The sequence below is a fragment of the Vulgatibacter sp. genome, from assembly GCF_041687135.1.
GTDB lineage: Bacteria > Myxococcota > Myxococcia > Myxococcales > Vulgatibacteraceae > JAWLCN01.
Window position 1 is genome coordinate 224,832 of the sequence record NZ_JAWLCN010000005.1, and the last position, 46,303, is coordinate 271,134.

Sequence of the window (46,303 nt, forward strand, 5' to 3'; positions counted from 1 at the left end):
CTGTTCGGTCCCTTCCACGTGCTCGACGGTGAAGCCGTCGGGATCGAAGTACTGGAGCTCCAGCTCGGGGGTGAGGCCCATCGGCAGCGCCCACCCTGCCCGCAGGCCGAGCGAATGGCCCACGTCCGACCCGGAGGTGTTCGAGTCGCCGAAGAGCGCGGCGGTGGTGATGGCCAGCTCCCCGCCTGCAGCAGCGGGCTGCGGCAGCACGAGCGAGCCGAGCAGCGCCGTGGCGCCCATCCATTTCCTCATCGCCTTCCCCCGTTGTGTGTCTCCCGACCACGCTACCACGCCGTTGGTGCAAACCCCCATCACCCGCTGGCACACCGACATCCGCTCCGTGTAGCTTCACGCCCACCTTGGCAAAGCTCGTCCTCGATCCCCACGTCGGTTTTTCGATCCTCGCCACCACCGGCTCCGAGCGCGAGCGCCACGAGGAGCTGGGCTGCGGGCTGCAGGGCCCCGGCTCCCGTCCCGTGCGCCGCGCCCTCGCCGAGCTGAAGCAGCGGATCGCCGCCCTCGGCCGCGACGCGGCGATCGAGCAGGCCGAGGAGCTGCTGCGCTGGCTCGACGATCGCCCCGCCTACCGCGGCCTCTGCGAGGACCGCCACGTGGCGGGACGCCGGGTGCTGAAAGAGTCGGTGCTCTACCCCGATCCCGCCGGGCAGATCCCCGCCACCCTCCACGTGCGCCGGGGCCTCGAAGCCCTCGAGATCGATCTGCCCCTGCACGCCTGGGCGCCCCTCGCCGACACCCTCGCCGCCATCGCCGCCGGCGAGAGCGCCGCGAAGATCCGCCGCGGCGTGCGCCTCCCCGAGCTGCAGGAGCTCTTCGGCGAGCTCGAGGCGGCGGGCCTCCTCGTCGAGGGCGAGCCGCTGCCTCCGCCGCCCCGGCAGCCGGGCGTACTCTTCGTCGGCCACAACACCGCCCTCGTCTCCTCCGCCACCACCCGGATCCTCCTCGATCCCTGGCTGCGCCCCTGGCACGGGCAGGATCCCGCCGACTACCGGATGCTCCTGCCCCACCAGCTCCTGCCGGTGGACGCGGTGCTCCTCACCCACTCCCACGGCGACCACTTCCACCTCGGCTCGCTGCTGCACCTGCCGCGGAGCACGCCGATCGTCGTCCCCTGGCTCGCCCGGGAGAACGTGCTCTCCACCGACCTCGCCTTCCGCCTCGGGCAGCTCGGCTTCACCCGCGTGCTCACCCCGCGCTGGTGGGAGAGCCTGCGCTTCGGCGACGTCGAGGTGCAGGTCCTCCCCTTCCTCGGCGAGCAGGCCACCGCCACCGCGCTCGTCTATCCCGAGGTGCGCAACGCCGGAAACACCTACGCCATCCGCACCCCCGAGCTCTCGGCGGCCTTCCTCGCCGACACCGGCCACGACCCCCTCGGCCACATGACCGACGTCGCCGCCGAGGCCCGGGAGCGCTTCGGTCCGGTGGATCTGCTCTTCGGCGGGATGCGCGCCTTCCGGATCCACCCGGTGCTCTACCCCTTCACCACCCTCGACGCCTTCCTGCTCAACGTGCCGCTGGAGCTGGCCGGCGTGCAGCAGCAGCTGATGAACGACGCCGGCGAGCTCCTCGACACCGCGGCCCGCTTCGGCGCACGCTTCGTCGTCCCCTACGCCGACGGCGGCGCGCCCTGGTACTGGCGCGAGGGGATGGGCCCCGCCTACCGCGGCTACCCGGCCTACGAGGGCTTCCGCGAGGCGCCGGAGAACGCGATCGAGGACGAGCAGAGCGATCCCTTCCCCGAGCGCCTGGCGGAGGTGGCGGCGCAGCGCCCTGCAGGTGGGCCGGAAGCGCTGGTGCTCCGCCCCGGCGACGACCTCCGCCTCGAGGGTGGCAGGCCACACATCCGCCGCCATCCCGGCCACGCCTGGCCCTGGAGCGAAGACCCGCGGGGCTGATCGCGGTCATGCGATTGACTCCCACGCCCTCTTCGGGCGAGAGAGCCGGGAGGGCGCGGGCTCCTTCCGTGCCGGGGCGGCAGCATCGCCGCCGAGGGGGTAGCGATGAAGGTGCAGAAGAAGCTCCTGGTGGGCGTGCTCGCTGCGTTCGCCGGCGCCGGCTGCAGCAGTGGCGGCGACGGCAACGGCGCGATCGCGGGTACCGATCTCGTGGTGAAGGGCATGGTCAGCTCCGCCGGCACCGACGGCACCAGCGGCATGCCGCTCGCCGATGCGCAGGTGCAGCTCACCATCGACGCCGACGGCGACGGGAAGATCGCTGCCAGCGAGCGCGTGACCGCCACCGCCGACGAGGCGGGCAACTACGTGATCGGCGCCAGGGTGCAGAAGGGCCAGAACGTGGTGGTCTCCTTCTCGGAGGAGGGCTACGCGCCGATCTTCCGCCGCGTCGTCGCGGGGCCGAAGGCCGAGCTGGTGCTCAACGTCGCCCTCGCCTCGCTCGAGCCGCTGGAATGCGAAGGCGCCCGCTGCGCGATGGAGGGGAACCGCCTCAGCATCAAGGGGCTCCGCGAGGGCCTGGCAGGCAGCGCCCGGGTCTTCAACCCGGTGACCGAGACCCACCTCTTCCCCGGCGGCTTCGACGACAGCGACGGCAACCTGCTCATCTCCGGCGTCTTCTCCGCCGTGCAGCTGCAGGACGAGAGCGGTGCCGAGCTCCACCAGCTCGAGGAGGACGTCGAGCTCCGCATGCAGATGCCGCAGGACACCTGGCCGGTGATCGTCGATCTGCAGCCCGACAACGATCGGATCGACATCCCGCTCTACGCCTTCGACGAGGCGAAGGGCACCTGGGTCCGCCACGCGAAGGACGGCTGGCTCGAGGACGGCAGCGGCGGGATCATCCCCGAGAGCGAGCTCGCCTCGATCCGCGGCGGCACCTGGACCGGGGTGATCATCGCCACCGGCGAGGTGAACCACTTCTCCTACTGGAACGTCGACTGGCCGGTGGAATCCCACGGCTGCATCGAGGGGCTGATCCGCGATCCGGACGGCGAGATCGCCGAGGGTGCCACCGTCACCGCATCCGGCCGCACCTATACCGGCACCTCGGCCTCGCAGACCACCGGCGACGACGGCCGCTTCGCCCTCGACGTGATGCGCAGCGAGGGGAGCGACGACGTCGATCAGGACGGCACGCCCGGCGAGACCCACCGCATCGCCCTGCGCGTGGTCCACGGCGGCAAGGTCTACGACGCCGGCGAGTTCGACGCTCCGGTAGAGCCCGGCTCCGACGGCGAGAATTGCGGCGACGTCGGCATCATCGAGCTCGGGCCCGAGAAGGAGCTGGTCGCCGGGGTCTGCTCGCTGCACGGCACCATCGTCGACGAGCAGGGCCAGCCGCTGGAGGGCGTGGGCGTCTACGCCTGGGACGACACCGTGCCGGACGAGGTCGAGATGGCGCTCTGCGGCGAGTTCTACGAGAACTGCCAGTACTGGGCGAGCACCGACATGGACGGCGCCTGGCAGGCCTCCGCCGCGGTGATGGATCTCGTCACCGTCTGGGGCATGCACAGCTGGGAGAGCGACGACGGCGTGAGCCACCTCCGCTACGGCAACACCAGCCGCCTCGGGTGCCCGCCGGATGCGATCACGGTCCGGCTCACCGAGGGCTGGGATACCTTCGAGCTCACCCTCACCGTCGGCGAAGGCCAGATCGCCTGGTCGCCTGCGGTGAACGCCTCGCAGATCTACGTCGTCGACGCCGGCGGCGTGCCGAAGTGGATCGTCTCTACCGATGGGGAGAACGACCCGGGCTTCCCCAGCCCCGTGACCTACGGCACCACGCCCGCGGGCGCCGTGGTGGTGTGGCCCACCGACGGCTCCGCGCCGGCGCCGCGCGCGCGCGGCGCCACCGTGCAGGTGGCGAGCTACCGCTTCGGCGCCACCGGGATCTGGAACTGGGCGATCGGCAGCTACGTGGTGCCGTGATCCCGGCGCCACGCAGCTAGCCCCTTTGGCGGCCCGGTCGCTTCCCACGCGGCCGGGCCGTTTTCGTCCGATGCGGCGGCCGTATCGCACCAGCCGGGCAGGCCGCCAGCCGGGCGCCGGCCACATTCCCGCCGGCCTCTCCCGTGCTAGGCTGCCCGGCCCTATGAAGAAGTTCTTCCTGGCCCTCGTGGCCCTGATCCTCCTCGGCGGCCTCGGTGCAGGCGGCGCCTTCGTCTGGGCCGGCAAGGCAGTGCAGACCCCCCTTCGCCCAGGCGCCGAGCCGGTGGAGTTCACCGTGCCGAAGGGCGCCACCGGCCAGGCCCTCGGCGCGCAGCTCGCCGAGGCGGGCCTCATCACCGACGCCCGCCTCTGGCGCTTCCATCTCTGGCGCCGCGGCGGTCTCGCCGCCAAGGCCGGCCGCTTCTCCCTCTCGCCGGGGATGAGCGCCGCGGAGATCGCCCGGGCCCTCGAGGGCGCGCCGCTGGCGGACGACAAGCCCTTCGTCATCGTCGAGGGCTGGCGCCTGCGCGACACCGACGCCGCCCTCGCCGCCGCCGGCTGGATCGAGCCCGGCGCCTACATCGCCGCTGCGAGCAGTGGCAAGGGCTACACCGCGCCCTTCGAGCTGCCGAAGGGGAGCCTCGAGGGCTACCTCTACCCCGAGACCTACGCCCTCGCGCCCGAAGGCTTCGACGTGCGCTGGCTGGTGCAGCGGCAGCTCGACACCTTCACCCGGCGCTTCTGGGAGGCGCATCGCGACGAGGTGAAGAAGAGCGGTCGCAGCCTCCACGACGTGGTGGTGATGGCCTCCCTCCTCGAGCGCGAAGAGCCGCTCCCGGCGCAGCGCCCGCTGGTGGCCGGGATCCTCTGGAAGCGGATCGACGCCAACGTGCCCCTCGGCGTGGACGCCACCTCGCGCTACGAGCTGCGGGAGTGGAACGACCGCAAGGCCTTCCTGAAGCGCCTGCGCGATCCCCAGGATCCGTGGAATACCCGCACCCGCGCCGGCCTGCCCCCGGGGCCGATCGGCTCGCCCACCGTCGACTCGCTCCAGGCGGCGCTGCGGCCGAAGAAGAGCGAGTTCTGGTACTACCTCCACGACGCGAACCGGATCCTGCGCCCCTCCAGAAACGCAGCGGAGCACGAGGCGCTGCGCCGGAAATACAACGTCTACTGAACCTGCTTGCGGAAGGAGAACGGCCGGGTCCCCATGTTGCGGGCCCCGGCCGTTTCTCGTTCCGGCGGGAGCAGCCGCAGGCACCGCACACGAAGAGAGGGCCCCGTCGCCGAGGCCCTCCCTTCTCTTCATCGGAGCCGAAGCTGCCGGCTAGCTGCGACGGCGCCGCAGGGCTGCGAGGCCCAGCGCCGCACCGAGTGCCAGGAGGCTCGGGTCGGCGACACCGGCGCTGCAGCCGCCGCCGTCGTCTTCCTCGGCCTTCTCCTGCGGCTTCGTCTCCGCCGCCGGAGGCGCCAGGTGCAGCGTCACCGAGAGCGGCGCCACGTTGATCCGGTTCTCCGAGTCCTTCACCTGCACGAGGAAGGGGAAGGTCCGGGTCTTCTCACCCTCGAGAAGGAAGCCCGCGAGCACGCCGCTGATCACGCCGTCCTCGGAGAGCTCCAGGCCCTCGGGCGGCGTGCTGCCCTGCGCCATGCTCCAGCTGGTGAAGCCCGCGGCGCCGGCTGCCTGCAGCTGCACGGTGTACGGCGTGTCGACGTAGGCGTCGGCCAGCGCCGTGGTCACCACCGTGATCCCCTGGTCGTAGGTCACCTCGAAGGTGATCGCGCAGGTATCCGGCGCGTTGTTCTCCTCGTCGGTCACCTCGACCAGCCACACGTAGCGGCCCGCCGCAGAGGGAGCGCCGCTCACGTCACCGTCGCCGGAGAGGATCATCCCCGGAGGCGGCGCGTTCACGAAGGTCTGGCCGGGATCGGTCACGCCGTTGGAGAGGCGGCGGCTCTCCGCCGTCACCCAGGTGTAGGGCTTGGCGCCACCGGCGGCGAGGAGCTGCACGTCGTAGGCCTCGTTCACCTTGTGGTTGGGCAGGCTGCGGGTCACGCAGGTGAGGCGCGCCGGCGAGGAGACGCGGAGCTCGAGCTCGGCGCTGCGGGCGGTGCCGTCCTTGTCCTTCACCTCGAAGGTCACCGGGTAGAGGCCGTCCACCATCGGCATGCCACGCAGCGCGCCGGACGACGCCAGCTGCAGACCGGGGGGCAGCTCACCGGCAGCGACCGACCACTCGTAGGGGGCGGTGCCGCCCACTGCCAGCAGCGTCGCCTCGTACTCGACCTGGAACTGCGCCACCGGCAGCTCCGCCGTCGCGATCGCCAGCGGCATGCCGGTCTCGTTCACCGTGAGCTGGTAGTCCTGCACCACGGTGAGCTCACCGGAGGTCACCCGCAGCGAGAAGTCCGAGGTGGCAACCTGCGCAGGCCTGCCGCAGAGCAGCGTGGCGATCGGCGCAGCGGCAGGATCACCACCGGCGCGCTCCTCCTGCAGCTCCAGGCCGGCCGGGAGCGTGCCGCTCTCGACGGCCCAGACGTAGGAGCCGGTGCCGCCGGTCGCGTCGAGGAGGTTGCAGTAGACCGAGCCGATCTCCGCAGGGGGCAGCACGGTGGTGGCGATCACCAGGTCGCCGCTCGAGACCGTGAAGGACTCCTGCGAGACGCCCTCGTTGTTCAGCTCACCGAGCTCGTAGACCTCGTTGTCCGGGTCGATGACGATGCCGAGGTAGTAGGTGCCGGCGTTGATCTCGGCGGGCAGGAAGACCTGCTCGGAAACCGGGACGCTGGTGAGCGCGTCGGCGGTGATCGTGCCGGTGAAGATCCGGCGGTCGCTCGAGCTGATCACGTCGTTCGACGAGATCACGAGCGAATAGGGGACGTCGACGCCGATCAGGTTGCCCTGGTTCCGCACCGTCCAGTCGAGGGTGAAGTTGGAGCCCGGCTCCGCGTTGTTCGGCACCGCGATCGACTCGACGATCAGGTCGGGGGCGGGCAGGCCGATCTCGAAGGGGCCGTAGAAGCCGACGTTGTTGGTCTCCGTATCCTCGGCGACGGCGTTGAGCGGGTCCGCCTCTGCGAGCAGATAGTACTGGCCCGGGCTGAGGGAGAGCGGGATCGGGGCGTCGAGGGTGAAGAAGGCCGAGGCGCCGGGCACCGCGTCCTGCGTCGCCGGCGTGGCCATGCCGACCTCGACGTCGTCGGACGAGAGTCGCTCGTCCGCGCTGACCCAGAAGCGCAGGCCGAAGGCGAGCGCGTCTTCGCCACCGACGTTGCGAACCTCCGCCTCCATGTGGCTGGTCACGCCCGAATAGGCGATCGCCTCACCGGTGACCGACGCCACCGTGACGTCCGGCCCCTGCGCGAAGACCACCGCCTGATCGGTGAGCCAATCGGTAGGTGTACAGGCGTTGCCGCAGCTGACCTGGTAGCCGACGGTACCGGTGAGGTTCTCGATCCCTGCCATGGCGGTGGTACGCCAGGAGCTGTAGCTGCTGGAGAGCGCACCGTATTTGATCTTGATGGTGCTCGAGCCCTCGGTGAACCAGAGCTGTGCCTGCCAGGTCCCCGCCGAGTTGCTGTACTCGTGGCAATGCCACTGCACCACGTACTGCCGGGCCGGCGCCGTGCCGATGGTCTGCGTCGTCAGCGAGCCGCTCGGGCAGTACTGATCCGCCCACCAGATCGGAATCACGCCGTGGGGCGAGGTGCTGCTGGGGAGCCGCTGGTTCCCGATGTAGTTGGCGGCGCCGCCGCCGAGGGTCGCGTACCCGTTGGTGCCGACTCGCAGCTCGGTCTGCGGCTGGTCGAAGAAGGTCACCGGAAACGGCAACTGGCCGTCGGCCCAGCCATCGTCGATGCTACTCGGCGAGAGCGTGGTGGTCGTACCGCCGTTGATCGGCAGCGCCGTGTAGGGCTCGGGCTGGATCTGCATCACGTACGGCGTCTGCGCCTCCGCGGCGCCGGGAGTGAACGACAAGGCGACGAGAAGCGAACCGAGGAGTCCGATCCCCCTCGGGTAGCGCACGGAACTGCCTGCGAGAATGCGGCGAATCTCCATGTGTTCTCCCTGCTTCGGGAGGGGGACGTACCGCTCGCCCCTCCGTCCGGATCTGCTACGCACGGCGGAACATCCGCCAGGTGCCGAACTCGAACGACAGCGTCGGGAACTGCCTGCGCTGCGCTTGCTGCATGGCGTTCCGAATCCGGACACCACCACGGTACGACTGCGGTGGCGCAACGTGGCACCAACGCAAAGACGGCGAACTGCAGGACGACAGACCGGAGATGAAAGCACCGACGGTCGATCGTTCGCAAGGTCCTGCCGCTCTCCACCCGGCGGATCTCCGCACCGACGAAGTGCAGCACCGCCGCATCGGACAAAAAGAGAGGGCCCCGTCGCCGAGGCCCTCCCTTCTCTTCATCGGAGCCGAAGCTGCCGGCTAGCTGCGACGGCGCCGCAGGGCTGCGAGGCCCAGCGCCGCACCGAGTGCCAGGAGGCTCGGGTCGGCGACACCGGCGCTGCAGCCGCCGCCGTCGTCTTCCTCGGCCTTCTCCTGCGGCTTCGTCTCCGCCGCCGGAGGCGCCAGGTGCAGCGTCACCGAGAGCGGCGCCACGTTGATCCGGTTCTCCGAGTCCTTCACCTGCACGAGGAAGGGGAAGGTCCGGGTCTTCTCACCCTCGAGAAGGAAGCCCGCGAGCACGCCGCTGATCACGCCGTCCTCGGAGAGCTCCAGGCCCTCGGGCGGCGTGCTGCCCTGCGCCATGCTCCAGCTGGTGAAGCCCGCGGCGCCGGCTGCCTGCAGCTGCACGGTGTACGGCGTGTCGACGTAGGCGTCGGCCAGCGCCGTGGTCACCACCGTGATCCCCTGGTCGTAGGTCACCTCGAAGGTGATCGCGCAGGTATCCGGCGCGTTGTTCTCCTCGTCGGTCACCTCGACCAGCCACACGTAGCGGCCCGCCGCAGAGGGAGCGCCGCTCACGTCACCGTCGCCGGAGAGGATCATCCCCGGAGGCGGCGCGTTCACGAAGGTCTGGCCGGGATCGGTCACGCCGTTGGAGAGGCGGCGGCTCTCCGCCGTCACCCAGGTGTAGGGCTTGGCGCCACCGGCGGCGAGGAGCTGCACGTCGTAGGCCTCGTTCACCTTGTGGTTGGGCAGGCTGCGGGTCACGCAGGTGAGGCGCGCCGGCGAGGAGACGCGGAGCTCGAGCTCGGCGCTGCGGGCGGTGCCGTCCTTGTCCTTCACCTCGAAGGTCACCGGGTAGAGGCCGTCCACCATCGGCATGCCACGCAGCGCGCCGGACGACGCCAGCTGCAGACCGGGGGGCAGCTCACCGGCAGCGACCGACCACTCGTAGGGGGCGGTGCCGCCCACTGCCAGCAGCGTCGCCTCGTACTCGACCTGGAACTGCGCCACCGGCAGCTCCGCCGTCGCGATCGCCAGCGGCATGCCGGTCTCGTTCACCGTGAGCTGGTAGTCCTGCACCACGGTGAGCTCACCGGAGGTCACCCGCAGCGAGAAGTCCGAGGTGGCAACCTGCGCAGGCCTGCCGCAGAGCAGCGTGGCGATCGGCGCAGCGGCAGGATCACCACCGGCGCGCTCCTCCTGCAGCTCCAGGCCGGCCGGGAGCGTGCCGCTCTCGACGGCCCAGACGTAGGAGCCGGTGCCGCCGGTCGCGTCGAGGAGGTTGCAGTAGACCGAGCCGATCTCCGCAGGGGGCAGCACGGTGGTGGCGATCACCAGGTCGCCGCTCGAGACCGTGAAGGACTCCTGCGAGACGCCCTCGTTGTTCAGCTCACCGAGCTCGTAGACCTCGTTGTCCGGGTCGATGACGATGCCGAGGTAGTAGGTGCCGGCGTTGATCTCGGCGGGCAGGAAGACCTGCTCGGAAACCGGGACGCTGGTGAGCGCGTCGGCGGTGATCGTGCCGGTGAAGATCCGGCGGTCGCTCGAGCTGATCACGTCGTTCGACGAGATCACGAGCGAATAGGGGACGTCGACGCCGATCAGGTTGCCCTGGTTCCGCACCGTCCAGTCGAGGGTGAAGTTGGAGCCCGGCTCCGCGTTGTTCGGCACCGCGATCGACTCGACGATCAGGTCGGGGGCGGGCAGGCCGATCTCGAAGGGGCCGTAGAAGCCGACGTTGTTGGTCTCCGTATCCTCGGCGACGGCGTTGAGCGGGTCCGCCTCTGCGAGCAGATAGTACTGGCCCGGGCTGAGGGAGAGCGGGATCGGGGCGTCGAGGGTGAAGAAGGCCGAGGCGCCGGGCACCGCGTCCTGCGTCGCCGGGGTGGCCATGCCGACCTCGACGTCGTCGGACGAGAGCCGCTCGTCCGAGCTGACCCAGAAGCGCAGGCCGAAGCCGAGGGAGTCCTCGCCACCGGCGTTGCGAACCTCCGCCTCCATGTGGCTGGTCACGCCGGAGTAGGCGATCGGCTCACCGGTCACCGTGGCGACCACCACGTCGGGGCCCTGCGCGTAGGTTACCACCGAGTTCGTGGGGAAGCCCGCGTCGGTGCAGTTGCCGGCGGCGCCGCAGACCGACGGCGAATAGCCGATGGTACCGGTCGGGTCCTCGATGCCCATCGAGGCGCTGTAGGACGCGCCGCTGTCGACGGTGCCGTACTTCACCTTGATCGTGGTCGAGTTCTCGGTGAGCCAGAGCTGGGTGCGGAAGGTGGAAGAAGTCGAGAGCCTGGTGCAATGCCACTGGACCACGAATTCGCGGGCGGGTGCGGTCCCCAGGGTCTGGGTCTGGATGCCACCAGCGGAGCACTGCTGGTCGTCCCACCAGAGGGCGACGATGCCGCTTGGACTATTCGTGCTCGGGACCGGGTCGTTGCTGTAGTCGGTGCCCGAATGGCTGGTGAAGACGGCGTAGCCGTTCGTGCCCACGCGCACGTCGTTGTACTGGGTGTCGAAGAAGGTCACCGGAAAGGGCAGGCCCGCCATCCCGGAGGCGTCGTCGCCCGAGATCGAGAGCGACGTTGCCGTGCCTCCGTTGAGCGGCAGCGCCTCGTAGGTCGTCGGCGCGACCTGCACGACGTAGGGCGTGTGCGTCTGCGCTCCCGCGCCCCCCGGCGCGAACATCAACGCGGCGAGAAGCGAACCGAAACCTCCGATTCCCCCCAGATACCGCACGGAACTGCCTGCGAGAATGCGGCGCATCTCCATGTGATCTCCCTGCTTCTGGAGGAGGGTCCCTACCGCTCGCCCCCCTCCGTCCGGATCTGCTACGTGGGCGGAAGACCGCCCGGTGGCCGAATTCGAACGAAGAGCGTCGGTACTGCGTGCTCTGCGCGTGCTACATGGCGATCCGAAGGCCGGCCACCACGGTACGACTGCGGCGGTGCCCGGAGGCGCCACCGGCGAAGACAACGAACTGCAGGACGACAGATTCGGACATGAAACCACCGACCCGTCCGTGATCGCAAGCTGGCGCCAGAAATTTACCGGTACTGTGCAGAGGGAAGACCGGCGGACCGCCGGTCCCAGGTGCCCGGCGGACTCTCCGCCGCAGGGCAGGAGCGCCGATGGCCAACGTGATCCGCTTTTTCATGGGCCCGGAAGACGAGCGCGCCTTCTTCCGCGAGCTTGCCCCGCTGGGGTTGGAGCTCTACCCCGAGCTGGTGCCAGCGAATTGGCAGCCGCCGCAGGTGGAGGAGAGCCTCGCCGCCACCCTCGACGAGCCCTCCTACTACCTGGGCGCCCCGCAGATCGGCCCGATCACCGTCGACAAGGTCAAGCGCGGCCCCAACAAGGGCAAGTGGATGATCTTCGAGGTGGTTTCGCCGGTGATCCACTACCAGCGCTCCCTCGTCGACGAGGACGGCATCCTGCGCAGCGGCATGATCTGGGCAGAGCTCGAGGTCTCGGGTGACGTACAGCGGCGGGTGCAGAAGGCGGCGGCCTTCGAGAAGCTCTACCGCCAGGTCTCCGACATCGTCGCCCGCCGCGCCCGCAAGTCCCAGCCCGTGGGCTACCTCGTCCTCCCCGACGCCGTGAAGCTCCACCAGGCGGGCACCGAGCTCCGGGAAGAGGGGCGCAAGGGCGCGGTGATCCGACCGTTCAGGTAGGCCCATGCTACGTCTACAGCGGTGCTGTAACGGTACAGGTTGCTAATCGCGCATCGTGAAGGGGGTGGCATGCCACACCCAGCTGCTCGGCTCGTCCTCGCGCTCGGGACGCTCGTCACAGGTTGTGGCGAAGGGGCCGAGCCGCATGCCTACCCTCCCCCGGCCGGCGCACCGACGTGCCCAACCGACCAGGAGGCCTTCGTCGAGCCCGCTCGGCCGGACGTACAACGCCCCCCACTCGTTGCCGAGCCGACCGACTCGCAGGTTCGTGTCGTGACCCGATTGGCCGCGGAAGCAAACGCGGGCGAGGGCGCGTCGCGTTACTGGCTCACCGAAGACGAGCCGGTGCTGGTCGACGTCGCCGTCAGCATCGGGAGAGCGTTCGCCGGCGAGGTGGCCACCGTGCGCGTCGCGGCCCTGGTCGACGGCAAACAGGTCCCGCTGGAAGTCGGCGGCGCACCGGGCGTCACCCACACACTCGAGATCGACCGGGGCGAGGGTGCCGTCTTTCGGGTCGAGCCTGACCTGGGCACCGTCGAAGACGGTGCCCACCTCCTGGTGCTCCTTCTCCAGGTCGATGTGCTGGGCGGTGGGCGCGTGGTCCACCACGCCGCGACCATCGAAGTCTTCGCGCGCTCCGCGACCTACTGCGGTGCCTACGACTTCCGACCCACGGCGTCCGTTCCGTCGGAGCCGGCCACGTCCAGCATGCTCTACACGGGTGAGCGACCGCCTTCGCCTGACGACCACCCGCCGGACGGGATCTACGACTGGCTCCTCACCTACGCGCCGGACGAGACCGAGTCCCCCGAGACGAGACTCCAGTTCTTCGGGCTGGTGGATGGCGTGCAGGTGCCCATAACGGGCGAACAGGCCGTCGTCTCGGTCGTCGTCGGGCGCATGGAAGCGGCAGTGGTCGAGCTTTCAGTTCCGGCAGCCGTGCGGTCGGGCCGGTTCTCGCTCTACGCGACGGAGCGCTGGGGCACGAACGTCGAGGACGCGGAGGGCAGGCGCCTCCCCGACGCACCGCGCACCTGGCGTGTCCACGACTTCGTGATTCCCTGACCTGGATTCAGTGGACGCCCGGGCCGCGCGCTCCGTTGGCCCGATTCTCCCGGCGCGCCTCGAGCGCGTCGAGCAGCGCATCGAGATCCGGCGGCTGCGCCCCCGGCTCCCAGTCGATGGGCCGGTGCCGGGAGAGGGTGCCGCTCAGGCTCCGCAGCCGCGACAGCGCCCGCTCCATCCGCGCGGCGATCGGCGCCGCGTCCGGGTGGCGCTTCTCGAGGAGCGCCACCCCCACCTCGAGGGTCTGCAGCGGCGTGTTGGCCCGATCCCGCACCGCGAGGAAGATCCGCGCGAGGGCCTCCAGCGACTCGGCCTGCACCCGGGTCCGGATGAACTCCTGTTCGGTGCGCCTGGTGCGCGCGCGGTAGCCGAGCATCACCAGCGCGAGCACGCCGAAGGAGACGGTGACCCACGGCTCGCCGGTGGCGAGCAGCGCCGCATGGCGCGCGAATTCCTCCACCGTCCAGATCGCCAACGCCTCGCCGACGTAGAGGGCGACGAAGAGGGCGCCGAGCCAGAGGCGGGCCGGCGTGAGCATCGCCAGCGCCACCGCGGTGAGCTTGGCGCCGACGAAGGGCGCCCACGGCTCGCCGAGCGCCGCCACCGCCAGCTCGGCGATCCAGAAGATCGGCAGGAAGGGCAGCCCCACGATCACCAGCACGAGGTCGCCGTGGCCCCAGCGGAATTGCTTCCGCAGCAGCACCAGCGCGATCAGGAGGCCCAGGGCGAGGAAGGCATGGGCGAGGCGGAGGGAGACGAGCAGCGCCGGCGCGCTCCAGCTCAGGTCGATGGCCGTGAAGGCGAGCTCCGCCACGAGGACCAGGGAGGCGATGACCAGCGAGGCCCGGTAGGCGTCCCGGCGCTGCAGCGATCCCAGCTCCCGCTCCGTGCGACGCTCGAGGCCGTTGGCCGGCACCGTCATGCTCCCGCCGCCAATTCCTCGAGGGTCTCGCCGCCCACCGGCTTCTCCACCACCAGCACGCCGAGCTCCTTCGCCGCCTTCACCAGCGGATGCGAACGGGCGTGGCCGGTGAGGAAGACCACCCGCCCCTCGAAGCCGTGGTCCTGGAGCCAGCGGAAGGCGTCCACGCCGCTCGGCACGTTGGCGCCCAGGTTCACGTCGAGGAAGGCCACGTCGCTCCCGAGGGCCCGATCGCCCTGCGCCACCAGATCGTCGAACGAAGCCGCGGCGACCACCTCCTCCGCTCCCATGATCTGGAGCAGATCGGCGAGCCCCTCGCGGAGGTCGAGATCGTCTTCGAGTAGCAGAACCCGGCGCATCGCTTCGAAAGATGCGCCCGGTGCAACGCCCCTGCACGACCTAGCGGTTGCGGGCGAGCCGCAGCCCGGCGGGGAAGGCGCGCACCTGCGGCTCGAACCAATTGCGGAAGGTCGTGCGCGCCATCGCCGGATCGCTCATCCAGCAGCCGCCCCGCAGGACCCGGTGCCTGTCGCCGAACCACGGCGCGCTGTAGCCGCGGTAGGGACCGGGCTCGAAGCGGGGCCAGGGGAGGAAGGGGCTGGCGGTCCACTCCCAGACGTTGCCGCCCATGCCTTCCGCGCCGCACGGCGAGGCTTCGCTCCCACAGGGCGCCGTATCGCCCCGGGCGAGGGCGACGTTCACCCCAGGTGCGGGCGCACCGTCGCCCCAGGGGAAGCGGCGCTTGCGGCCACCCTGCTCCCAGCCCGCAGCCCGCTCCCATTCCGCCTCGGTGGGCAGCCGCGCCCCCGCCCACCTGGCGAAGGCCTCCGCCTCGTGCCAGCCGAGGTGCGAAACGGGGTGCGACGGATCCACCGGCCTCCAGCCCCCCAGGGTCCAGCGCTCCCAGCAGCCAGCGCCGCGGCGCCAGTGCAGCGGCGCCTCCACCCCCTCCGCGTCCCGCCAGCGCCGCCCCGCCTCGCTCCAGAGCCCGTCGTCCCGGTAGCCCCCTGCCTCGAGGAAGGCGAGGAAGGCGCCGTTCGTCACCGGCTGCCGCGCGATGGCGAAGGGGGCGAGCTCGACCTCGTGGGCGCAGCGCTCGTTGTCCCAGCCATCGGGATCGTCGTCGCAGCCCAGCGAGAAGCGCCCGCCCTCCACCGGCAGGAAGTCGCACCAGCCCTCGCCGGCGGAGGCGGCGACGGGCGGCGCCACCTCCAGCTCCGGCTGCAGATGCCCGAGGAGCAGCGCCGCCGCCATCGTCTCGGCGTGCTGCCGCTCGTGGTTGGCGAGAAAGCGGAAGACCCACCCGCCGGCGAGCAGATCGCCCTCGAAATCGGTGCGCTCGAGGAAGGCGAGGAGGCGCTCCCGCACCAGCGCGGCGTAGCTGCGGATCCGCACGAGCGGCGGCAGCCGCCTGCCGCGGCTTCCCTTGTGGCTGTGGAAGGAATCGTAGATGCCGTCGAGGCCGGGATCGATCGGCCGCTCCCCGGCGCACCGGCGCAGCACCCAGCGCTCCTCCTGCCAGGCCACGTGGCCCAGGTGCCAGCCGAGCGGCGAGAAGCCCGGATCGAATTGGGCGCGGGCCTGCGCGTCGCCGAGCCGCGCGGTGAGCCGCTCGGTGGTGGCCCGCGCGGAGAGCAGCGCGTCGCGCAGCTCGGCCCTCAACGAAGCTCCACCACCGCAGCCTCGCCGCCGAGGGTGGCGATCACGCCCTGCCCCGGCTCGATCCGCCGCCAGCGCTCGTCGTCGTCGAGTCGTTCGGACGCCACGATCGTCCCGGCGGCGATCGCGCCGCCGCCGGGGTGGAGGTAGAGCGAGGGCGGCTCGGGCTCGGTGGCGGTGCGCAGCGCCACCAGCGAGGTGCCGTCCGCCACCACCACCGCGAAGTGCGCCTTCGCGCCTGCCTCCTTCGCCCAGGCCGCCACCCGCGCCACCGCTGCGGCGGTGGCCTCGAGCAGCACCGCCGGATCCCCCGCCCCGCCGCGCTGGTCCAGTTCCTCGAGCACCAGGGCGAAGAGGTGCTCCGAATCGGTGGTCCCTGCGATCCCGGCGAAGCGCTCGTCGGAGAGGGCGGCGCAGAGCCTGCGGCGCACCGAGGTGCGGAAGCCCTCGACGAAGCCGTTGTGGAGGAAGACGAGGCGCCCCGCAGCGAAGGGCTGGGTGTTGGCGTGGGCCACGGTGAGCGGATCGGTGGCGCTGCGCACCGCCGCCACCAGGCAGCGGGAACGGAGCGCCCTGCCGAGATGGGGCACGTTGGCGTCCGCCCAGATCGGCAGGGTGCTGGTGTAGAGACAGGGGTCGGGATCGCCGGGGACGTAGAGCCCCGCCCCCCAGCCGTCGGCGTTGACCGTGGCGCTGACCAGCTCCCGGGCCTGCCAGCTCTGGCGCACGAGAGAGTGGGGCGGCGCCGACACGAGCGCGCCCAGGGGGGCCTCTTCCCCGAGATATCCGAGCAGCCTGCACATCGTCGCAAGCATAGGCCCTCGCCCCTGCCGTGTCCCCGCACCGCTGGCGTGGGGGCCATTTCGGGTGCGGGATGTCGGTTCGTGGGCAGAACGCCTGCACGCTCGCCCGGCTGGTCGCAGCTTTGGTGGGCGCCGGGCGGCGGGGCGGCTATGGTTTGACCTCCAAACGACCCGGAAGGAGGCGGCGTGGAGCGCGCACGTTTGCAGGAGATGGAGCGGCGGGAGCCGGGCACGCGGATGGAGGTGGACGTGCACGTCCGCCCGGGCGCGGGCTCGACCCTGGCGGCGGACGTGGCGGCGGGGCTCGGCAGGGTGCCGAAGACGCTGCCGGCCAAGCATTTCTACGACGACCGGGGCTCGCAGCTCTTCGACCGGATCTGCGACACGCCGGAGTACTACCAGACGCGCACGGAGCAGGCCCTCCTCGAGCGAATCGCCCCGGGCCTCCTCGCCGACCTGCGTCCCACCGACCTGGTGGAGCTGGGCAGCGGCGCCGCCCGCAAGACCCGCGCCCTCCTCGACGCGGCGCAGGCGCTCGATCTCGGCTGCCGCTACGTCCCCTTCGACGTGAGCGAGGGGATGCTCCGCCACAGCGCGGTGCAGCTCCTCGCCGCCTATCCCTGGCTCCACATCCACGGCGTGGTCGGCGACTACGACCACCACCTCGACCGGATCCCGAAGGGCGATCGGCGCCTCATCGTCTTCCTCGGCGGCACCATCGGCAACTTCCCCGACGGCGAGGCCCAGCGGTTCCTCTCGCGGATCGCCGCGACGATGGGCCCCGGCGACAGGCTCCTCCTCGGCACCGATCTGGTGAAGGATCGCGCGCTGCTCCACGCCGCCTACAACGACGCTGCAGGCGTCACCGCCGCCTTCAACAAGAACGTGCTCCACGTGATCAACCGGGAGCTCGGCGCGGGCTTCGACGTCGACCGCTTCGAGCACGTCGCCTTCTTCAACGAGGCCGAGAAGCAGATCGAGATGCACCTGCGGGCGCTCGGCCGCATGGAGGTCGAAATCCCCGCGCTCGGCCTCACCGTGCCCTTCGCCGACGGCGAGACGATCCACACCGAGATCAGCCGGAAATTCACCAACGAGACGGTGGCGGATCTCTATGCCCGCTCGGGCCTGGAGATGACCGGCTGGAACGTCCCCGAGAACGGCCATTTCGCGATCTCGGTTGCGCGCCGCGCCGGCTGAAAGCAGGGTGCGCCGGTGCACCACTTCTTCGTCATCACCCCGCCCGGCCTCGAAGGGGTCGGCGCCGCGGAGGCGAGGTCCCTCGGCCTCGCCGACGCCCGCCCCGTGCCCGGCGGCGTCGTCTGCAGCGGCGATCGCTGCGATCTGCTCCGCCTCCACCTCGGCGCCCGGATCGCCTCCCGGATCCTCCTCCGGATCTGGGAGGGCCCGCTGCCTGCGCTGCAGCGGCTTTCGAGCGCCGTCGACTTCGGCGCGCTGCTGCCGGACGGCGGCACCTTCGCGGTGGACGAGAGCGGCGGCGGATCGCGCCCCGCCGAGCTGATCCGGCCGGTGGGGGAGGCGATCCTGCGGCAGGTCCCCGCCGCCCGCTGGGGCGACGGCGCCGACGCGCAGCGCTTCCTCGTGCGGCTCGATCGCGGCCACGTCACCGTCAGCGCGGACGCCACCGGCGAGCACCTCCACCTCCGTGGCTACCGGCAGGAGACCGGCGTAGCGCCGCTGCGGGAGAACCTCGCCGCGGGCATCCTCGCGCTGGCGGGCTGGGAAGGATCGACGCCCCTCTTCGACCCGATGTGCGGCAGCGGCACCTTCCTCGTCGAAGGGGCCCTCGCCGCGCTGCGCAGGCCGCCAGGCGCAGAGCGCACCTTCGCCTGCGAGCGCTGGCCCTGGCTCGACCCCGAGCTGGTCGCCGAGGAGCGGGACGCGCTCCGGGCGCAGGAGCGGCAGGCGCCGCCCGCCCCGATCCACGGCAGCGACAAGAACGCAGGCGCCCTCGGCGTCGCCCGCCGCAACGCGCAGCGGGCCGGCGTCTTCGAGCACCTCCACCTCGCCCGGGCGGACGCCACCACGGTGGAGCCGCCCTCCGGGCCGGGGCTGCTGGTGACCAACCCGCCCTACGGCAGGCGTGTCGGTGAGGAGCGCGAGATGGAGGAGCTCTACCGCCGGTTCGGCAGGAGGCTCGCCCAACGCTTCGGCGGCTGGCGGGTGGCAGTGCTCTTCGCCGATCCGCGGCTCGAGGCAGCCCTCGGCCTGCCGAAAGCCACCGGCCATGCGCTGCGCAACGGCGGCATCCCCTGCAGGCTGGTGGTGGCGGATATCTGATCCGCCGCGGGGTGCCTATAGTGGGCCGATGATCCGCCTGCTCCTGCCCCTGGCCCTGCTGCTCGCCGCCTGCGGCTCCCACAAGCCGGTGCTGGTGACGCCGCCCGACACCCACGCGGCGGCGCCCCCGACCCTCTTCACCAACGTCCGGGTCTTCGACGGCATCGACGACTTCCTCCGCGAGCCGATGGACGTGCTGGTGGTGGGCGGCCGCGTGGTGGGGATGGCCACCGCCGGCGTCCACCCGCCGCCGCCCGACGTCGAGGTGGTGGACGGCACCGGCCGCACCCTCCTGCCGGGGCTGGTCGACATGCACGTGCGCATCGGCGGCCCCGAGGCTGCGTGGGCGCCGCGGATCGAGGAGCCCGAGCTCCAGGCGGAGGCGCTGATCTACAGCGGCGTCACCTCGGTAATCGTGGTGGGCCACGACTCCGATCTGCGCGGCCTGCAGGGTGCGATCACCGACGGCAGGGTCGCCGGCCCGCGGCTCCACCGGGCCACCCGGGTGGTGGCGGAGAAGGGAAGCGGCAAGGTGCCGGACGGCACCAGCCGCTGGGTGATCGAGCCCTTCCGCACCGGTGCCGAGGTGCAGGAGGTCGACTCGCCGCGGGACGCCTCCCGCGCGGCACGCCGCGACCTCGAATACCGTGACTCCGACTACGTGCTCGTCGACGCCTCGTCCCTGCCGAAGGGAGCGCCGGTCCTGGAGGGCAAGGCGATCGAGGCGGTGGTGGCGGAGGCGAACCAATACGAGAAGCGGGTCTACGCCCTGGCCGCAGGGCCGGAGGACGCTGCCCGTGCGGCGGATGCGGGGGTGGCGGTGCTCCTCCACACGCCGTGGGAGTCGGTGCTCACCCCGGAGCAGGTGCAGCGGATCGCCTTCGGCGGCACGCCGGTGGTGAGCACGCTGCGCACCTGGCCGGCGCTCCTCGAGAGCCTCGAGGGCGAGCGCAAGCTGGAGGGTCTCGAGGCGGAGGTGATCCGCGCCGGCCATTCCGGCGACGACGAGGTGGGCGGGCTCTCCGAGGCGGATCGCGCCGCTGCGGAGCGGGCGGTGGCTTCGGTGCAGGAGAACGTGCGGCGGCTCCACGAGGCGGGGGCGCCGCTCCTCGTGGGCACCGCAGCCGGCACCCCGGGCGTGATCCACGGCGCCTCGATCCACGACGAGATGGAGGCGCTGGTGGCGCTGGGGCTGCGGCCGGAGGAGGTGCTCTACATGGCCACGTCCGGGCCGGTGCGCTTCCTCGATCCCACCGCGCGCTTCGGGGTGATCAGCCCCGGCTCCTACGCCGACCTGGTGCTGGTGGAGGGTGATCCCACCGAGGACATCCGCGCCACCCGCAACATCGTCGGCGTGTGGCAGGCGGGGCGCAGGCTCGAACGCCGCACGCCGGGCTGGGCCCCTGCCTCTGCGGCGCCGGAGGAGGAGCGCTGATCGCCCGGTTGCCTCCGGCCGTGCCGGCTGTTCTCCTCGGACGATGAAGCCGAAGCACGCCCGCCCCGCCGTCGCCCACCTCCGCAAGGCCGATCCCGTCCTCGCCCGTGTGATCGAAGAGGTGGGCCCGTGCAGGCTCACCCTCCGCACCGAGGGCAGCCACTTCCACGCCCTCCTCCGCTCGGTGCTCTGGCAGCAGCTCTCCGGCAAGGCCGCCGCCACCATCCACGAGAGGCTCCGCGCCCTCTACGGCGGCAGGGATCCCGAGCCGGAGGAGCTCCTCGCCACCCCGGAGGAGGCCCTGCGCGCCGCAGGCGTCTCCCGGCAGAAGCAGGGCTACCTCAAGGACCTGGCGGCGAAGGTGGCGAGCGGCCAGCTCCCCCTCGCCGCGGTGGAGCAGCTCCCCGACGAGGCGATCGTCGAGGCCCTCGCAGCGGTTAAGGGCGTGGGGCGGTGGACCGTGCAGATGTTCCTGCTCTTCCGCCTCGGGCGCCCCGACGTGCTCCCCTGCGCCGACCTCGGGATCCAGAAGGGGATCCAGCGCGCGTACGAGCTCCCCGCCCTGCCGAAGCCCGCCGACGTCGAGCGCCACGGCGCCCCCTGGCGTCCCTACGCCAGCGTGGCCTCCTGGTACCTCTGGAAGAGCCTCGACACGGTGGTGCCGGACTGAAGGGCCGTCCAGAATTGGACGGCCCGGAAGAGCGGAGCCGAAGGCGGAGCCGACAAGGAGCAGGCTCTCCGCGCGGGAGCGCGTGTCCGACAATCGGTCCCGGCCACGCCCGGGCCGATTGTTGGACAAGCCTTGCCGTTGCGTCGGCCGCGGCGCTGCGTAGGATGCGCGCCCATGGCGAAGATCCCGTTCGATCCCGATGCAGCAGCGGCACCCGGCGCAGGTGTCTACGGCCTCCCGTTCACCGTCGACGAGGCGAAGGTCGTCCTCGTGCCGGTGCCCTTCGAGGCCACCACCTCCTACGGCGCCGGCGCCGCCGACGGCCCCGCCGCCGTGCTCGACGCCTCGCGGCAGGTCGATCTCTTCGACGTGGAGATCGGCAAGGTCTGGGAGCCGGGGATCGCCATGCTCGACGAGCCCGCACAGATCCGCGCCTGGAACGACGAGGCCAAGGCAGCGGCCGCGCCGATCATCGAGGCCGGTGGCGCCGGCGAGGATCCGGCGCTGCAGCAGAACCTCGCCCTCGTGAACCAGCGCAGCGAGCAGGTGAACGCCTGGGTGAAGCAGACGGTGGAAGGGCTCCTCGCGAAGGGGAAGATCGCCTGCATCGTCGGCGGCGATCACGCGGTGCCCTTCGGCGCCATCGAGGCCTACGCCGCGCGTTATCCCGGCCTCGGCATCCTCCACCTCGACGCCCACGCCGATCTGCGCGATGCCTACGAGGGCTTCACCTGGAGCCACGCGTCGATCTTCCACAACGTGATGGAGCGGATCCCCGGCGTGGCGAAGCTGGTGCAGGTGGGCATCCGCGACCTGGGCTCCGCCGAGCACCGCTACATCCGGGCGAGTGGCGGGAAGGTGATCGCGCACTTCGACGCCCAGCTGGTGAACGAGCGCTTCGAGGGGACGACGTGGGGCGAGCAGGTGCGGCGGATCGTCGCGGAGCTGCCCCAGCACGTCTACCTCTCCTTCGACATCGACGGCCTCGACCCCACCCTCTGCCCCCACACCGGCACGCCCGTGCCCGGCGGCCTCTCCTTCCAGCAGGCGGCGGCGCTGGTGGCAGGCGTGGCCAAGAGCGGCAGGACGATCGTCGGGCTCGACCTCTGCGAGGTGGCCCCCGGCGACGAGGAGGACCAGTGGGACGGCAACGTCGGCGCGCGGCTCCTCTACAAGATGATCGGCTGGATGCTCCGCTCGCAGCAGCTCATCGCCGCGCCCTGACGCGAAGGTGGCGCATCGGCGGGAGGCAGCCGCAGCTTCAGGCAGGGAGCAAGACCCATGGCCCATCTCTTCGAGCCCCTGCAGCTGCGCAGCCTCACCCTGCGCAACCGGATCATGATCTCGCCGATGTGCCAGTACTCGTCGGTGGACGGCTTCGCCACCGACTGGCACCTCGTCCACCTCGGCTCCCGGGCGGTGGGCGGCGCGGGGCTCGTCTGCAGCGAGGCAACCGCCGTGGAGGCCCGCGGTCGGATCAGCCCGCAGGACCTCGGCATCTGGGACGATCGCCACGTGGACGGCCTCGCCCGGATCGCGCGCTTCGTGCGGGAGCAGGGCGCCGTCGCCGGCATCCAGCTCGCCCACGCGGGACGCAAGGCCTCGACGCCCCGCCCCTGGGAGAAGGGCACCTGGGTTCCGCCGGAAGCTGGCGGCTGGGTGCCGGTGGGCCCCTCGGCGATCCCCTTCTCCCCCACCCACGCCACGCCGACCGCGCTCTCCACCGCCGAGGTGGGCGAGGTGGTGGAGGCCTTCCGCACCGCGGCCCTGCGGGCGCTCGAGGCGGACTTCCAGGTGGCGGAGATCCACGGCGCCCACGGCTACCTGCTCCACTCCTTCCTCTCGCCCCTCTCCAACCTCCGCAGCGACTCGTACGGCGGCTCCTTCGAGAACCGGATCCGCCTCCTCCTCGAGGTGACCGACGCGGTGCGCGCGGTGTGGCCGGAGGAGCTGCCGGTGGTGGTGCGGATCTCCACCACCGACTGGGTCGAGGGCGGCTGGGACGTGGAGCAGTCGGTGGAGCTCGCCGGGCGCCTCGTGGCCTGCGGCGTGGATCTCGTCGACTGCTCCAGCGGCGGCCTCGTCCCCGACGCGAAGATCCCGTTGGGCCCCGGCTACCAGGTGCCCGCCGCCACCCGGATCCGCCGCGAGGCGGGGATCCCCGTGGCCGCGGTGGGGCTCATCACCGAGGCGGAGCAGGCCGAGGCGATCGTGCGGGAGGAGCAGGCGGACCTGGTGGCAATCGCGCGGGCGTCGCTGCGGGATCCCTACTTCCCCCTGCACGCGGCGCAGGAGCTCGGCGTCGATCTGCACTGGCCCGCGCAATACGAGCGCGCCAGGCCCCGTTAGATCGAGGAGCGGCTGGGCGCGGGCCCCGCGACGTCCAGCGCCGCCGGCTCTGCTGCAGGCTCCGGCGGGACGAAGCGATCGATGATCCCGGCGCCCACCGAGTCGCCCCAGACGTTGACGCCGGTGCGGAAGCGATCGAGCACCCAGTCGATGGAGAGGAGCAGGCCGATGCCCTCGGCGGGCAGGCCCACGGCGCCGAGTACGATCACCATCGTCACCAGCCCCGCCTCCGGGATCGCCGCAGCGCCGACTGCAGCCAGGGTGGCGGTGACGAGGATCACCAGCTGCTGCGACAGCGAGAGATCGAGCCCCATGGTCTGGGCGATGAAGATCACCGCCACCGCCTCGTAGAGCGCGGTGCCGTCCATGTTGACGGTGGTGCCGAGCGGGATCACCAGGTCGGCGGCCCTGCGGGAGACGCCGTTCTCGTGCATCACGCAGCGCAGGGTGATCGGCATCGTCGCCGCGGAGGAGGCGGTGCCCACCGCGGTGATGAGCGAATCGGCCATCCCCCCTGCGTAGCGGGCCGGGTTGCGTTTGCCGAGGAAGCGGAGCAGGAGCGGCAGCGTGACCAGCGCGTGGATCGAGAGCGCCAGCATCACCGCCAGCGCGTACCAGCCGAGGCGCTGCACCTCGCTCCAGATCGCGTCGCCGCCGCCGGCCTTGCCGATCCGGTCGGCGACGAGGCCGAAGATGCCGATCGGCGCCAGCCAGATCACGTAGCGCACCAGGCGCAGCAGCGCCTCGTTGGCCACGTCGATCACCTCGACCAGCGGCCGGGCCCGCAGCCCCTCCAGCGCGAGGACGACGCCGAAGATCAGGCTGAAGACGATGAGGCCGAGGATGTTCCCCTCCGCCGCTGCGGCGAAGAGGTTCGAGGGGAACATCCCGCCGATCACGTCGTAGACCGCCTGCGCCGTGCTCTGCGCAGCGGCGCTCGCCGCCTCGGGGATCTCGGTGGGAGCTGCTCCAGCCCCGCCGCGCTTGCCCGGCTGGACGAGGTTCACCACCACCATCCCGGTGAGCACCGCGAGGAAGGAGGTGAAGGCGAAGTAGCCCGCCGTCAGCCCGGCGAGGCGTCCCACTTTGCGGAGATCGCCCATCCGCGTGATCCCCGTGATCACCGAGGTGACCACGAGCGGAACGATCAGCCCCTTGAGCAGCGCGAGGAAGATGACGCCGCAGAGGCGGATGCCGAGGACGAGGGGCTCGAGCGCCTTCTCCGTCCACCGCTCGCCCAGCACCGCGCCCACGACGAGGCCGAGCACCGCGCCTGCGAGCATCAGGCCCGGCAGCAGCCAGGCCGAGGCGTTGCGGTGGGCGCTTCTCTCCGTCATGCGATCTCCAGGTGCGGTGCTTTGGGGGCGAAGTCTCGAGTTTCGCGGAGGACGCAGCCCGGGGCAAGGCGGGCAAAACGCGTTGAGTCGTGCGGCGTACGCCGTTAGCGTCCCCTCTTTCCCGGCGCGACGACACGCCGAAGGAGGAGAAGGCGATGCACGACGAGCAGAAGACGAACGAGCCCACCCGCAGGCAGATGCTGGGGCTCGTCGCCGGTGCGGCGCTGGCCGCGCCGCTTCTCGGCGCCACCGAAGCCCTTGCCGCCCCTGCGGACGAGAAGAAGAAGGCGCCGCCGCCGAAGGGCGCCGCCGGGGGGGGGACGAAGATGCGGCCCTACGAGCTGCCGCCGCTGCCCTACGCGAAGAACGCCCTCGGCGGCTACCTGAGCGCGGAGATCCTCGAGCTCCACCACGGCAAGCACCACGCCGGCTACGTGAAGGGCTTGAACGACACCCTCGCCCAGCTGCAGGAGGCGCAGAAGAAGGGCGACTTCTCGAAGATCAAGCCCCTCGAGCGCGCCCTCGCCTTCCACGGCAGTGGCCACGTGCTCCACACGCTCTACTGGAACTCGATGAGCCCGAAGGGCGGCGGCAATCCCACCGGCGCGCTCAAGAGCGCGATCGAGACGAGCTTCGGCAGCGTCGACGCCTGCCGCAAGCAGCTCGCCGCTGCGGCGAAGGCAGGGGAGGCCAGCGCCTGGGGCGTGCTGGCCTGGGAGCCGCTGGGCAACCGGCTGGTGACGCTCGCCGCGGAGAACCACCAGAACCAGGGCTTCCAGGGGAGCGTCCCGCTCCTGGTGATCGACGTGTGGGAGCACGCCTACTACCTGAAGTACAAGGCCGACCGCGGCAGCTACGTCGACAAATTCTTCGACGTGGCCAATTGGGACTTCGCCGCGCAGCGCCTCGCGCAGGCGCAGCAGGCGCCGCTCTTCGGCTGAAGCGTTCCCGCCCGGGGCCCTGCCGCGGTGCAGGGCCCCGTCGAGCGTTCGTCAGACCTTCTTGTCGCCCCGCAGCGCGCACTTCGTCTTCGAGCCTGCGGGGATCGGGCAGAGCGGCAGCTCGCCCTTCCGCGCCCCGCGCACCAGGTCCGCCAGCTCGGCGATCAGCTCCGGCGCCGTCGCCGGCACGAGCACCCGGTGGTAGCCCTCGATCCCCGCCTCCACCGCCGGATCCTTGAGCAGCATGTCGAGCTCGAAGAGCGTCTCGATGTGCTCGGTGACGAAGGCGATCGGCACCACCACCACGTCCTTCACCCCGGCCTTCGCCAGCCTGTCGAGCTCGTGCTCGGTGGCGGGCTCGAGCCACTTCACCCGGGTGGCGCGGCTCTGGAACGCCAGCGACCACGGCGTCCCCGCAGGCAGGCGCTCCATCACGCCCTTGCAGGAGAGCTGCACGTGGGCGAGGTAGGGGTCGCCCTTGTCGACCACCGACTGCGGCAGGCCGTGGGCGCTGAAGAGCACGTGGGCCTTCTCGCGGCGCGCCGGCGCGATCCCGGCGAGCGTCTCGCCCACCGCGTGGGCCCAGGCGTCGAGGAAGCCCGGCACCGCGGGCCAGCAGCAGACCTCTTTCAGCGGGAGCTGCGGCGCCTTCCTGCCGAGCACGCGGCGCAGCTCCGCCACCGACGAATAGGAGGTGGCCCGGGAACGGTGGGGATAGAGCGGCAGCGCCACCACCTCCCTGGCGCCGTCTGCCACGAGCTGGTCCACCGCCTCTTCGGTGAAGGGATGCCACGCGCGCATCGCGACGTAGCATCGGTAGCCGGGGCCGAGCGCCGCTTCGATCGCCTGCGCCTGCGCCTGCGTGTACGCGAGGATCGGCGAGCGGCCGCCGATCTTCTCGTAGTTCTCGCGGCTCTCCGGTGCCCGCTTCTTCGACAGCGCCCGGGCGAAACGCTTCTGCCAGAGCCAGCCGAGCGGCAGCTGGATCATGTCCCGGTCGTTGAAGATGTTGAAGAGGTAGGGCTCCACGGCCTCGAGGTCGTCGGGGCCGCCGAGGTTCATCAGCACCACGGCAGTCAGAGAGGTGTCGGTCACGGCGCCTTCCTAACATTCGGCGGGTGCGGGCGCCCGCCGATTCGGAGGGGGTGGGCTGGCAGCGCGCGACGGTGCCGCGCTACGCTTTCCCTCGCACGCCAGCAACGACACGAGGGGGATTTTCCGCATGGCTTCGGAAGCGATCCGGTTGTCCACCGTCGTCCCGGCCAGCCCGCAGCGTATCTACGATGCATGGCTGGACGCGGCGACGCACGCAGCGTTCACGAATACCGCCGTGATGATCGAACCGGGGATCGGCGGTTCCTACACGGCAGGCGACGGCTACATCGCCGGGCAGACCCTCTGGCTCGACCCGGGACGGCTCATCGTGCAGTCCTGGCGCACCTCCGATTTCCCGGAGGAGGCGGAGGATTCCCGGCTGGAGGTCCATCTCGAGGCGGTCGAAGGCGGCACCCGTGTGGTGATCGACCACCGGGAGATTCCGGCGGGCCAGGGCAACCAATACGAGGAGGGCTGGCGCCACTGGTACCTCGCGCCGATGGAGCGCTGGTTCGCGGAGCATCCGGAGGCTGCCGTGGAAGAGGCGGAGGACGATCGGGAGATCGCCGGTGCCGACGAGTTGGAGCTCGAGCGCGCGACCGATGCGATCGACGAAACGATGCCGATCGAGGCGCCGGAGAAGAAGGCCCGCAAGCCGCGGACGCCGAAGAGCAAGAGCACGCCCCGCACCACGGCGGCGAAGGTCGCGACCCGCCGGACCGGTGCCGGCGCGCGCACCGCCACCGCGCGGAAGAAGACCGCCGGCAGCGGCGCCACCAGGACCGCGAAGACCACCACCCGGCAGCGCAGCGGGACCGCAGCAGGCACCACCGGCAGAACCGCGAAGACCACAACGCGGCGGAGCAGCGGGACGGCAGCGGGCACCACCGGCACCAGGCGCGCGACCACGAAGCGCACCGCGACCAAGCGCGCAGGCGCCGCTGCGGCGACCACCCGGAGCACCACCCGCCGGGCTGGCAGCGCCGCCGAGCGCACCAGCACGGCGAAGCGCTCGCCCAAGCGCACCACCAGCGCCGCCACGCCGCGCAAGGCGGCGGCGACGAAGCGCACCACCGCGAGCAAGACCGCACGGGCCACCACCAGCCGCTCGACGACGCCGCAGCGGGAGCGCCGGGTCGCGGGCCCCGCACGGAAGACGACGGCACGGAAGGCCACCACCGCCGGCAAGAGCACCGCGCGCAAGGCAGCCCCCCGCACGCCGCGCCCCGCCACGCCCCGGCGTGCGCCGCGCAAGCCGCGGAGCTGAAAAACCGCCTACTCCACCCTGCAGGAGAGGAGCGTGGCCTCGATCGCATCCTTCTCGAGGCCGCGCCCGAAGAAGGCGAAGCGGCTCTCCCCATGGGCAGGGGCGGCGACGCCGAGATCGAGCTGGAGCCTGCCGCCCACCACGTGGAAGGCGGCCCAGCTCCCGTCCGCCAGCTCGACGATCCCCTTGGCGCGGAAGATCGCCTCCGGCAGCGCCTCGAGCCAATCCTCGAGGGGATCGAGCCGGTAGCGGTGCCGCCCGCCGACGGAGACCACCTGGAAGGTCGAGTGGCGCGCCTCCCGCACCTCGGGCAACGAGAGCGAGCGCGGCCCCACCTCCACTGCGTCGAGGAGGATCCCCACCGGCAGCGATTCGCCGCCCTCGAGCACCCGCGCCTCCGGCTGGATCGCGCGCACCGCCGCCACCGCCCGCTCGCGCTGCTCCGGCGTGGCCACGTCGAGCTTGGAGAGGACGACGAGGTCGCCGGCGCGGACCTGCGCCTCCCACTCCTCGCTCCGCGCCGCCTCGAAGGTCGTCGGGTCGACCACCGCGATCACCGCGTCGACCCGCACCTTGCCGTGGAGCTCCTGCCGCGCCAGCGTCCAGGTGAGCGCCAGCGGATCGGCGAGGCCCGTGGTCTCGATGATCACCCGATCGACGTCGCCGCGGGCGTGCATCTCCTCCATCGCCTGGAGCAGATCGGGGTTGCGCAGGCAGCAGACGCAGCCCTCGGTGAGCTCCACCGTCGAGGTCTGGGTCGGGCCGGGCACGTCGATGCCCGCCTGGCCGAGCTCGTTGAGCACGAGGCCGATCCGCATCCCGTGGGGCCTGCCGAGCAGGCTGCGGAGCAGCGTGGTCTTGCCGCTGCCCAGAAAGCCCGTGACCACCACCACCGGCAGCGGGCCACTGCCCGCCCGCTCGATCCCGACGCCGTTCTCACCACTCATGGCGGCTCAACCTAACGGCCAATCGCGGAAGGGCCAACCGTTCTCCCCGGTTGGCACCGGGAATTCGGCGGGGAATCGCGTTGCACTGCGTCATGGCGGCGTTGTGCTCGGTGCGAGACAAAGCGACGGCTTTAAGCGAGCATGCGCGCCCCGCCCGTACCCGAAGCAGCAAGCGGGCAGCAGGAGCGAAACGTGCGCAGAGTCGGCATCTTCGGTTGGGGCATCGTCGCCCCTCGTTCGCCGGACATCGAGAGCTTCGAGCGGAACCTCGACGCCTGTGACAGCTGGCTGTCCGCCTTCGACGGCTTCGGTCCCAGCAATTTCCTCGTCGGCAGGCCGGATTTCGACTTCGCCTCGTACAAGGGCTGGATCGACGAGCGCTTCCCCGCGAGCCGCTTCTCCCAGCTCGAGAAGAAGATGGGGACGCCGACGAAGTACGCGATCGGCGCCTTCATCCAGTCGCTCCGCCAGAACCCCGGCCTCGAGCAGGAGCTTCGGGCGCTGGGACCGAAGGCGCACGTCTACTGCGGCACGGGCCTCGGCGATCTGCCGACGATCTACGACACCAGCCTCGAGCTCCACCGGGCCCAGCGCCGCTGGGACCGCTTCTGGGCCAACCCCGAGCGCAACGCCGATCTGCGCGCCTTCCTGCAGGGCGGCGAGGCGCCAGCCGGCATGCCCGCCCAGCCGGAGAGCGTCGACGAGCACGACCGCGACCAGGCCGAGGACGCGTGGTGGCATTTCTGGGCGGCCCGCTCCCCGGAGCTCGCCGACTACCTCGCCGAGCTCCGCGCCATCGAGTCGCTCTCGGTGGAGGGCGACGTCGAGAGCGCCAAGCTCGCGGTGATCAAGGAGAAGCGCGTCCGCAGCGCGAAGCTGCAGAAGAAGTGGAACGCGCCCGAGGCCCCCTGGAACCAGGTCTCCTCCAACGTGTTGTGGAACATCCACAACACCCCCGCCTCGCAGATCTCGATGATGGGGAAGATCACCGGCATGACCTTCGCGCCGGTGGCAGCCTGCTCCTCCTTCGGCTACGCCCTCGGCATGGCGATGGACGCCATCCAGCTCGACAAGGCCAAGGCGGTGGTGGTGGGCATGACCGACCCCGAGCCCCACCCGCTCTCGGTCGGCGCCTTCTACAACGCCCGCGTCCTCGCTGCGGATGCCGACGTCTCCAAGCCCCTCACCGGCCTGCGCGGAACCCACGTCGCCGGGGGCGCGGTGGTCTGGGTCGTCGCCGATCTCGAATACATGCAGGCGAAGGGCTTGAAGCCCCTGGGCATGGAGCCCATCGGCGTGGGCCTCACCGCCGACGCCGAGCACATCATCACCCCGTCGAAGGAGGGCCCCACCTCCTCGATCCGGCTGGCGATGGAGCAGGCCGGCGTGGCCGCCGGGGAGATCGGCTCCTGGGATCTGCACGCCACCGCCACGCCGGGCGACTACCTCGAGGTCGAGACCCTGCGCGGCGTGCTGCCGGAGCAGGTGGTGGTCACCGCGCGCAAGGGCACCTTCGGCCACGGCATGAGCGCCGGCGGCGGCTGGGAGCTCACCGCGCAATACCTCGGCTACGCTGCCGGCAAGCTCTACCCGACGCCGCTCCGCGCCGAGGAGCTCAACGCGCAGATCGGCAGGGTGCACGGCAACTTCGTGCTCGACACCCACTGCGCCGCCCCGGCCGGCGCCGCCGGCAAGCTCTCGATGGGCATCGGCGGCATCAACGCCTGCGTGATCTCGAAGCCCCTCGGCTGATCCGCGCCCCGGCGCTGGAAACCAAGAAGGCCCGGCTTCCGCGAGGAGACCGGGCCTTCATTCGTCGAGGACGACCGGTTCAGGCCGCGTCCTTCGGTTTCGCGATCGGTCCGACCTGGCCCGCCGCCGCGCGCAGATAGTCGGCGGGCGCGAGGAGGATCTGCGTCCCCCGCGCCCCTGCGGAGATCGAGATCACGTCGAAGAGCTCGATCGTCTCGTCCACGTAGACCGGGAAGCTCTTCTTCGCACCGAAGACGGTGACCCCGCCGCGGATGTAGCCGGTGAGAGGCTGCACCTCCTTGAGCGGCACGGTGTCCACCTTGCGATCACCCGAGAGCTTCGCCAGCGCCTTGAGGTCGAGCTGCGCGTCGCCCGGCACCACCGCGAAGAGGACGCCGTTGCGATCGCCCCTGGCGACCAGGGTCTTGAAGACCTGCTCCGCCGGCAGGCCGATCTTCGCGGCGACCGACTCCGCGGCCAGGTCGTCGGGATCGAAGGCGTAGGTGCGGAGCTCGTAGGAGATCCCCAGCTTGTCGAGGAGCCTGGCAGCGTTCGTCTTCACGGCGGGCATGCTACTCCGTCAGCGGCCTTTGCGGGGCGACCGCGGCGCCGGACGCCGGGCAGCGGGTGCCGGGGCGGCCAGCCCCTCCACCAGCCGCTGCGTCGCCGCCGCAGCGAGCTCCAGCGGCGCGCCTGCACCTCGGAGCTGGCCGTCGAGGATCAGCTGCGCGAGGCCGTGCACCAGCGACCACGCGGTGAGCGCCAGCTCCTGCGCCGGCCTGTCGACGAGGCGCCCCGCGTCGATCCCCGCCTGCAGGGTCCGGACGAGCACACCGAAGGCCCCTTCCGCAGCCTGCGCCAGCGAGGGGAATTCGGCGGCATTGGCGCCGGGGGCGAACATCACCCGGAAGTGGGCGGGATGCTCCACCGCGAAGCCCACGTAGGCGACGCCGGTGGCCCGCAGCGCGGCGATCGGGTCCGAGGCGGAGGCGGCGGCGTCCGCCAGCGCCGCGGCGAAGCGCAGGAACCCCTCCTCCGCCACCGCCGCGAGGAGCGCCTCCTTCGAGGCGAAGTGGCGGTAGGGCGCCGTATGGCTCACCCCCGCCCGGCGCGCCACCTCCCGCAGCGCCACCTGGGCCACGCCCTCGGTCCGCACCATCTCGAGGGCGGCGTCGAGCAGCGCCCGGCGCAGATCGCCATGGTGGTAGCTCCCCGTCTTCTCCCGGCCCATTTCCACCTCCGCCACGGGGCATGTTGACATCGTCAACAACACCCATCATGTTTCCACTGTCTACATCAACCATCCGCCGCCACGGCGCAAGCGCAGAGGAGAGAGCAGATGCAGGCCACCGCCCCCCACCTCGCCGCAAGGACCGCCGCCGATTGGCGCCGCGCCTTCCAGGACCTCCCCCGCGAGCACGGCTTCGAGCCGCTGCGGATCGAGGGCCGCCTACCGCCAGAGCTCCGCGGGACGCTCTACCGCAACGGCCCCGCCCTCTTCTCCTCCCATGGCGAGCGCTACCGCCATTGGTTCGACGGCGACGGCGCCGTCTCCGCCGTGCGCCTGGCCGGCGACGGAGCGGCCCGCGGCGCGGTGCGCCTGGTGATGAGCGAGGGGCTGGTCGAAGAGCGGCTCGCAGGCCACCGGATCTTCGAGGGCTACGGCACCGTCGCCGCCGGCGGGCCGATCGCGCGGCTGCGCCACCGGACCAAGAACGCCGCCAACACCTCGGTCTTCGCCTGGAACGGCGCCCTCTACGCGCTCTTCGAGGGGGGCAAACCCACGCAGATCGATCCGGACGATCTGCTCACCATCGGCACCACCGACTTCGGCGGTGTGATCCCCGCCACCTTCTCCGCCCACCCGCACCGCGTGCCCGCGCGCCGGGCCTCCTACAACTTCGGCCTGCGCTTCGGACGGCAGACCCTGCTCGATCTCTTCGCGCTCCCCGACGGCGGACCTGCCAGCCGCATCGCCAGCCTGCCGCTCCGGGCGCCGACGATGATCCACGACTTCATCGCCACCGAGCACCACCTCGTCTTCTTCGTCTCCCCGCTCCGCCTGCAGGTGCTCCGGCAGCTGCTCGGCCTCGGTGCCTACGGCGACAACCTCGCCTGGCGCCCCGACGCAGGGACCGAGGTGCTGGTCGTCCCCATCGACGATCCGGGCCACGCGATCCGCTTCGAGGCCGAGCCCTTCTTCCAATTCCACTTCGCCAACGCCTTCGAGCGGGACGGCGCCATCGTCGTCGACCTGGTGCGCTACCCCGACTTCACCATCAACGACTGGCTCGGCGGCCTGCCCCACGGGGAGGAGCGGCCGGTGCGCCTCGGCTCCTTCGCCCGGGCGACCCTCGATCTGCGCGCCCGCACGCTGCGCAGCGAGACCCGCTGGGATCGCACCTGCGAATTCCCGCGGGTCGCTCCCGCGACCACCGCCCGGGACTATCGCTTCGCCTGGCTCGCCTCCCACGCCGGCAGCGCAGCAGGGCTCTTCGACACCATCACCCGCCTCGACGTGCAGAGCGGCGAGGCCCGGAGCGCCGACCTCGGATCCCGCTGCTATCCCAGCGAGCCGGTCTTCGTGCAGCGCCCCGGCGCCACCGCCGAGGAGGACGGCTGGGCCCTCACGCTCGTCTACGACGCAGCAGCCCACCGGACCCACCTCGCAGTCCTCGACGGCAGGACCCTCGAGGTGGAGGCGCGGGCCCATTTCGACCACCACCTGCCCCCGTCCTTCCACGGCGGCTTCGCCCCGCTTCCTTAAGCGAGACATCCGCCGCCGTTTCGGGGCTAAATGGCCCCTGCGAACCACCAGGAGGAACGGATGGAGAAGACGCAGATCGAGGGGCTCGCCGGCCTGCAGGCACTCGTCGGCAAGGAGCTCGCTCCCGGCGATTGGCACACGCTCCGCTTCGAGGACATCGAGCGCTTCGCGGACGCCACCGGCGACCACCAGTGGATCCACGTGGACCGGGAGCGGATCGCCCGCGAGTCGCCCTTCGGCGCGCCGATCGCCCACGGCTACTACACGCTCTCGCGGGTGGCGGGGCTCTTCCTCGACGCGGTGGAGATCACCGGCTTCTCCGGCGTGCTCAACTACGGCCTCAACAAGGTCCGCTACCCTGCGCCGCTCAAGGAGGGCGCCACCTACCGCCTCGTGCCGATGCTGGCGGAGGTGAACGAGGTGAAGGGCGGCGTCGAGGCGATCTTCAAGAACACGATGGAGATCCAGGGCGAGAGCAAGCCCGCACTCGTGGCCGAGTGCGTCTTCCGCTTCTTCGCCTGATCGGATCGAATCGCGCGCCGCGCGAAAAGGAAGAGGCGGTGGCACTCGCTGGGAGCGCCACCGCCTCTTTCTTTTGCGGCTGCGCCCCCGCGCAGCCGCTCCCGCTCACGTCCCCCGACGATCACAGGTCGGGCTGCAGCGCCGGATCCGCTGCAGCCCCTGCCGATCCCCCGACCGGCAATGCGAAGAATTACTCGCCGTAGACGACGGTGCAGTACTGCGCCCAGATGCCGAGGATGTTCTCCACGTCGGCGTCGACGTGGGAGATCTCCTTGATGCCGCCGTTGCTGGCGGCCTGCGAGATCGAGGCGTCGCCGGTGCCGACCAGGCCGAGGATCGAGGTGGCGCAGGCGCGGCCCGACTTGCTGCCGCGCACGGGGCCCGCTGCGGCCTCGCCGGCCTTGGCGGAGGTATAGAGAAAGCCGTTCACGGGAGAGCGCATCGAGCCGGCGGCACAGCCGGAGAGAAGGCCAGCGGCCACTGCGACGATCGCGAAACGCTTCATGGTGTCCATCCCCAAGCGAGAGGTTCGAATACGCCGGGGATACGACCACAGCTGCACGGCGGGGGAATAGTGCAGAATTCGGCACTCCCATCCCCTGCCCTGTGGAGAAGCGGGCAGGCCCAACGGGAAAGGGGCCCGCACCTGGGGTGCGGACCCGCTCTTCGCTCGGTGCAATGGGGGATCAGGCAGCGTCGTAGCGCAGCGCCAGCTCCTCGCCCTCGACCACCACCGTCGCCTTGCCACCACCGGCCAGCGCGCCGAAGAGGATCGCCTCCGCAAGCGGCTTCTTCAGGGTCTTCTCCACCAGCCGCGCCATGGGCCTCGCGCCGAAGGCGGGATCGTAGCCGTGCTCCGCGAGCCAGTCGCGGGCGGGGCCGGTGAGCTCCAGGGTGACGTTCTTGTCGGCGAGCTGCGCCTGCAGCTCCCGCACGTTCTTTTCCACCACCCGGCCGATCTCCGCGGGCCCCAGCTGCGCGAACTGGATCACCGCGTCGAGGCGGTTGCGGAACTCCGGCGAGAAGGCCTTCTCCAGCGCGCCGGTGGCGTTGCCGAAGGGAACGCCGCCGCCGAAGCCCACCCGGCGGCCGGAGAGCTCCCTGGCGCCGACGTTGGTGGTGAGGATCAGGATCACGTTGCGGAAGTCGGCCTTCCTGCCGTTGTTGTCGGTGAGGGTCGCGTGATCCATCACCTGGAGCAGGATGTTGAAGAGGTCGGGATGGGCCTTTTCGATCTCGTCGAGGACCACCACCGCGTAGGGCGTCTTGCGCACCGCATCGGTGAGGAGGCCGCCCTGGTCGAAGCCCACGTAGCCCGGCGGCGCGCCGATGAGGCGCGAGACGGTGTGCTTCTCCATGTACTCGGACATGTCGAAGCGGAGGAACTCCACGCCCAGCGTCTTCGCCAGCTGCTTGGAGAGCTCCGTCTTGCCCACGCCGGTGGGGCCGGCGAAGAGGAAGGAGCCGATCGGCTTGTCCCCGGCGCGAAGGCCGGAGCGCGCCAGCTTGATCGCGCTGGCCACCGCCTCGATCGCCGGGTCCTGCCCGTAGATCACCGCCTTGAGATCGGGCTCGAGCTTCTGCAGCGCGCTGCGATCGTCGGAGGAGACCGAGCGTGGCGGCACCTTCGCCATCCGGGCGATCACGATCTCCACGTCGTCGGGCGTCACCTCGCCCTTGCGCTTCTCCGGCGGCAGGAGCTTGTGCGCGGCGCCCGCCTCGTCGAGCACGTCGATCGCCTTGTCCGGCAGGTGCCGATCGGTGAGATGCTTGGCTGCGAGCTGCGCCGCGCTCACCAGCGCATCGTCGGTGTATCTGATCCCGTGGTGCTCCTCGTAGCGGGAGCGCAGGCCTTTCAGGATCTCCACCGTCTCCTCGACGGTGGGCTCGTTCACGTCGATCTTCTGGAAGCGCCGCGCCAACGCCTTGTCCCGATCGAGCGAAGATTTGTACTCGCTGAAGGTGGTCGAGCCGATGCAGCGCAGCTCGCCGGAGGAGAGCGCGGGCTTGAGCAGGTTGGAGGCGTCCATCGAGCCGCCGCTCACCGCGCCCGCACCCACCACCGTGTGGATCTCGTCGATGAAGAGGATCGGGTTGGGATGCTTCTTCAGCGCCTTGAGCACCGCTTTGAGCCGCTGCTCGAAATCGCCGCGGTAGCGCGTGCCGGCCAGCAGCGATCCCATGTCGAGGGCGAAGACCTCCGCCCCCACCAGCGGCTCGGGGACCTTGCCCTCGTGGATGCGGAGCGCGAGCCCCTCGGCGATGGCGGTCTTGCCCACGCCGGGCTCGCCCACGTAGAGCGGGTTGTTCTTGCGGCGCCGGCAGAGCACCTGGATCGTGCGCTCGATCTCCGGCTCGCGGCCGACCAGGGGATCGATCTTTCCCTCCGCCGCCCGCTCGACCAGGTTCTGGGCGTAGGCCTCGAGCGGATCCTTCGCCTGCGGCGCTGCTTCCTCGTCCTCGTCCGCCGCGGCGAACTCGGCCTCCTCCTCGTCCTCGAGGTCGGACTCCACGCCGTGGGAGAGGAATTGGATCACGTCGAGCCGCTCGATCCCCTGTGAGCGGAGCAGGTAGACCGCGTGGCTGTCCTCCTCGCGGAAGATCGAGGCGAGCACCGAGCCGCCGTCGACCTCCTCGCGCTCGGAGGAGAAGGCGTGGATCGCCGCCCGCTGGATCACCCGGGCGAAGCCCAGCGTCGGCGTCGGCTCGAACTCCGCGTCCTCGGGGAGCTCCTCGAAGTTGTCGGCGAGGAAGGTGATCAGCTCGTCGCGGAGCTCCGCCACGTCGCCGCCGGTGGCGACGATCGCCTTCTTCGCCAGCGGATCGTCGAGGAGCGCGAGGAGCAGGTGCTCGAGCGACACGTGCTCGTGGCGGCGCATCCGCGCCGTCTCGAACGCCCGCTCGAGCGTCTGCTGCAGATCGGTGGTGAGCTGTGGGGTCTTTGCCATCTACTCCGGCTCCATCGTGCACAACAGCGGGTACTGGTGTTCCTTCGCCAGCGCCTTCACCTTCTCGACCTTCGTCTCCGCCACGTCGCGGGTGTAGACGCCGGCCACGCCCACGCCGTTGTTGTGGACGTGCAGCATGATGGCCACTGCCTCGCTCTCGGTCCGGTGGAAGACGCCCTGGAGGATGAACACCACGAACTCGCGGGTCGTGTAGTCGTCGTTGTGGAGGAGGACCTTCCACATCGGCGGCTTCGCCAGCTTCTTCTTCGTCTTGGGTAGGGTGCGGGTGATCACGCCCGTGTCGTCTTCGAACTGCCTCGGCATGTCTGTCTAGCTCTCCTGTGGGCGCAGAGCCGTAGAGGACCGGTACGATGCCACGCGTGCCTCCAACAGGAACGCTTCGCGCTCGAGAAATTCTCGAACCGCCCGAGCGAGCCGCGGATCTGCCAGCCAATGGGCGGAGCGGGTGAACGCCGGCTCGAAGCCCCGGCTCAGCTTGTGCTCGCCCCCTGCGCCGGGCTCGAAGACCGAGAGGCCCCTGGCGATGCAATCGTCGATCGAGTGGTAGTAGCAGACGTGGAAGTGGAGGAAGGGATGCTCCTCCAGCGCGCCCCAGTAGCGGCCGTAGAGTCGCGTCGCGGAGGCGACGTTGAGCGCGCCGGCGACGACCCTCCCCTCCCGCCGCGCCTCCACCCACTCCACCCCGGGCACGGTGCGCAGGATCCGGGCGAAGAAATCGCGGTTCAGGTAGCGCATCCCCCAGACCATCTTGTCGACGGTGGAGAGGTAGATCCGGTGGACGAGGTCGGGGTCGAGCGCCCGCACCTCATCACCGCGCAGGGTCCGAATCTCGATCCCCTGCTTCGCCGCCGCAGCCCGCTCCCTGCGCAGGTTGGCGCGCTGCTTGGCCGGGAAGCGGGCGAGGAAATCGTCCCAGGTCCGGTAGCCGGCGTTGCGCCAGTGGTATTGCAGGCCGACGCGGGTGGCGTAGCCCGCCGACTCCAGCGCCTCGCCCTGCCCGTCGGTCGGAAAGAGCACGTGCACGCCGGAGAGCCCCAGCTCCCGGGCCACCTCGACCGCTGCGAGGCTGAGCGCCGTTTCGAGCGCGGCGCGATCCTCGCCGGGCGCCACGAGGAAGCGCTCGCCGGTGGCGGGGGTGAAGGGCACCGCCACGGTGAGCTTGGGGTAGTAGCGGATCCCGGCGCGCTCCGCCGCCTCGGCCCAGCCCCAGTCGAAGACGAACTCGCCCCGGGAGTCGGCCCGCACCCAGGCAGGCGCCGCTGCGACGAGCCGCTCGCCCCGCCACAGGGTGAGGTGCCGCGGCGTCCAGCCGGTCTCCGGCGCTGCGGCGCCGGAGGCCTCGAGGGCGTCGATCCACGCGTGGGCGAGGAAGGGCGTCGAGTCCCGACCGAGGAGCGCGTCCCAGCTGGCGGCGGGTACCTCTGCGATGGCGCCGAGGAGGCGCAGGGTGGTGCTCGGCGTGCTCAAGATCGTTGGGGATAGCCCCCGGCAGACGTTCGCGCAACGTTCCCCGCCATCCGACCCTGCGGGGCGCTTGCCCCTCGGGGGAGGGCGCCCCATCTCCACCCCGATCCCCCCTTGGCGGAGGGCCGGTCATGTCGCCCCACCTCGCGCGCCGCGTCGAGCAGCTGAAGACCAGCCTCTGGACGCTGCCGCTGGCGGCGGTGGTCCTCGGCAGCCTGCTCGGCCTCGTGCTCCCGGCCCTCGACCGCGACCGCTTTCTCCACACGGCCCTCTCCCGCCCGGCCTGGCTGGAGCAGCTGCTGCAGCTTCCCGGCAGCCAGGCGAGGAGCCTGCTCGGCACCCTGGCCAGCGCCGTCGCCACCGCCCTCGGCGTCCTCTTCTCCATCACCATCGTCGCGCTGCAGCTCGCCTCGACCCAATATTCGCCGCGGGTGCTCCGGCGCTTCATGGGCGACCGGCCGACGCAGGCCGTCCTCGCCGTCTTCATCGCCGCCGTCGCCTACCTGGTGGTGGTGGCGCTCTCCCTTCCGCAGGGGGCAGCGCCGCCGCGGCTCAGCCTGCTCGGCGCCATTCTCCTCGCCCTGCTCTGCTTCTGCCTCGTCGGCTACTTCCTCCACCACCTGGCCCGATCGATCGACGCGGCGACGATCGTGCGCTCCATCGGCCAGGACACGGAGGCGACGCTGCGTCGCTTGCGCGTCGAGCCCACGCCGCAGGTCGCCACGCCGGCGACGACGCCGCGCCTCCTCCGCAGCGCGACGGCGGGCTATCTCGAGCTCGTCGACGAGCAGCACCTCCTCCGCGCGGCGCCGCCGGGGACGAAGGTGATGCGGATCGAGGTCCGCACCGGCGACTTCGTCCTCCCCGGCCTGCCCCTGGTGGCGATCTGGCCGGCGACCGACCTCGACCAGCGGACGTGCAAGCGCCTCCACCTCGGCTTCGCCTTCGCCCAGCAGCGCAGCCTCGATCAGGACGTGCTCTTCGGGGTCCGCCAGCTCGTAGACGTCTCGCTCAAGGCCCTCTCGCCCGCCATCAACGACGTGACCACCGCCTACATGGCGGTGAACGAGATCGGCGTGGTGATCCAGCGCTTCCTCTCCCGTGACGGCGCGGTGGAGGACGGGTGGCGGGTGGAGCGCCGCGCCGGCTGCGAGCTGCACGTCCCGAGCGTGGGGCTGCGCACGCTGCTCCGGCATGCCTTCGACGAGATCGCGCGGAGCAGCAGCGCCCAGCTGCGGGTGCCGGCGCGGATGTTCGAGGTGATGGGGCAGGCGATCCTGGCCACCGGTCCGAACGAGGCACAGCGCAAGGCGATGGCGGAGGCGGCCCGGTGGATCCACGGCAGCGTCGCGGTGGCCGAGTCGACGCCGATCGAGAAGCAGGAATTCGAGGAGCGCTACCGCTGGCTGCTCCAGCTCGCTGCAGGCGTCGTCCACGAGGAGAGGGAGCCGGCGCTCCACTAAGGTTACTCGGCGGGCTCCTCGCCAGCTGCGAGTCGGGGCGGCGGCACCACGCGCACCAGGCGCACCCGCCGCGGCGATGCCTCGAGCACCTCGAGGACGCTCCTGTCCCGCACCTCGAGCCGCGTCCCCTTCTCCGGGATCCTGCCGGCGAGGTGGATGGCGAGGCCTGCGATCGTGCTCCAGCCGTCGCCCTCGGGCAGGTCGAGATCGAGGGCCCGGTTCACCTCGCGGATCGGCGCGATCGCCTGCACCAGCGCGGTGCCGTCCGCCTCGCGGTGGATCAGCGCGGGCTCGGGCTCGTCCTGCTCGCTGAAGATCTCGCCCACCACCTCCTCGATCAGATCCTCGGTGGTGACGATCCCCGCCATCCCGCCCGACTCCTCCACCACCACCGCGATGGCGATGCGGCGGTGCTGCATCTCGCGGAGCAGGTCGGTGGCGAGCATGGTCTCGGGAACGAAATAGGCGGGCCGGATCAGATCCTCGAGGACGATCAGCTGCTGCTCCCACGCGAGCGCGATCACGTCCTTGATCGAAATGTAGCCGACCACGTTGTCGATGGTCTCCTCGTAGACCGGCATCCGCGAGTGGCCCTCCTCGAGGATCACGCGGCGCAGCTCGTCCGGCTTCGCGGTGCGCTCGATGCCGATCACGCGGTTGCGGGGGACCATCACCTCGGAGGCGGTGAGCTCGCCGAAGTCGATCGCCCGGGAGGCGATGTTCCCGGCGTCGGGATCGAGAGAGCCGGTGCGGGCCGCCTCCTCGAGGAGCTGCTGCAGCTCGTCGGGGGAGAGGCGCGATTCGGTGAAGGAGGTCTTGTCGCCGAAGAGGCGCAGGACCGCGTTCGAGGAGGCGGTGAGGAACCAGACCAGGGGCCTGGCGAGGAGCGAGAGGCCCCAGATCGGCCGGCCCACCAGCAGCGCGTAGCGCTCGGAGGACCGGAGGGCGAGGGATTTGGGCACCAGCTCGCCGAGGACGAGCGAGAGATAGGAGACCAGCACCACCACCAGCGCCAGGGCGATCTCTCCCGCATAGCGCGCAAGACCGGGGATCGCCGCGACGGTGGGCTCGAGGTCTCCCGCGAAGGAGGCGCCGCCGAAGGCCGCTGCGGTGGCGCCCACCACGGTGATGCCGATCTGCACCGTGGCGAGGAAGCGCTCGGGCTTGTCGCGGAGCCGCTGCACCGCAGCGGCGGAACCGCTGCCGCTCTCCACCAGCTCCCGCAGCCGCGTCTTCCGCAGGGAGACCAGGGCGATCTCCGAACCGGCGAAGAAGCCGTTCACGAGGACCAGGGCGACGATGATCAGCAGTTCGGAAAGGATGGCCGTTCTCCCCTGGGTGGACGCCCCAGCCTAACGCGGCATCCCCCCGGCGCCAGTCGAATTGTTGAACCGCCGGGGCCCGAGGCGCGTAGGGCCTGCCAGCTACGAGGAGGAGGCGAGCATGAGCCGTCCCGGTGTTGCAGCGGTCCTGAGTTTCTTCATCCCCGGCGTGGGGCAGATCTACAACGGCGATTGGCTCCGTGCCCTCTTCTGGCTGATCGTCACGCCCGGCTTCTGGCTCGGCACCGGCGGCCTCCTCGGCTGGATCTGCCATTTCGTCGCGGCCTGGACCGCCTGGCAGCGGGCGCAGTCGAAGGATCCGAGGCTCGTCCTGCCGCTCTAAGCTTCCTGCACGAGGAGCCTCGCGTCGCCGAGGTCGAGGTCGTCGAGGCGGTCGACGCCGGCCCTGGCGAATTGCCGGGCAGCGGCGGCGGCGCTGCCGTCACCCTCGTGATCGAGGGACCACTGCGCGTGGTGGACGAGGAGCGAGAGCGCCAGCGAACGGGCCAGCGTGGTCGCGAAGTGGCGGGCCCCTGCCTCGATCAGCGCCGGCTCCGTCGCCGCCGTCTCGGTGATCCAGGCGGTGGCGCGATCGACGGCGGCGAGCGCGATCCCCGCAGGCGTCGCCAGCCTCGCGTCCCGCACCGCGCCGGTGAGCGCCGCCACCTTCGCCAGCAGCGCCGGCAGCGCCTCGCTCGTCTGGATCACCCGCAGCACGTCGAGGGAGAGCACGTTGGTGGTGCCCTCCCAGATCGGCAGCACCTGGCTGTCCCGGAGGAGCCGGGGCAGCCCGGTGTCCTCGACGTAGCCGGCGCCGCCGAAGACCTCGAGGGTCTCGCTGGCCACGGCCACCGCCTGCTTGCCGGTGCAGAGCTTGGCGAGCGGGGTGACGAGGCGGAGCAGCGCCGCGTCGCTCCCGCCGAGTTCGCCGGCCTCTTCCCGTCCGAGGAGCTCCACCGCAAAGAAGGTGAGCTGGAAGGCTGCCTCGTATTCGGCCTGCAGCGCTGCCACCGTCTGGAGATGGAGCGGCTTCTCGGCCAGCGGCCCGCCGAAGGCGACGCGCCGCCTTCCCCAGTCGCGGGCCAGCGCCACCGCCCGGCGCATCTCCGCCACGGCGCTCACCGCGTTCCAGGTGCGGGTGACGTTGAGCATCGGGGCGATGTTGCGGACGCCGTCGGCGAGGCCTGCCACCGGCACGGCGGGCGTGCCGTCGAGGGTGAGCTCCGCGGTGGGGAGCTTGCGGGTGCCGAGCTTCTCCTTGAGGCGGTGGAGGGTGATGCCGTTCAGGGCGCCGCGCTCGTCCCGCGTCTCCACGTAGAAGAGCGCGAGCCCCTTGCCACCGGGGCCGTTTCCTTCCGGCCGCGCCAGGGTGAGCGCCATCTCCGAGGTGGCGGCGGAGGTGAACCACTTCACCCCGTGGAGCCGAAAAGCCCCGTCCACCTGCCGCGCAATCGTCTCGGAGCGGCCGACGTCGGAGCCGCCGGTGCGCTCGGTCATCCATTGCCCCGAGGTCCACATCGTGGCCGGTTCACGGGACGTGAGGCGCGGCACCGCCCGCTCGACGAGGGTCCGGTTGCCGTGGGCGAGCAGCGTCTTCGCCGCGCCGTCGGTCATCGCCAGCGGGCAGGTATAGATGTCGGAGCTGGGGTGGAAGAGGTGGACGAGGGCGAATTGGTGCACGCGGCTGTAGCGCCCGTGGCGGAGCTCGTAGGGCGTGGCCACGAGCCCTTCCCTGGCGGCGACCGCCTGCGCCTCCCGCCAGAGCGGGGTGAGCTCGATCCTGTCGATCCGGTTGCCCCAGGCGTCCCACTGGGTGAGCGTCGGCTCGAGGAGGCGATCGGCTCGCTGGAGCTCGAGCAGCGGCCCCGCCGCCAGGGCGCCCATCGCCTCGAGGGAGGGGGTGAGCTCCCGCTGCACCTCGGGGGGCATTACCCGGGTCAGGTAGGAACGGAGGACGCGATCCTCCGCGAACTGGTTTCCGAGCCGAGGCGGGTCCTGGAAGAAGGCCATCCCCAAGAGTTGGGCAGCGGCAACGCACCGAGTCAACCCGCCGGCGGCAGGTAGGCGACCGGCGCACATGCCCCACCGGGGGAAAGACCGCAGGGAAGAAACCCGGGCCACCTTGCCTGTTATGGGCGCGGAATTGTTGGTGTTCCGGGCCCAGGCCCACAGCGGGTGGCGGCGCCCTTCCCTTCTGCGGCACTTGCACGAAGGGATGGAGGTGTGGTTTCAGCCGCGGTTCGGGAGTTTTCTCCCGGCACCAGCCGACCGTAGGGGCCGGTGCGAAGCGCATGGGCCACGGGAAGGGGTGGAGACGGCGATGCCGCGCAACGAGAAGACCCAGACCCTGGTGATCGTCGAGTCGCCGACCAAGGCGAAGACGATCCGGAAGTTCCTGCCGCCGGGCTACCGGGTGGAGGCCTGCATGGGCCACGTCCGGGACCTGCCCACCAGCGCGGCGGAGATTCCGGAGAAGGTGAAGAAGGAGCCCTGGGCCCGCCTCGGCGTCAACGTGGAGAAGGGCTTCGACCCGCTCTACGTCGTCCCCAGGCGCAAGACCAAGGTGGTGCGCGAGCTCAAGGATCTGCTCAAGGATGCAGACCACCTCCTCCTCGCGACCGACGAAGATCGCGAAGGTGAGTCGATCTCCTGGCACCTCCTCGAGGTCCTGAAGCCCAAGGTTCCGTTCGAGCGGCTGGTCTTCCACGAGATCACCAAGGACGCGATCCGCCGCGCCCTCGAGCATCCGCGCAGCCTCGACGACCGCCTGGTGCGGGCGCAGGAGACGCGCCGGATCCTCGACCGCCTGGTGGGCTACGGCCTCTCGCCGCTCCTCTGGAAGAAGATCGCCTTCGGCCTCTCCGCCGGCCGCGTGCAGTCGGTGGCGGTCGACGTGATCGTGCGCCGCGAGCGCGAGCGCATGGCCTTCCGGAAGGCGAGCTACTGGGATCTGCTCGCCACCGTGGCGAAGGGCGAGCGCTTCGACGCGCGCCTGATCCAGGTGGGCGAGGGCCGCGTCGCCACCGGCAAGGACTTCGACGAGAAGACCGGCGCGCTGAAGGTCGAGGGCAAGGTCGTCCACCTCGACGAGGCGAAGGCCCGCGCCCTCGTCGATCGGCTGCGTGGCGTCCCCTTCACCGTGCTCTCGGTGGAGGAGAAGCCCGTCACCCGCAGGCCGCCCCCGCCGCTCATCACCTCGACGATGCAGCAGGAGGCGAACCGCAAGCTGGGGATGAGCGCGCAGGAGACGATGCGCACCGCGCAGTCGCTCTACGAGCGCGGCCTGATCACCTATATGCGTACCGACTCGGTGCACCTCTCCAACGAGGCGATCACCGCGGCGCGCCGCTGCGTCGGCGCCCGCTTCGGCGAGGAGTTCCTCTCCCCCGGCGTGCGGCAGTTCAAGACCAGCACCAAGGGGGCGCAGGAGGCGCACGAAGCGATCCGCCCCTCGGCGGACTTCACCGCGCCGAAGGAGACCGGCCTCACCGGCCGCGACTACGACCTCTACGAGCTGATCTGGATGCGCACCCTCGCCACCCAGATGGCCGACGCGCAGCAGACCCAGATCTCGGTGCGCATCGGCGCCGGCGACGCGGTCTTCTCCGCCAGCGGCATGCGGATCGTCTTCCCGGGCTTCCTCCGCGCCTACGTCGAGGGCTCCGACGACGCGCAGGCTGCGCTCGAGGAGCGCGAGCGCCTCCTCCCGGCGATGAAGCAGGGCGACGTGCTCGCCCTGGAGAAGCTCGTGCCGGAAGGCCACGAGACCAAGCCGCCGGCGCGCTTCACCGAAGCCTCCCTGATCCAGTTCATGGAGAAGGAGGGGATCGGCCGCCCGTCCACCTTCGCCTCGATCGTCGGCACCATCATCGACCGCGGCTACGTGGTGAAGCAGGGCAACCAGCTCGTCCCCACCTTCACCGGCTTCGTGGTGACGGATCTGCTCGAGAAGCATTTCCCCGATCTCGTCGACGTGAACTTCACCTCGTCGATGGAGCAGAGCCTCGACGCCATCGCCGAGGGGCAGCTCGAGCCGCAGCCCTACCTGCACCAATTCTTCCTCGGCGATCGCGGCCTGCAGACCCGGATCGAGAACGAGGCGGACTCGATCGATCCCCGCGACGCCAAGCTGGTGAAGATCGGGGACGGCCTCGAGGGCGTGGAGATCCACGTCGGCAAATTCGGACCCTACCTCGAGGTCCACCAGGACGGCGGCGAGCCCCGCAAGGCCTCGATCCCCGACGACGTGGCGCCGGGGGATCTCTCCCTCGATCGCGTCCACGACATCCTCGAGAAGTACGAGCGGCGCGAGCAGGGGATCGGCGTCGATCCGGCCAGCGGCAAGCCCGTCTTCCTCAAGACCGGCTCCTACGGCCCCTACGTGCAGCTCGGCGACGCCACCGACGAGGAGAAGCCCAAGCGCGCCTCGCTGCCGCCCGGCATCCAGCTCGGCGACGTCGATCTACCGCTGGCCCTGCGGATCCTCGAGCTGCCGCGGCTGCTGGGCACCCACCCGCAGAGCGGCAAGGAGGTCCGGGCGGGCCTCGGCCGCTTCGGCCCCTACGTGGTCCACGACGGCGACTTCCGCTCGCTGAAGAAGGAGGACGACGTCCTCGCCGTCGGGCTCGACCGGGCGCTGGAGCTCCTCGCCCAGCCCAAGGGCCGCGGCCGCGGCGCTGCGGCGGAGCCGCTCAAGACCGTGGGCAACCACCCGGCCGATCAGGCGCCGATCTTCCTCTACTCCGGCAGGTACGGCTTCTACGTGAAGCACGGCGAGAAGACGGCGACGGTGTCGAAGGGCGAGGGCTTCGATCCCGAGAAGCTCACCCTGGAGCAGGCGGTGGAGGCGCTGGCCAACGCCCCCGAGAAGAAGGGCAAGGCGAAGCGCAGCCCCAGGGCGGCGAGCGGCGCTGCAGCGAAGACCGCGAAGACGGCGAAGGCGCCCAAGGCCGCAGCGAAGACCGCGGCGAAGGCGACGGCGAAGAAGCCCGCCACCCGCAAGCCGGGGACGAAGAAGGGCAGCGCCGCGCAGGATACGGCGGACTGACCGGCGGACGCGTCGTGAAGTAAGGCCGGTTCCATTGCGGGACCGGCCTTCTTTCGTTCTGGTCGGCGGATACGACGAAGGCCGGCACCTGGCCGGCCTTCGTCGTGAGATGGGTCCGAGGGAGTCGGCTCAGAGCGTGTGAAGGAATCGGTCCGGCAGGCGCCGGCCCGATTCCTTCGCTCGCGCTTCGCGCGAGAAACGCTCCTACTTGCGATCGCTCCGCCTTC

At 71.1% G+C, this 46,303-nt stretch carries 37 protein-coding genes (1 of these 37 running past the window's edge); 19 read left to right on the plus strand and 18 right to left on the minus strand.

Annotated elements, in window-relative coordinates:
* A protein-coding gene (locus ACESMR_RS14635) for a hypothetical protein (RefSeq protein WP_373047837.1) crosses the window boundary here: on the minus strand, positions 1 to 252 show its 5' portion. The gene continues 234 nt to the left of window position 1, outside the view; the window shows 252 of its 486 coding nt (coding positions 1–252); the start codon lies at positions 250 to 252; its stop codon lies beyond the left edge, outside the window.
* Positions 253 to 359: 107 nt separating this feature from the next.
* Here ACESMR_RS14635 and ACESMR_RS14640 point away from each other — a divergent pair, with 107 nt between their 5' ends.
* The 3 genes from ACESMR_RS14640 to mltG all read left to right on the plus strand — a co-directional run bounded on the left by ACESMR_RS14640 (position 360) and on the right by mltG (position 5,079).
* Entirely contained in the window at positions 360 to 1,913 is a 1,554-nt protein-coding gene (locus tag ACESMR_RS14640) for an MBL fold metallo-hydrolase (protein WP_373047838.1), read from the plus strand.
* 105 nt (positions 1,914 to 2,018) lie between these two features.
* On the plus strand, positions 2,019 to 3,902 hold the full coding sequence (locus ACESMR_RS14645; RefSeq protein WP_373047839.1) for a hypothetical protein: 1,884 nt from the start codon (positions 2,019 to 2,021) through the stop codon (positions 3,900 to 3,902).
* A gap of 163 nt (positions 3,903 to 4,065) precedes the next feature.
* Positions 4,066 to 5,079 carry an endolytic transglycosylase MltG gene (mltG, locus tag ACESMR_RS14650; RefSeq protein ID WP_373047840.1) on the plus strand — a complete coding sequence of 338 codons (1,014 nt, stop codon included), beginning with the start codon at positions 4,066 to 4,068 and terminating at the stop codon, positions 5,077 to 5,079.
* Between the two features lie 150 nt (positions 5,080 to 5,229).
* Here mltG and ACESMR_RS14655 read toward each other — a convergent pair whose 3' ends face one another.
* Entirely contained in the window at positions 5,230 to 7,962 is a 2,733-nt protein-coding gene (locus tag ACESMR_RS14655; RefSeq protein ID WP_373047841.1) for a CARDB domain-containing protein, read from the minus strand.
* Positions 7,963 to 8,344: 382 nt separating this feature from the next.
* Complete coding sequence (locus ACESMR_RS14660) at positions 8,345 to 11,071, minus strand: CARDB domain-containing protein (protein ID WP_373047842.1); 2,727 nt, start codon at positions 11,069 to 11,071, stop codon at positions 8,345 to 8,347.
* Between the two features lie 365 nt (positions 11,072 to 11,436).
* Between ACESMR_RS14660 and ACESMR_RS14665 the strand changes: the two genes are divergently transcribed.
* On the plus strand, positions 11,437 to 11,979 hold the full coding sequence (locus ACESMR_RS14665; protein ID WP_373047843.1) for a hypothetical protein: 543 nt from the start codon (positions 11,437 to 11,439) through the stop codon (positions 11,977 to 11,979).
* A 282-nt stretch (positions 11,980 to 12,261) separates the two neighbouring features.
* The gene (locus ACESMR_RS14670) at positions 12,262 to 13,044 is read left to right on the plus strand and encodes a hypothetical protein (protein ID WP_373047844.1); all 783 of its coding nucleotides are present in this window, start codon (positions 12,262 to 12,264) and stop codon (positions 13,042 to 13,044) included.
* A 7-nt stretch (positions 13,045 to 13,051) separates the two neighbouring features.
* Here ACESMR_RS14670 and ACESMR_RS14675 read toward each other — a convergent pair whose 3' ends face one another.
* The 4 genes from ACESMR_RS14675 to egtC are packed head-to-tail and all read right to left on the minus strand — an operon-like array spanning position 13,052 to position 16,440.
* Positions 13,052 to 13,966: a hypothetical protein gene (locus tag ACESMR_RS14675; protein WP_373047845.1), complete on the minus strand. Its 915-nt coding sequence runs from the start codon at positions 13,964 to 13,966 to the stop codon at positions 13,052 to 13,054.
* Positions 13,963 to 14,325, minus strand: a complete 363-nt coding sequence (locus ACESMR_RS14680) for a response regulator (protein WP_373047846.1) — start codon at positions 14,323 to 14,325, stop codon at positions 13,963 to 13,965. Before ACESMR_RS14680 ends, ACESMR_RS14675 begins: the two co-directional genes overlap by 4 nt.
* Before the next feature lie 40 nt (positions 14,326 to 14,365).
* On the minus strand, positions 14,366 to 15,628 hold the full coding sequence (egtB, locus tag ACESMR_RS14685; protein ID WP_373047847.1) for an ergothioneine biosynthesis protein EgtB: 1,263 nt from the start codon (positions 15,626 to 15,628) through the stop codon (positions 14,366 to 14,368).
* Positions 15,625 to 16,440, minus strand: coding sequence for an ergothioneine biosynthesis protein EgtC (gene egtC, locus ACESMR_RS14690; RefSeq protein WP_373047848.1), 816 nt, complete (start codon positions 16,438 to 16,440; stop codon positions 15,625 to 15,627). Before egtC ends, egtB begins: the two co-directional genes overlap by 4 nt.
* Positions 16,441 to 16,614: 174 nt before the next feature.
* On the opposite strand from egtC, the gene egtD reads away from it, so the two are divergent.
* The 6 genes from egtD to ACESMR_RS14720 all read left to right on the plus strand — a co-directional run bounded on the left by egtD (position 16,615) and on the right by ACESMR_RS14720 (position 23,183).
* Positions 16,615 to 17,628, plus strand: coding sequence for an L-histidine N(alpha)-methyltransferase (gene egtD, locus ACESMR_RS14695; RefSeq protein ID WP_373047849.1), 1,014 nt, complete (start codon positions 16,615 to 16,617; stop codon positions 17,626 to 17,628).
* A 15-nt stretch (positions 17,629 to 17,643) separates the two neighbouring features.
* Positions 17,644 to 18,729 carry a class I SAM-dependent RNA methyltransferase gene (locus ACESMR_RS14700; protein ID WP_373047850.1) on the plus strand — a complete coding sequence of 362 codons (1,086 nt, stop codon included), beginning with the start codon at positions 17,644 to 17,646 and terminating at the stop codon, positions 18,727 to 18,729.
* A 28-nt stretch (positions 18,730 to 18,757) separates the two neighbouring features.
* Entirely contained in the window at positions 18,758 to 20,164 is a 1,407-nt protein-coding gene (locus ACESMR_RS14705) for an amidohydrolase family protein (RefSeq protein ID WP_373047851.1), read from the plus strand.
* Positions 20,165 to 20,207: 43 nt separating this feature from the next.
* Entirely contained in the window at positions 20,208 to 20,834 is a 627-nt protein-coding gene (locus ACESMR_RS14710; protein ID WP_373047852.1) for a DNA-3-methyladenine glycosylase family protein, read from the plus strand.
* A gap of 174 nt (positions 20,835 to 21,008) precedes the next feature.
* Positions 21,009 to 22,058 (plus strand): agmatinase family protein, encoded by a 1,050-nt coding sequence (locus ACESMR_RS14715; protein WP_373047853.1) that lies wholly within the window; start codon positions 21,009 to 21,011, stop codon positions 22,056 to 22,058.
* Between the two features lie 57 nt (positions 22,059 to 22,115).
* Positions 22,116 to 23,183: an NADH:flavin oxidoreductase/NADH oxidase gene (locus tag ACESMR_RS14720; RefSeq protein WP_373047854.1), complete on the plus strand. Its 1,068-nt coding sequence runs from the start codon at positions 22,116 to 22,118 to the stop codon at positions 23,181 to 23,183.
* Here ACESMR_RS14720 and ACESMR_RS14725 read toward each other — a convergent pair.
* Positions 23,180 to 24,520: a dicarboxylate/amino acid:cation symporter gene (locus ACESMR_RS14725; protein ID WP_373047855.1), complete on the minus strand. Its 1,341-nt coding sequence runs from the start codon at positions 24,518 to 24,520 to the stop codon at positions 23,180 to 23,182. The two genes, ACESMR_RS14720 and ACESMR_RS14725, sit on opposite strands and share 4 nt — an antisense overlap.
* A 155-nt stretch (positions 24,521 to 24,675) precedes the next feature.
* Here ACESMR_RS14725 and ACESMR_RS14730 point away from each other — a divergent pair, with 155 nt between their 5' ends.
* Positions 24,676 to 25,461 carry a superoxide dismutase gene (locus ACESMR_RS14730; protein ID WP_373047856.1) on the plus strand — a complete coding sequence of 262 codons (786 nt, stop codon included), beginning with the start codon at positions 24,676 to 24,678 and terminating at the stop codon, positions 25,459 to 25,461.
* 51 nt (positions 25,462 to 25,512) lie between these two features.
* Here ACESMR_RS14730 and hemH read toward each other — a convergent pair whose 3' ends face one another.
* Entirely contained in the window at positions 25,513 to 26,556 is a 1,044-nt protein-coding gene (gene hemH, locus ACESMR_RS14735) for a ferrochelatase (protein ID WP_373047857.1), read from the minus strand.
* A gap of 127 nt (positions 26,557 to 26,683) precedes the next feature.
* Here hemH and ACESMR_RS14740 point away from each other — a divergent pair, with 127 nt between their 5' ends.
* On the plus strand, positions 26,684 to 27,823 hold the full coding sequence (locus ACESMR_RS14740) for an SRPBCC domain-containing protein (RefSeq protein WP_373047858.1): 1,140 nt from the start codon (positions 26,684 to 26,686) through the stop codon (positions 27,821 to 27,823).
* Between the two features lie 8 nt (positions 27,824 to 27,831).
* Here ACESMR_RS14740 and ACESMR_RS14745 read toward each other — a convergent pair whose 3' ends face one another.
* Positions 27,832 to 28,770 (minus strand): CobW family GTP-binding protein, encoded by a 939-nt coding sequence (locus ACESMR_RS14745; RefSeq protein WP_373047859.1) that lies wholly within the window; start codon positions 28,768 to 28,770, stop codon positions 27,832 to 27,834.
* Positions 28,771 to 28,962: 192 nt separating this feature from the next.
* On the opposite strand from ACESMR_RS14745, the gene ACESMR_RS14750 reads away from it, so the two are divergent.
* Entirely contained in the window at positions 28,963 to 30,522 is a 1,560-nt protein-coding gene (locus tag ACESMR_RS14750) for a beta-ketoacyl synthase N-terminal-like domain-containing protein (protein ID WP_373047860.1), read from the plus strand.
* Positions 30,523 to 30,601: 79 nt separating this feature from the next.
* On the opposite strand, the gene ybaK is transcribed toward ACESMR_RS14750, so the two are convergent.
* Positions 30,602 to 31,084, minus strand: a complete 483-nt coding sequence (ybaK, locus tag ACESMR_RS14755; RefSeq protein WP_373047861.1) for a Cys-tRNA(Pro) deacylase — start codon at positions 31,082 to 31,084, stop codon at positions 30,602 to 30,604.
* An 18-nt stretch (positions 31,085 to 31,102) separates the two neighbouring features.
* Complete coding sequence (locus ACESMR_RS14760) at positions 31,103 to 31,753, minus strand: TetR/AcrR family transcriptional regulator (RefSeq protein ID WP_373047862.1); 651 nt, start codon at positions 31,751 to 31,753, stop codon at positions 31,103 to 31,105.
* A 108-nt stretch (positions 31,754 to 31,861) separates the two neighbouring features.
* On the opposite strand from ACESMR_RS14760, the gene ACESMR_RS14765 reads away from it, so the two are divergent.
* The gene (locus ACESMR_RS14765) at positions 31,862 to 33,289 is read left to right on the plus strand and encodes a carotenoid oxygenase family protein (protein ID WP_373047863.1); all 1,428 of its coding nucleotides are present in this window, start codon (positions 31,862 to 31,864) and stop codon (positions 33,287 to 33,289) included.
* A gap of 60 nt (positions 33,290 to 33,349) precedes the next feature.
* On the plus strand, positions 33,350 to 33,811 hold the full coding sequence (locus ACESMR_RS14770; RefSeq protein ID WP_373047864.1) for a MaoC family dehydratase: 462 nt from the start codon (positions 33,350 to 33,352) through the stop codon (positions 33,809 to 33,811).
* 190 nt (positions 33,812 to 34,001) lie between these two features.
* On the opposite strand, the gene ACESMR_RS14775 is transcribed toward ACESMR_RS14770, so the two are convergent.
* From ACESMR_RS14775 to ACESMR_RS14790, 4 genes are all read right to left on the minus strand, one after another.
* Positions 34,002 to 34,316 carry a TRL-like family protein gene (locus ACESMR_RS14775; protein WP_373047865.1) on the minus strand — a complete coding sequence of 105 codons (315 nt, stop codon included), beginning with the start codon at positions 34,314 to 34,316 and terminating at the stop codon, positions 34,002 to 34,004.
* Between the two features lie 181 nt (positions 34,317 to 34,497).
* Positions 34,498 to 36,759, minus strand: a complete 2,262-nt coding sequence (clpA, locus tag ACESMR_RS14780; protein WP_373047866.1) for an ATP-dependent Clp protease ATP-binding subunit ClpA — start codon at positions 36,757 to 36,759, stop codon at positions 34,498 to 34,500.
* Positions 36,760 to 37,083: an ATP-dependent Clp protease adapter ClpS gene (gene clpS / locus ACESMR_RS14785; RefSeq protein ID WP_373047867.1), complete on the minus strand. Its 324-nt coding sequence runs from the start codon at positions 37,081 to 37,083 to the stop codon at positions 36,760 to 36,762.
* Positions 37,084 to 37,089: 6 nt separating this feature from the next.
* On the minus strand, positions 37,090 to 38,247 hold the full coding sequence (locus ACESMR_RS14790; RefSeq protein WP_373047868.1) for a GNAT family N-acetyltransferase: 1,158 nt from the start codon (positions 38,245 to 38,247) through the stop codon (positions 37,090 to 37,092).
* 128 nt (positions 38,248 to 38,375) lie between these two features.
* Between ACESMR_RS14790 and ACESMR_RS14795 the strand changes: the two genes are divergently transcribed.
* Complete coding sequence (locus tag ACESMR_RS14795) at positions 38,376 to 39,707, plus strand: DUF2254 domain-containing protein (RefSeq protein WP_373047869.1); 1,332 nt, start codon at positions 38,376 to 38,378, stop codon at positions 39,705 to 39,707.
* Between the two features lie 2 nt (positions 39,708 to 39,709).
* Here ACESMR_RS14795 and ACESMR_RS14800 read toward each other — a convergent pair whose 3' ends face one another.
* Positions 39,710 to 41,008, minus strand: a complete 1,299-nt coding sequence (locus ACESMR_RS14800) for a hemolysin family protein (protein ID WP_373047877.1) — start codon at positions 41,006 to 41,008, stop codon at positions 39,710 to 39,712.
* 142 nt (positions 41,009 to 41,150) lie between these two features.
* On the opposite strand from ACESMR_RS14800, the gene ACESMR_RS14805 reads away from it, so the two are divergent.
* Positions 41,151 to 41,372, plus strand: a complete 222-nt coding sequence (locus tag ACESMR_RS14805; RefSeq protein ID WP_373047870.1) for a hypothetical protein — start codon at positions 41,151 to 41,153, stop codon at positions 41,370 to 41,372.
* Here ACESMR_RS14805 and ACESMR_RS14810 read toward each other — a convergent pair.
* A complete protein-coding gene (locus ACESMR_RS14810; protein WP_373047871.1) occupies positions 41,369 to 43,039 on the minus strand; it encodes an acyl-CoA dehydrogenase family protein in 1,671 nt (556 codons plus the stop codon). The two genes, ACESMR_RS14805 and ACESMR_RS14810, sit on opposite strands and share 4 nt — an antisense overlap.
* A gap of 310 nt (positions 43,040 to 43,349) precedes the next feature.
* On the opposite strand from ACESMR_RS14810, the gene topA reads away from it, so the two are divergent.
* Entirely contained in the window at positions 43,350 to 46,076 is a 2,727-nt protein-coding gene (gene topA, locus ACESMR_RS14815) for a type I DNA topoisomerase (protein ID WP_373047872.1), read from the plus strand.
* Positions 46,077 to 46,303: the final 227 nt, after the last annotated feature.

Excerpts from the sequence above, each read along its gene's own strand:
- ACESMR_RS14645 (WP_373047839.1), top strand. The coding sequence starts at position 2,019 with ATGAAGGTGCAGAAGAAGCTCCTGGTGGGCGTGCTCGCTGCGTTCGCC.
- mltG (WP_373047840.1), top strand. The coding sequence starts at position 4,066 with ATGAAGAAGTTCTTCCTGGCCCTCGTGGCCCTGATCCTCCTCGGCGGC.
- ACESMR_RS14655 (WP_373047841.1), bottom strand. The coding sequence starts at position 7,962 with ATGGAGATTCGCCGCATTCTCGCAGGCAGTTCCGTGCGCTACCCGAGG.
- ACESMR_RS14660 (WP_373047842.1), bottom strand. The coding sequence starts at position 11,071 with ATGCGCCGCATTCTCGCAGGCAGTTCCGTGCGGTATCTGGGGGGAATC.
- ACESMR_RS14665 (WP_373047843.1), top strand. The coding sequence starts at position 11,437 with ATGGCCAACGTGATCCGCTTTTTCATGGGCCCGGAAGACGAGCGCGCC.
- ACESMR_RS14675 (WP_373047845.1), bottom strand. The coding sequence starts at position 13,966 with ATGACGGTGCCGGCCAACGGCCTCGAGCGTCGCACGGAGCGGGAGCTG.
- ACESMR_RS14680 (WP_373047846.1), bottom strand. The coding sequence starts at position 14,325 with ATGCGCCGGGTTCTGCTACTCGAAGACGATCTCGACCTCCGCGAGGGG.
- egtC (WP_373047848.1), bottom strand. The coding sequence starts at position 16,440 with ATGCTTGCGACGATGTGCAGGCTGCTCGGATATCTCGGGGAAGAGGCC.
- ACESMR_RS14705 (WP_373047851.1), top strand. The coding sequence starts at position 18,758 with ATGATCCGCCTGCTCCTGCCCCTGGCCCTGCTGCTCGCCGCCTGCGGC.
- ACESMR_RS14710 (WP_373047852.1), top strand. The coding sequence starts at position 20,208 with ATGAAGCCGAAGCACGCCCGCCCCGCCGTCGCCCACCTCCGCAAGGCC.
- ACESMR_RS14715 (WP_373047853.1), top strand. The coding sequence starts at position 21,009 with ATGGCGAAGATCCCGTTCGATCCCGATGCAGCAGCGGCACCCGGCGCA.
- ACESMR_RS14720 (WP_373047854.1), top strand. The coding sequence starts at position 22,116 with ATGGCCCATCTCTTCGAGCCCCTGCAGCTGCGCAGCCTCACCCTGCGC.
- ACESMR_RS14725 (WP_373047855.1), bottom strand. The coding sequence starts at position 24,520 with ATGACGGAGAGAAGCGCCCACCGCAACGCCTCGGCCTGGCTGCTGCCG.
- ACESMR_RS14730 (WP_373047856.1), top strand. The coding sequence starts at position 24,676 with ATGCACGACGAGCAGAAGACGAACGAGCCCACCCGCAGGCAGATGCTG.
- ACESMR_RS14740 (WP_373047858.1), top strand. The coding sequence starts at position 26,684 with ATGGCTTCGGAAGCGATCCGGTTGTCCACCGTCGTCCCGGCCAGCCCG.
- ACESMR_RS14745 (WP_373047859.1), bottom strand. The coding sequence starts at position 28,770 with ATGAGTGGTGAGAACGGCGTCGGGATCGAGCGGGCGGGCAGTGGCCCG.
- ACESMR_RS14760 (WP_373047862.1), bottom strand. The coding sequence starts at position 31,753 with ATGGGCCGGGAGAAGACGGGGAGCTACCACCATGGCGATCTGCGCCGG.
- ACESMR_RS14765 (WP_373047863.1), top strand. The coding sequence starts at position 31,862 with ATGCAGGCCACCGCCCCCCACCTCGCCGCAAGGACCGCCGCCGATTGG.
- ACESMR_RS14770 (WP_373047864.1), top strand. The coding sequence starts at position 33,350 with ATGGAGAAGACGCAGATCGAGGGGCTCGCCGGCCTGCAGGCACTCGTC.
- ACESMR_RS14775 (WP_373047865.1), bottom strand. The coding sequence starts at position 34,316 with ATGAAGCGTTTCGCGATCGTCGCAGTGGCCGCTGGCCTTCTCTCCGGC.
- clpA (WP_373047866.1), bottom strand. The coding sequence starts at position 36,759 with ATGGCAAAGACCCCACAGCTCACCACCGATCTGCAGCAGACGCTCGAG.
- clpS (WP_373047867.1), bottom strand. The coding sequence starts at position 37,083 with ATGCCGAGGCAGTTCGAAGACGACACGGGCGTGATCACCCGCACCCTA.
- ACESMR_RS14795 (WP_373047869.1), top strand. The coding sequence starts at position 38,376 with ATGTCGCCCCACCTCGCGCGCCGCGTCGAGCAGCTGAAGACCAGCCTC.
- ACESMR_RS14805 (WP_373047870.1), top strand. The coding sequence starts at position 41,151 with ATGAGCCGTCCCGGTGTTGCAGCGGTCCTGAGTTTCTTCATCCCCGGC.
- ACESMR_RS14810 (WP_373047871.1), bottom strand. The coding sequence starts at position 43,039 with ATGGCCTTCTTCCAGGACCCGCCTCGGCTCGGAAACCAGTTCGCGGAG.
- topA (WP_373047872.1), top strand. The coding sequence starts at position 43,350 with ATGCCGCGCAACGAGAAGACCCAGACCCTGGTGATCGTCGAGTCGCCG.